We start from the raw sequence: 55878 nt of genomic DNA, 5'->3' as shown, positions 1-55878 counted from the left end.
GCTGACCGCGCGGCAGCGGCGGCACGACGCGGAGCTGGGCTACTGCCTGTGGACCGTCACCGATCAGGAGGACAGCGTCCTCGGGTTCACCGGCGCGCAGCCGTGGCCGCACACCACGTACGGCCCGGTGGGCGAGATAGAGATCGGCTGGCGGCTGGCCCGTGCGGCCTGGGGCCGGGGGTACGCCACCGCCGCCGCCCGCACCGCGCTGGAGCGGGTGCGGGCGGCCGGGGTGCGGGAGGTGGTCGCGATGGTCGACTCCCGTAACGCCCGGTCGGCCGCGGTGGCCGAACGGCTCGGGATGCGCCGGGCCGAGACCTACACGACCCCTCGGGCGGGACAGGTGGGGTGGTGCTTCCGGCTGGAGCTGTGAGCCGGGGGCGGTTGCCGCCTCAGGCGCGAGCCGGGGGCGGTTGCCGCCTCAGGCGCGTACGCCCCGGTGCAGGGCCACCACTCCGCCGGTGAGATTGCGCCAGGCCACCTTCGACCAGCCGGCGTCCTGGAGCCGGGAGGCGAGACCGGCCTGATCGGGCCAGGCGCGGATCGACTCGGCGAGGTAGACGTACGCGTCGGGGTTGGAGGACACCGCGCGGGCGGCGGACGGCAGCGCCCGCATCAGGTATTCGATGTAGACCGTGCGGAACGGCGTCCAGGTCGGCTGGGAGAACTCGCAGATGACGACCCGGCCGCCGGGCTTGGTCACCCGGTACAGCTCGCGCAGCGCGGCATCGGTGTCCTGGATGTTGCGCAGCCCGAAGGAGATCGTGACGGCGTCGAACGTCTCGTCCTTGAACGGAAGCTTCGTCCCGTCCCCGGCGGTGAACGGCATCCACGGGTGCCGTTCCTTGCCGACCCTGAGCATGCCGAGCGAGAAGTCGCAGGGCACCACATAGGCGCCCGCCTGTGCGAAGGGCTGCGAGGAGGTGGCGGTACCGGCGGCCAGGTCCAGGATCTTCTGGGCCGGCCGGGCGTCCACCGCCTTGGCGACCTCCTTGCGCCAGAGCCTGGCCTGTCCGAGTGAGATCACATCGTTGGTCAGGTCATAGCGTCTGGCCACGTCGTCGAACATCGAGGCGACTTCGTGCGGCTGCTTTTCCAGGGAGGCTCGGGTCACCCTCCCATTCAAGCAGTCCGGTCTGCGGTGCTTCGCGCCGGTCACGAGTCGGCCCGGGTGGACCGGAGCAATTCGGTCCTATGGCCGGCTGTGTCCACGGGGGCCCGCACCGGACGGGTCGACCGGGAGCGCGGATGAGGCCGGCAGCGGTTCGTTGATGCCCGGCGGGCGGGCGGGCGGGACCGGAGCCGGGTCCAGAGGGCTGCCGGGAAGCAGCACCAGCAGGCACACGGCAACCACCGCGGCAGCCACGCCGAGGGCGGTCAAGACAACCCTGCGAACCCGGCGCACTCCCCAACTGCGTCCCTGCGGCGGTGCCGCGCGGCGCAGGTCGCGGTGCGTGACCAGCGCGGCGCGGGCGGCCAGCGCGGCACGCAGCCGGTCCTCGGTTGCCAGGTGGCGGTCTTCGGCGTTCGGCTTCATCGCCCCGCTCCCAGCTTCGTCCCAAGGACATCCAGCGCGCGGCTCGCGGTGGACTTCACCGTGCCGCGCGACAGCCCGAGTGTCTGCGCGATCTGCGCCTCGGTCAGCTCCGACCAGTAGCGCAACACCAGAACTTCCCGCTGACGTAACGTCAATTGTGCTAGCGCGTCGAGCACTTGCCGATGCTCCTCGGCGATCAGCAGCCCCTCATCGACGGAAGGTCCATAACCCTGGTGGGGCGGGACGTAGGCACGGGCGGTGCGGCGTCTGCGCAGCACGGAGCGGGCCGCGTTGACCACGGCGGTGTGCAGGTAGGCCCCGGGGTCCCGGAGCCCGTCCAGCGAGGTGCCGTGCGTGCGGCAAACGGCGGCGAAGGCATCCTGGACGACGTCCTCGGCGGTGTACAGATCGTCCACCAGAAGGAGCGCGAGCCGCACCATGTCGAGTCGCCGTGCCTGGTACAGCTCGGCCAGCGTGGGCGGCGGCTCGTCGCCGTACGGCATACCGAGTGCCCGCAGATGATGTCCCCGTTCCGGCGCGTCCTCGGTACGGGCCATGAGGGAGAACAGACGGGACCACCAGCGTGGCGTTGCGGGAATGGCGTACTGCATGGACCTCGATCCGTTGGGGGAAGGGCGGGCCCGCGGAAAGGCCGGCCCGCCCCGTGGTGCTCCGCTGCTGCTACTTCTGAACTCCGCCGGTCGGCTGGATCGCCCGGGGCGCCTCGGCCGGGACAGGGGCGGTGCCGGGCTTGCCCTCGTCGGTCGGCTTGCCCGCCTCGACGGCCTTCGCGGTACCAGCGGGCTTCGAATCGACGGGCTTCGACACGGTCTGTGGGGCCGCGTCCCCGGTCGTGGTGACCTTCGGCGCGGCGGGGGCCGGCTTGACGCCGGAGTCGGCGGCGGCCTGCACGGCGAAGCCGCCGCCCAACAGCAGCGCGACACCGGTGACAGCGCCCAGGACCCGGGGGCGGAGACGGTGGTGCGACTTGGTGTACGAAGACATGGGGATTCTCCTGAGGAAGTGACGGAAACACGGCCTGGAACAACAGCTGAAGTGAGCCTTCAACCCACCAGACGTGCGGCACCCCTCGAGGTTGCGACCACATCCGAGAAACCTCACCACGGCCTGCCCCTCGGGAAGAGAGCGTGGCCGGTACCCGCAGCCGCGCGATACAGGAGCCGACGCACAGGGGCTCAGCTGCGGCGGAAGACCAGCCGTCCGCCCAGCACCGTCGCCGTGCAGTTCACGGCGCCCGCGGTGCGCAGCGCCGCCAGGTCCCGTACGCCGAACACCGCCAGATCCGCGGGCCCGCCGACGGCCAGGACCGCCGCGAACGCATCGGCCGGCTCCGGTACGGACGCCAACGGGGCGAGGCGGACGGGTTCCGGCGCCGGGCCCGGGGGATGGACGCGCAGCCCCGAGCGGGCGACCGCCGTGCGTACAGCGGGGCGGGTGAAGGGGCCCCGGACGGCGGTTGTGCCGTGCCGCAGCATCCGTTGCAGTCCGCGCCGGGCGCTCGCACCCCAGCGGGCCTCGTCCATGCCGAGTGCGGTGAGCGCATCGCCGGTGAGGGGGTCGCCGCCGAGCTCGTCCGCCTCACGCGGATCCGGGTGGTAGGCGGCCTCCAGCAGCGTCGGAGCCCCCGCGTTCAGCAGCCCCGGAGTGATCAGACCGGACCACTGCCGGATCCGGGCCTGCGGGCGGGCGGCGGTCAGCTCCCGGTACGCACCGATGGCGACGATCACGCCGCCGTCCACGGCCACGGAGTCGGCCGCTCCCGGCGCGCCGTGCACCGCGTCGGCGGTGTGGATCGTCAGCAAGGAAGCGCCCCGGGGCCTAGTTGGTGCTGAGGAGCTTCAGCTCCGGGTGGGCCGTGCCGCCCTCGATCGCGGTGGACGAGATGTGCGAGACGACGCGCTCGTCGACCGGGTCCATCGCCGGGTCGTCGTGCACGACGAGGTGCTCGTACGTCGTGGCGCGCTGGGCCGGGACCCGGTCAGCCTTGCGGATCAGGTCGATGATCTCCATGCGGTTGGAGCGGTGCCTGGCACCGGCCGAGGAGACGACGTTCTCCTCCAGCATGATCGAGCCGAGATCGTCGGCGCCGTAGTGCAGCGACAGCTGGCCGACCTCCTTGCCGGTGGTCAGCCAGGAGCCCTGGATGTGGGCGACGTTGTCCAGGAAGAGCCGGGCGATGGCGATCATCCGCAGGTACTCGAAGAGCGTGGCCTGCGTGCGGCCCTTCAGCTTGTTGTTCTCGGGCTGGTACGTGTACGGGATGAAGGCGCGGAAGCCGCCCGTACGGTCCTGGACATCGCGGATCATGCTCAGGTGCTCGATGCGCTCGGCGTTGGTCTCGCCGGTGCCCATCAGCATGGTGGAGGTGGACTCGACCCCGAGGCCGTGGGCGATCTCCATGATCTCCAGCCAGCGCTCGCCGGACTCCTTGAGCGGGGCGATCGCGGTGCGCGGCCTGGCGGGCAGCAGCTCGGCGCCCGCGCCCGCGAAGGAGTCGAGACCGGCGGCGTGGATCCGCTGGATGGCCTCCTCGGCCGACACCTTGGAGATCCGGGCCATGTGCTCGATCTCGGAGGCGCCCAGCGAGTGGATGACCAGCTGCGGGAACGCCTTCTTGATCGCGGAGAAGTGCTCCTCGTAGTACTCGACGCCGTAGTCCGGGTGGTGGCCGCCCTGGAACATGATCTGCGTGCCGCCCAGCTCCACGGTCTCCGCGCAGCGGCGCAGGATGTCGTCGAGGTCGCGGGACCAGCCCTTGGCGGTGTCCTTGGGCGCGGCGTAGAAGGCGCAGAACTTGCAGGCCGTGACGCACACGTTGGTGTAGTTGATGTTGCGCTCGATGATGTACGTCGCGATGTGCTCCGTACCCGCGTAACGGCGTCGGCGTACGGCGTCGGCGGCCGCGCCCAGCGCGTGCAGGGGCGCCGACCGGTAGAGGTCGAGCGCTTCCCGGGGGGTGATCCGACCGCCTTCGGCGGCTCGGTCGAGGACGGGCTGAAGGTCGGCCTTCTCGGTCACCGGGCTGTCACCTTTCGGCGGTTTTTCTACGGATCCACGGACCGATCCAGCGTACGCCAGCCCGTGGTGCCCTCAGCGGCCGGACCGGGCCAGCGTCCCGTACGGCAGACCGGCGCCGCGCTCCTTGGACCGGAAGAACAGCTTGCCGCCGTCGCTCCTGGCGAAGACGACTTCGGCGGTGGTCGTGGTGCACAGTCCCGCCGTGCCGGGGCGGTCGGGATCGGTGCGCTCGTCGAAGGTCAGCTCCTGAGCGGTGCCGGAGGCGAGGGTCCCGACGCTGTGACAGCTGACGCTGATGCCGAGGCTGGAGACCGTCGTGGTCATCCGGACCACATCGCTGCCGCGCTTGCCCCGGGTGAACACCGCGGTCAGTACGCCGTGCGGCTGCCCGGTCGTCCTCTCCGTCAGCTCGCCCTTCCAGGTGCCGATGAACTCCTTCGGCAGCTCGTCGACCTGACGGCCGCCGGAGCCGGACGGCTCGGAGGCGGAGTCGTCGGGGGACGGCTTCCCGGTCGAGGCCGGCGGGGTGGCCGCGGCGTCGTTTCCCTTCTGGGCATCGGTCCCGCCACCCGGCAGCACATTGCCGAGCAGGCCGGTGCCCACCATCACCACGGCGAGCGCGCTCGCCACGGCCAGGGCGACCGTGCAGCTGACCCGGCGGCCCCGGCGCGCGTCTCCCGGGCGGTTCTCGGCGTTCACCGTGACGGAGAACCGGGGGTCGGGGGTGCGCTGCCCCGGCAGCCCGCCCGCACCGCTCTCCGTCTCCGCGGCGGAGACGGAGGAAACGGACGGGAAGGATGAGAAGGCTGAGGCGGAAGAGGCGGACGCCGAGGGGAACGCCGAAGGGAACGGGGGCGGGGCGGGGGGTCCCTGCGGGGCCGGCGGCGGGGGGACCGGCGGCCCGAACACCCCTCGCCCGGCGGCGGCCCCCTCGGCCGCCTGCCCGCCCCGGCTGTCCGCCCCCACGTCATGGACCTCCAGCGACGCGCTGCTGAACGGCACCGGCCCCGTCTGCACCGGTACGTCCTGCGGCTCCAGGTCCAGCAGCGCCACCGCGGCCCGGCTGACCTCACGCACCAGCGGCCCCGGCAGCCAGCCGCCCGCCACCATCGCGGCGGCCCCGCCGGGCGCGAGCGCGCGGGCGAGATCGGCCGGGGCGGGCCGGTCGGCCGGCTCCTTGGCCAGGCAGCCGGCGACCACCTGACGCAGCTCGCCCTCCAGCTCGCCCAGTTCGGGTTCCTCGTGCACCACCTTGTAGAGGAGCACGGCGGACGAGTCGCCGACGAAGGGGGCGACACCGGTGGCCGCGTACGCGAGGACCGCGCCCAGCGAGAAGACGTCGGCCGCGCCCGAGACATCGTGGCCCCGGATCTGCTCGGGTGCCATATAGCCGGGCGAGCCGACGGAGACCCCGGTGGAGGTGAGCGAGACGGTCGCGCCCAGGGCCCTGGCGATGCCGAAGTCGATCAGCCGGGGGCCGTCGAGGGCGAGCAGCACATTGGACGGCTTCACGTCCCGGTGGACGATGCCCTGTCCATGGACGACGGCGAGCGCTTCGGCGAGGCTCGCGCCCAGGGTGCGTACCGCGTGCTCCGGCAGCGGGCCGTGCCCGGTGACCGCCTCCGAGAGCGGGGGCCCGGCCACATAGCCGGTCGCGACCCAGGGCACCGGCGCGTTCGGGTCGGCGTCCAGGACCGGGGCCGTCCACTGGGCGCCGATGCGCCGGGCGGCCTCCACCTCGCGCCGGAACCTGGCCCGGAACTGCTCGTCGAGGGCGAAGTGGGGGTGGACGACCTTGACCGCGACGGTGCGTCCCCCCGCGCTGCGCCCCAGATAGACCCGGCCCATACCGCCCGACCCGAGCCTGCCGAGCAGCCGGTAGGCACCGATGGTGTGCGGTTCGCCGGCTTCCAGCGGCTGCATAAGGACTCCCCCTGTGGACCGTCCGGACCTCCGACCGCAGCCTAGGGGGCGGTGGTCATGAGGTCACAGGGAAACGTGTTACCGATTTCCCCCCTAAGGGCACGAAGGGAGGTTTTCGCCACAGTAAAAGGCGCGAATGTGTCGTTCATCCGATCGATACCGGGATGCAAACGAGACTCACCCCGGACGACATCCACTATTCGACATCCCGCACCGGACGTTTGCCCGGCCCATTCGTTCCATTCGCTCCATTCACCGCCGCACCGATAAACGGCACGACGGTACGGGATTCATCCATTCCTGTTATCTCTTCCCGGGACGGCCGCCGGCCACTCCCGGCCGCCCCGTACGACTCCCGTATGTTCTCCGCCGGCCGGCCGCCGTCAGCCGCCGAGCAGCTCCACGTTCACGTCCGTGGGATAGCCCGCGTCCGATCCGGTCCGGCGCGCGAACTCCCGCACTCCCGCCAGCTGATCGGGCCCGAATCGGAAGTCCAGCGTCGTGAAGTACTGCTCCAGCACCTCCGCGTCGAAGGATTCCCAGCGCGCGGCCTGCTCCGCCACCTTGGTGACCTCCTCCAGGGAGAGGTCACGGGAGGCGAGGAACGCCTCGTGCACCTTGGCGGCCTGCTCGGGCTGGGCGGCCAGGTAGTCCTTGCGGGCGGCCCAGACCGCGAAGACGAACGGCAGCCCCGTCCATTCCTTCCACATCCGGCCCAGGTCATGGACCTGGAGACCGAGCCGGGGCGCGTCGTGCAGGTTGGCGCGCAGCGCGGCGTCACCGATCAGGACCGCGGCGTCCGCCTCCTGCATCATCAGCCCGAGGTCGGGCGGGCAGGTGTAGTAGTCCGGCCGCACTCCGTAGCGCTCGGCGAGCAGCAGCTGCGCCAGCCGTACGGAGGTCCGGGAGGTCGAACCGAGCGCCACCCGGGCCCGGTCGAGCTGCTCCAGCGGCAGCTGGGAGACGATGACGCACGACATGACGGGGCCGTCGCAGCCGACCGCGATGTCGGGGAAGGCCACGAGGTCGTCGGCGTTGCGCAGGAACTCCACCAGCGTGACGGGGCCGATGTCCAGGTCGCCCCTGATCAGTTGCTCGCTGAGTCTCTCCGGGGTGTCCTTCGAGAGCTCCAGGTCGAGCAGGGTCCCCGTCCGCGCCAGGCCCCAGTAGAGGGGGAGGCAGTTCAGGAACTGGATGTGGCCGACGCGCGGCCGGCTGCGACGGTCGTCGCCATCGACGGGGGAGGCGGTTGAATTGTCCACATCCTGAGGCTAGACCCGTGCCCGGCCGAGTGCGCCACCGGGGCGATGCGACACCCTCCGGGACCTCCTTCGCGTCACGCGATCGGCACGGCAATCAAACATTCGAGTGAAGTGATCTTTCCCTCTACCGCTCCCCAGAGGCTGCGTGCTAGGCTCGCCGCAAGTTGCAGTTTGGTTTCCCTTGCAGTACAGAGCCTGCGGAGCATGTAACCCGCAGGCTTTTGTAGTTTTCAGACTTGTTTGCAGGTTCTGGAGCAGGGCAACCCTTTGGCCCAAGGAGGGCTTATGGCTACCGGAACCGTCAAGTGGTTCAACGCTGAAAAGGGCTTCGGCTTCATCGCCCAGGACGGCGGCGGCCCGGATGTCTTCGTCCACTACTCCGCGATCAACGCGGCCGGGTTCCGCTCCCTCGAGGAGAACCAGGTCGTGAACTTCGACGTCACTCAGGGTCCCAAGGGTCCGCAGGCTGAGAACGTCACCCCGGCCTAGTTGCCCGGGTCGGCCGATCGCGGCCGTTTCGCAGTACCCAAGGAGCCCCGCTCCCCCGCTTCGGCGGAGGAGCGGGGCTCCTGCCCTTTTCCCTGAATTACGGGGCGGCCGGCCCCCGGACCCGCCGGGACCCGGCCTTGACCTTGACACCGTGTGAAGCCGTGCAGTGGGAGCCATCATGTTCACCATCGGAGACTTCGCCAGGTATGGGCGGGTGTCACCCCGCATGCTGCGTCATTACGACGCCATCGGGCTGCTGCGCCCCGACCGCACCGACCCCGCCACCGGATACCGCTTCTACGGTGCCGCTCAGCTCGCCCGCCTCAACCGCGTCATCGCCCTCAAGGACCTCGGCTTCACGCTCCAGCAGGTGCACGCCGTCCTCGACGAACGGGTGGGGCCGGTGGAGCTGCGCGGGATGCTGCGGCTGCGGCGGGCGGAACTGGAGGCGGCCAGGTCGGCGGCCGAGGCACGGCTGGCACAGGTAGAGGCGAGGCTCCGGTCGATCGAGAGCGAGGGGCACATGCCCACGGACGATGTCGTACTGAAGACCGTTCCGGCGGTACGGGTGGCGGAGCTGACCGGGACCGCGGCGAGTTTCGGGCCGGAGGACATCACGACGGTGATCGTGCCGCTGTACGACCGGCTGTTCGCGCTGCTGGAGACGGCGGGGCTCACCCCGTCCGGGCCGGGCATCGCGTACTACGAGGACGCCCCGGCCGGCGGCGGCGCGATCGTCGTGCACGCCGGGGTGACCGTCACCGGACCGGTGGGCCCGGCGGGTGACACGGGGATCACGGTGGTGGAGCTGCCCCCGTTCGAGGCGGCGACGATCGTGCACCGGGGGCCGATGGAGGCCGTCCTGCCGACGGCCCAGACCCTGGCCCGCTGGATCGACGCCGGTGGATACCGGTCGGCGGGGTACGCCCGGGAGATCAGCCTGGAGTGCCCCGCGGACCGGGAGAAGTGGGTGACGGAGCTCCAGGAGCCGGTCACCGCGGCCTGAGGAGCGTCGACCGGGAGGCACCGGGAAGGGCGAGGGCCCAGGAGCAGGGGGGGGTGAGGGGGAAGCAGGGGTGAGGGGCGCGGGGGTGAGCGAAGAGGAGTGAGGGGCGCGGGGCATACCCCTCGCCGCCCTCACCGCTCTCACGCCCCCTCGCCTCCCCCGCTCCCCCTCACCCCACTTCGCTCACCGCCCCGGCCACAGCCCGTCGTCCGTCAGCCCCAGCAGGTCGATCGCGTTGCGGCGCACGATGCGGTCCACGACATCCGCGTCCAGGTGGCCCATCTGCTCCTCGCCGACCTCGCGGGACCTGGGCCAGGTGGAGTCGGAGTGCGGGTAGTCGGTCTCGTACAGGACGTTCCCCACACCGATCGCGTCGAGGTTCTTCAGCCCGAAGGCATCGTCGAAGAAGCAGCCGTACACATGGTCCGCGAACAGCTCCGACGGCGGCCGGTGGACCTTGTCGGCGACCCCGCCCCAGCCCCGGTTCTCCTCCCAGACCACATCGGCGCGCTCCAGGATGTACGGAATCCAGCCGATCTGCCCCTCCGCGTACATGATCCGCAGGTTCGGGAAGCGCTCGAACTTGCCGCTCATCAGCCAGTCGACCATCGAGAAGCAGCAGTTGGCGAAGGTGATGGTGGAGCCGACGGCGGGCGGGGCGTCGGCCGAGGTGGACGGCATCTTCGAGGACGAGCCGATGTGCATGGCGATCACCGTCCCCGTCTCGTCACAGGCCCGCAGGAACGGATCCCATTCGTCCGTATGTATGGACGGCAGCCCGAGATGGGGAGGTATCTCGGAGAACGCCACCGCGCGCACGCCCCGGGCGGCGTTGCGCCGGACCTCGGCCGCCGCCAGCTCCGCGTCCCACAGCGGGACGAGGGTGAGCGGGATGAGCCGGCCGTGCGCCTCGGGGCCGCACCACTCCTCCACCATCCAGTCGTTGTACGCGCGGACGCCGAGCAGGCCCAGCTCGCGGTCCTTCGCTTCGGTGAACGTCTGCCCGCAGAACCGCGGGAAGGTGGGGAAACAGAGCGCGGACTGGACGTGGTTGACGTCCATGTCGGCGAGCCGCTCGGGCACCGAGAACGAACCCGGGCGCATCTGCTCATAGGTGATGACTTCGAGCTTGATCTCGTCCCTGTCGTAGCCGACGGCGGTATCCAGCCGGGTGAGCGGCCGGTGCAGATCCTCGTACACCCACCAGTCGCCGATCGGCCCCTCGTCGCCCTTCGCCCCCATCACCGGCGCGAACTTTCCGCCCATGAAGGTCATTTCCTTGAGGGGTGCCCGGACGATGCGCGGACCGGAGTCCGCGTACTTGGACGGGAGCCGGTCCCGCCAGACATGAGCGGGCTCCACCGTGTGGTCGTCCACCGAGATGATCTTCGGGAAGGTCTCCATGCGTACCACGGTAGCGTCGATCTGACGAACCGTCAGCTATCTTGTCGCGATCGGACCGGCTCCCGGGGTACCGGAGAAGGGCGCATGGTTCCCGAATCGTTGTCGAGGGCTTGTGCAGAGCGTCACCCACTGCTGACGAGTCGGCCTAAAACAAGGCAGACTGTTGAGCGCGATACCAGCGGTACGGAGCAATCCGGATACCCGCCCTACATCGACGCACAGGCGGCAATCCGGCACGGGTACCACCGGCAGGACCGGCAGGCGAGCAGGACAGGGGGCATCAATGGACCGTCACCACGGGCCACGCGTGCGTGTGCCGGAGCAGCGTGCTCCGGAAGAACCCGCGGCCGGTGCCGCACTGCGGTTCGCCGTACTCGGTCCCGTACGCGCCTGGCGCGGTGGCGAACTGCTGCCCCCCGGTTCCCCGCAGCAGCGGGCCCTGCTCACCGCACTGCTCCTGCGGGACGGCCGGACGGCCACGGCGGCCGAACTCATCGACGCGATCTGGGGCGAGGAGCCGCCGCTCCAGGCGCTGGCGGCGGTACGGACGTACGCCTCGCGGCTGCGCAAGGCGCTCGGCCCGGACACCCTGCACAGCGAGTCGGGCGGGTACGCGATCCGGACACAGCACGACGCGCTGGACCTCAACCACGCCCAGGAACTGGCCGGCGAGGCGGAGAAGGTCCGGGCGAGCGGCGACCGCTGCCAGGCCCGGACCCTGATCAACAAGGTGCTGGGCCTGTGGGACGGCGAGGCGCTCGCCTCCGTACCCGGCCCGTACGCGGAGAACCAGCGCACCCGGCTGGAGGAATGGCGCCTCCAGCTCACCGAGACCCGTCTCGATCTGGACCTGGAGGTGGGCTGCCACGCGGAGGCGGTCTCCGAACTGACCGCGCTCACCGCCACGCATCCGCTGCGCGAGCGGCTGCGCGAACTGCTGATGGTCGCCCTGTACCGCAGTGGCCGCCAGGCCGAGGCTCTCGCTGTGTACGCCGACACCCGCCGGCTCCTCGCCGAGGAACTGGGCGTCGACCCGCGCCCGGAGCTGGCCCAGCTCCAGCAGCGCATCCTCCAGGCCGACGAGGAGCTGGCCCGCCCGGCCGACGAACCGGCACCGCCGCCCGCCCCGGTCCGCCCCGCCCAGCTCCCGGCCACGGTCCCCGACTTCACCGGCCGCACGTCCTTCGTGATGGAGCTGGGGGCCCGGCTCGCCACCGCCGAGGGCTCGGTGATGGCGGTGTCCGCGCTGGCCGGCATCGGCGGCGTCGGCAAGACGACCCTCGCCGTCCATGTCGCCCACCAGGCCCGCCCGCACTTCCCGGACGGCCAGCTCTACGTCGACCTCCAGGGCGCGGGCTCCCGGGCGGCGGAGCCGGAGACGGTGCTCGGCTCGTTCCTGCGCGCGCTGGGCACCCCGGACCCGGCGATACCGGACACCCTGGACGAACGGGCGGCCCTGTACCGCTCGACCCTGGACGGCCGCCGCATCCTGGTCGTGCTGGACAACGCCCATGACGCGGCCCAGATCCGCCCGCTGCTCCCCGGTACGGCGGGCTGCGCGGCCCTGGTCACCAGCCGGGTCCGCATGGTCGACCTGGCCGGCGCGCATCTGGTGGACCTCGATGTGATGTCCCCGGAGGAAGCGCTCCAGCTCTTCACCCGGATCGTGGGCACGGAGCGGGTCGGCGCCGAGCGCGAGGCGGCGCTGGACGTGGTGGCCTCCTGCGGCTTCCTCCCGCTGGCCATCCGGATCGCCGCCTCCCGCCTGGCCGCCCGCCGCACCTGGACGGTCTCCGTCCTCGCCGCCAAACTGGCCGACGAGCGCCGCCGGCTGGACGAGCTCCAGGCGGGCGACCTCGCGGTCAAGGCCACCTTCGAGCTCGGCTACGGCCAGCTGGAGCCCGCCCAGGCCCGCGCCTTCCGCCTGCTGGGTCTCGCGGACGGCCCGGACATCTCGCTGGCCGCCGCCGCCGCGCTGCTGGACCGGGAACCGCATGTGGCGGAGGACCTGCTGGAGGCGCTGGTCGACACGAGCCTCCTGGAGTCGGCGGCCCCCGGCCGCTACCGCTACCACGACCTCGTACGCCTCTACGCGCGTTCCTGCGCCGAGCGCGACGAACAGCCGCCCGTGGAGCGGGAGCTGGCGCTGTCGCGGCTGCTGGACTTCTACCTCGCCACCACCGCCCGGGTCTACGCGCTGGAGCGGCCCGGCGACCGGCTGGTGGACCATCTGGAGCCGACCGGGCACGCGGGACTGGCCTTCCCCGACCGCCACTCGGCCCTGGACTGGCTCTACACGGAGGCCACGAACCTTCTCGCCTGTGTCACCCAGGCGTGCGCCCCGCCGACGCTCCGGCGCGCCGTGGACCTGCTCTACGCCGCCCTGGACCTGGGCGAGTCGGGCGCGAACGCGAAGCAGTACGAGGCCGCGGCGATGACCGTGCGGGAGGCGGCCAGGAAGTGCGACGACCCGCGGGCTGAGGGCCGCGCCGTGATGTCGCTGGCCAACGCGCACCAGCTGGCGGGCCGGTTCGACCACGCCGACCGGGAGGCGCAGGAGGCGATGCGGCTGGCGGACACCGTCCAGGACCTGCTGCCGGCCAGCTGGGCGGCGAACGCCCGCGGCATCATCGCGCTCTACCAGAACCGTCACACGGACGGCGAGGCGTTCCTGAACCAGGCCATAGACGCCTTCCGCAGCGACGGCAACCGGCCGGGCGAGGCGAGCGCCCTGTGCAACCTCTCCCGCATACACCTGGCCACGGGACGGACCGGCAGCGCCATCACGCTGGCCCGGTCGGGCATAGAGATCTACGACTCCCTCGGCCACGCGCTGCGGGGCGCCAACGGCCGCTACGCGCTGGGCATGGCACTGACCCAGAGCGGACGGTTCAAGGAGGCGACCGACCAGCTGACCGAGGCCCTGGAGATCTTCCGCGACAGCCGTCAGCGGCTGTGGGAGGGCATGGCCATGTTCCGGCTGGCCGAGGTCGACATCGCCTCCGGCCGCCCCGCACAGGCCGCCCAGTACTCGGAGCTGGCGCTGACCGTCCTGCGGGGCATCGGCGGGGAGTGGCGGCGCGGAAACGTGCTGACCGTCCTGGGGCGCGCGCTGTCCGGAATCGGGCAGACCGGGCGCGCCCAGGTCTGCTGGCGCGAGGCGCTCTCCATCTACGAGGAGCTCGTTTCCCCGGAGGCGGACGAGGTGCGGGCGCTGCTCTCACCGGCCTCCGCGTCCTGACGAACGAGGGCGTTCATCGTTCGTTTATCGCCACCGGACATCCTCGTACCTGTCGATCCGTCGCGTCGGGGGGCAGACGGGGCGACCGCGGCCACACCGATTAAGGTGAGCGGCCCGAAGAGGCCCGTCCGGCAGTGTTCGGGGGAACAGCCGGGCGGGCCTCGCCACCCATTGCGCAGTGCACGCAGAGAAGGAGTTGACCATCATGGCCGACGCCAAGAAGCAGGACCCGATCTTCAAGCCGGCGGACCAGCACGCCACGGGCGAACCCACGACGCCGGTCACGACTCAGGACCAGCACGCGACGGGTGAAGAAGTGACCACGCTGGACCAGCACGCCACGTCGGAGCCGTTCAAGCCGGCCAAGTAGACCTTCACCACACGGGGAACGGCCGCGGCGGCGCGGAGGGGGAGCCGTCGCGGCCGCCGTACATCCGCACACGGGGGGAAGCGGGTACGGAAGAGCGGGGCCCGGACCGGAACGGTCCGGGCCCCGTTCGTTCGCCCGGCCCCGCGGTGCGCACACAGCGGGGCCGGGGCGTCCTACCCCGCCCGCCCCCGCAGCTCGCCCTTCAGCACCTTCCCCCCGGCGTTGCGCGGCAGTTCGGTGACGAACTCCACCGACCGGGGCACCTTGAAGTTCGCCATCTCGCGGCGCGACCAGGCGATCAGGTCGTCCGCGGTGACCGTCGCCCCCGGGCGCCGTACCGCGTACGCCTTGCCGACCTCGCCCAGCCGGGGGTCCGGGACGCCGATCACGGCCACGTCCGCCACGTCCGGGTGGAGGCCCAGGAGCTGCTCGATCTCGGCGGGGTAGGCGTTGAAGCCGCCGACGATGAACATGTCCTTGATCCGGTCCGTGATGCGGAGGTTGCCCGCCTCGTCGAGCACGCCCACGTCGCCGGTGCGGAGCCAGCCGTCGGGGGTGAGCGTGGCGGATGTGGTGTCCGGGTCCTCGAAGTAGCCCCGCATGACGTGGAAGCCGCGCACCAGGACCTCGCCGGGGCTGCCGGGTTCGGCCAGGACCCGGATCTCCGTACCGGGGATCGCCCGGCCGGAGGTGGTGGCGATGACCTCCGCCGGGTCGCCCTGCCGGCACATGGTGACGATGCCGCTCGCCTCGGAGAGGCCGTACGCCGTCAGGACGGTGGAGATGTGCAGTTCGGTGCGCAGCCGCTCCACCAGCCGGAGGGGGACGACCGCCGCGCCGGTGACCACCAGGCGCAGGGCGGAGAGATCGTGCGACGCGCGGGAGGGGTGGTCCAGCAGGGACTGGTGCAGGGTCGGCGGGCCCGGCAGGACCGAGATGCGTTCGGCGGCGATGTTGGCCAGGACCGTGTCCACGTTGAACACCGGCTGCGGCACCATCGTCGCGCCCCGCATCAGGCAGGCGATGATGCCCGCCTTGTAGCCGAAGGTGTGGAAGAACGGGTTCACGATCAGATAGCGGTCGCCCTCGCGCAGACCGGCCAGCTCGCTCCAGATCGCGTAGCAGCGCAGCGTCTGGGCGTGGGTGACCACCGCGCCCTTGGGGCGGCCCGTGGTGCCCGAGGTGTAGATGATGTCGGACGGGTCACCGGGGGCGATCGCGTCGGCGCGGGCACGGACCTCCGCGCGGGAGATCCGCTCGCCCCGCACCAGGAAGTCCTTCCAGGTGACGTAGTCCTGCGGGGCGCTGTCGGCGAGGACCACCACGGTTTCCAGGTGCGGGAGTTCCACGTCCGAGCGGCGCAGCGAGGCGACGTACGACGTGCCGAGGAAGGTGCCCGTGACGAACAGCAGTTTCGCGCGGCTCCGCCGGAGGATGTACGCCGCTTCCGTGCCCTTGTACCGGGTGTTCAGCGGGACCAGCACCGCCCCCGCCGTCACCGCCCCCAGCGCGGAGACGATCCAGTCCAGGGTGTTCGGGGCCCAGATCGCGACCCGGTCCCCCGGCTGCACCCCCGAGGCCAGGCACGCGGCGGCGGCCCGCTCCACCTGCTCGCCCAGTTCGGCGTACGAGAGACGGGTGCGGCCCTCGGCCACCGCCTCCCGGTCGCCGTACCGCCCGGCCGCGTCCCGCACCAGTCCCGGGATGCTGCCCCATTCCTCGTCGCCACGCATCGCACGTCCTCCCGCCGAACCGAACCGCACTAGCTGACTATCCGTCAGATTAGCTGTAGCCTCTGGCGCTGTCAGCAGTCAGGACGTTCCGGGAGGTGTACGGATGGCGACGCTCAAGGACATGACAGCGATAGCCGGAATCGGACAGACGGCCTTCGCGAAACGGCTCCCCGAGTCCGAGAAGACCCTCGCCTGCCGCGCCATCGTGGCGGCTCTCGACGATGCGGGGATCGCCGCCTCGGAGGTCGACGCCTTCGCCTCGTACACGATGGAGGAGACCGACGAGGTCGAGGTCGCCAAGGCCATCGGGGCCGGGGATGTCACCTTCTTCTCCAAGGCCGGTTACGGGGGCGGGGGCTCCTGCGCGACCGTGGCGCATCTGGCCGCCGCCGTCGCCACCGGACAGGCGAGCGTCGGAGTGGCCTGGCGGTCCCGGAAGCGGGGCTCGGGGCCGAGGCCCTGGAAGAACACCGCCGTACAGCTGCCCACCCCCGCCCAGTGGACCCGCCCCTACGGGCTGCTGCGGCCGGCCGACGAGATCGGCATGCTGGCCCGGCGGTACATGCACGAGTACGGGGCCACCCGCGACCATCTCTTCAACGTCGCGCTCGCCTGCCGCAACCGGGCCAACCAGAACCCCGCCGCGATGATGTACGAACGGCCGCTGACCCGGGAGATGTACATGACCTCCCGCTGGATCAGCGATCCGCTCTGCCTCTTCGACAACTGCCTGGAGACCGACGGGGCGCTGGCCTGCGTCATCGTCTCCGCCGAACGCGCCATCGACTGCCGGCAGAGGCCCGTGTTCATCCACTCCGTCGCCCAGGGACTGCCCGCCCAGCACCACGGCATGGTCAACTACTGGAACGACGACCCGCTCACCGGCCCCGCCTGGACGGCGGCCCGACAGCTGTGGAAGCAGGCCGACTTCGGGCCGGACGACGTCGATGTCGCGCAGATCTACGACGCGTTCACCCCGCTGATCCCGCTCTCCCTGGAGGGCTACGGCTTCTGCGGGCGCGGCGAGGGCGCCGCGTTCACCGAGGGCGGGGCACTGGAGAGCGGCGGCCGGCTGCCCATCAACACCGGGGGCGGCGGCCTCAGCGAGGCGTATGTGCACGGCTTCAACCTGATCACCGAGGGGGTCAAGCAGCTGCGCGGGACCTCCACCGCCCAGGTGCCCGGCGCCGCCACCTGCCTGGTCACCGCCGGTGAGGGCGTACCCACCTCCGCCGTACTGCTGAGGAGCTGAGGAGCGAGATGCCGACCCCCGATTCCCTGCTGCTGCCCGTCGTCGACGAGGACGGGGCGCCCTTCTGGGAGTACGCCGCCGCCGGTGAGCTCCGCGTCCAGGCCTGCGCCTCCCCCGCCTGCGGCGAACTGCGCTTCCCGCCCCGGCCCTGCTGCCCGCACTGCCAGTCCTTCGACAGCGAGTGGCGGGCGATGAGCGGACGCGGCCGCATCTGGTCGTACGTGCTGCCGCACCCGCCGCTGCTTCCGGCGTACGCCGAACAGGCCCCGTACAACGCGGTCGTGGTGGAGCTGGCCGACGCCCCGCACATCCGGCTGGCCGGCAACGTCGTGTCCGGGCCGGCGGCACCGCTGAACTCCGTGGATCCGGGGCGGCTGCGGATCGGCGCGGCGGTACGGGCCGTCTTCTGCCCCCTCACGCCGGAGATGACCGTGGTCCGCTGGCTGCTGGAGCGCTGAGCGATGACGCTGCGAACGGAGCGGGACCGGGAGAGCGGGGTCGCCGTGGTCACCCTGGACCGGCCCGAGAAGCTGAACGCCGTCGATCTCGCCATGGCGGGTGAACTGGCCGCCCGCTGGCGGGACTTCCGCTTCGACGAGGACGTGCGGGCCGTCGTCCTCACCGGGGCGGGCGGCCGGGCCTTCTGCACCGGGATCGACCGGGGCGCCGAGGTGCCGCAGCCGCCGTCCCCCTACTCCATCGACGATCCGCTGCTGAGGATCGGGCCGAAGGCGAACGACCTGTGGAAGCCGGTGATCGCGGCCGTGGAGGGGATGGCCTGCGGCGGGGCGTTCTATCTGCTGGGCGAGGCCGAGTTCGTCGTGGCGTCCGAGGAGGCGACCTTCTTCGACCCGCACACGACGTACGGAATGGTCAGCGCCTACGAGGCGATCGCCATGGCCCAGCGGATGCCGTTCGGGGAGGTGGCCCGGATGTCCCTGATGGGCACGGCCGAACGGGTGACGGCCCGCCGCGCGTACGAGACCGGGCTGGTCAGCGAGATCACCCCGGCCGGTGGCGCGGTGGCGGCGGCGGTCCGGGCGGCGGCCACGATCGCCTCGTACCCGACGGACGCGGTCCAGGGCACCGTACGGGCGGTGTGGTCCGCGAAGGAGGCGGCCCGCACCCAGGCCATGGCACAGGCTCCGCACCTCATCGCGCTCGGCAGTCTGGCGCCGGAGCGGCAGGCGGAGCTGTTCGGAGGACGGGGCGGGGGCGGGGCTCCCCGGCTGCGGTGAGCGCGCCCGCTCCCCGCCCCGTCGTTCGGGGGCGCCCCGCCGTCAGGGGCGCAGCTCCGCCGTGACCCGGCAGCGCTTCACCTTGGACACCTTGCGGGGGTTGTCCATGCGCACCACGAGGTCCTTGACGAAGCCGTGGTCGAGCGTCGCGGTGGTCTCGGCGGAGTCGACGGTGTTGCCGAGGGCGTCGAGGAACGTCACCTCGACCTCGTACGTCTGCGAGCCGAGGGCCATGGACTTCAGCTCCACGAGGGAGGAGGTGACGGCCTTGCGCTTGCCCTTGCGGGGCTGGGCGCAGCGGACGACCCGGACCTCGGGGACGTCGGAGGTCGTGGCGGTGGGTGTCGGCGTCCCGTAGTCGGTGCCGCCGGAGGAACCGCTCGACGAGCTGTCGTAGTCGTCGTTGTCGTAGTCGTGGTATCCGCCGTTGCTCTTCTTGGAGTTGGAACAGCCGCCGCCCGATCCGCTGCTCTTCCCGCTGCTGCTCTTCCCGCTGCGGCTCTTGCCGCTGCTGGAGGTCGAGAATCCGGTGAGTGCCAGCACCACCACGACCAGGACCGCCGCGAACCTCATACGCCGCCGCATCATCGATGCAGCCCCCCTTGTGTTGTCGTCTTCCGCTTTCCCGCCGCCTTCTCCCGCCCACAGCATGGCGGCCGAAGACCCATGACCAGGTCATGACCCTGTCACGGTCACGTCATGGTCCGTGTGGCGGGGGTGCCCGGCCGGGCGTAGCGTCGGCCGGGGGCCGGGCGTGGACGCCGACAGGCGCCGCGCGCCGCATGGCACACACGGCGAGCGCCGCTGGAGGCTGATGATGATCCGCAACGTCCTCGGCTCCGTCGTCGCCCTCATCGGAGCGGCCGGCGCGGTCCAGAGCCCCTTCCTGCGCTGGTACGACGGCCGGTTCGGCCACGACTACCGCGTCCAGGACCTCTTCGGCGGGATCACCGCCACCTCGTCCGCGGTCATGTCCTCGATCCTGCTGCCGTTCCTGTTCGCCGCACTGGTGGTGGTGGTCGGCGTGATCCTCCGGTCGCGGCTGCTGGTGGCGTTCGCGGGCGTGGTGGTGCTCGGCTTCACCGTGCTGTGGATGGTCCGCCAGGGGCAGGTGGCGGGCAGCCTGGCGGTGGCCTCGGACGGGTCCGGGCTCCGGTGGGGGGTGGCGGGCGCGCTGGCCGGCGGGGTGCTGATCCTGCTGGGGGCGCTGCTGATGTCGGGGCGGCCGAAGCGGGTGGAGCGGCGTACGGAGCCCTATCCCGCGCCCGGCCGGGAGCACCCGGACACCTGGCCGCCCACGCAGGAGCCGGGGATGTCCGCGCAGACGTCGCCCTGGCCGGAACCGGAACCGGAGCCGTACACCGGGCCGGACCCCAGGGACCCCAGCCACTCCCCGGACCCCGGGGACACGAACCGGCCGCCGCAGCCGCCGCAGCAACCGCCACAGCCTCCGCAGCCGCCGCAGGGCTGACTACGCGCGGGCCTTGTTCCCCGTGCCCGTGCCCTTCAGCGCGTCCAGCGCGTACACGCACCGGTCCTTGCTGCAGGCGTACACGACACCCGCCCGCGCGACCGGTGAGCCCGTGATCTCGCCGCCCGTGGCGAGCTTCCAGCGGAGCTGGCCGCCCGCCGCGTCCAGGGTGTACAGCACATGGTCGGCGGAGCCGAAGTGCACCCGGCCGTCGGCGACGACCGGGGCGCCCACGACATCGCCGCCCGCGGCGAACCGCCACTTCGGGGTGCCGGTCACCGCGTCCAGGGTGTACAGCGCGCTGCCGCTGCCCACATGCACGTTCCCCGCCGCGACCAGCACGGGTTCGATGGACTGCCGGGCCTCCGTGGCGATCCGCCAGCGGTCCTTGCCGGTCGACGCGTCGAGCGCGTACACCGTGCCGAGGTAGTCGGCGAGGTACACCCCGCCTCCGGTGACCGCGGGACCGGGGGCGAACGCGGGCGGCGACAGGAAGACCGCGGGCGACTCGAAGTGCCAGCTCACCCGGCCCGAGTCCGTGTCGACGGCCAGCACCCGTGTCCCCGCCGCGATGTAGACGTAACCGTCGGGGGCCGGGGTCACCCGGACCGGGACACCGCCGCAGGAGGCCGCGTCACCGATGGGGTACGACCAGCGCTCCAGGCCGCTGCGGGCGTCCACGGCCCGCAGCCGGGCGTCCTGCCACAGGTACACCGTGCCGTCGTGTATCACCGGCCCGGCCTCCGGCGTCTCGAAGTCCGACTGGACGCCCGTGACCTCCCACAGCTTCTCGCCGTTGGACGCCTCCCACGCCTGGACGCCGCCGCCCCGGGTGGCCGTCAGGACGGTGCCCCGGTCGGCCTTCAGGCAGTACACCCAGGCGTCGGTCCGCAGCCGCCACTGTTCGGCACCGCTCGCCGCGTCCAGCGCGTACAGCGACGGGCCGTCCGAGGCATGGATCCTGCCCCCGTCGACGGCCATCGCCCAGGCCACGTCCCGGGTCTTGAACTGGCGCCGGCCATTGCCCACGTCCAGCGCGTGCACCTCGAAGGACGTCACGTACAGCAGGTCGCCGGAGACGATGGGCGTCCCCCACACATCGTTCGACATGCGAAAACGCCAGGGCCGCCAGCGGTCCGGCGCCGCGTCCGGGGCGACGGCCGGGGGCGGCACCGGGGCGGCCGGGGCCGTCTGCGCGGCGGTCGCGCCGGTCAGCCCGGCGGGCGCCCGGACCCAGCCGGTGGCAGCCGCCGGATGCGCGGCGGCGGCACCGCGCCCCTCCCCGGCACGCGGACCGGGGCCGATCGGCACCTGCGCCCCGGCCAGCCGCACCGGGCCGCCGTCGGGTGCCGGGGACGACATGGGGGCGGGCGAGGAGAGCGGGGACGGGGAGCGCAGATCGGCGCCGCTGCGCCAGCCGGTGTCCGGGGCGCGCGGCGGCCTCGGGGGCGGCGGCGGTACGGCCACCGGGGCGGGGGCGGCCGGCGCGGCGGTACGGCCGCCGCCCCGGCGCTGCTCGATCATCGCGGTGGCCCGCGCGGGCAGCCAGGCCGACGCCGTACCGCTGTCGTCGCTCCCGGAGGCGAACAGGTGCGGGGCGAGCCTGGCCTGGAGGTCGGCGGGGCTGGGCCGCAGCGAGGCGTCCATCTGCATGCAGGACTCGATCAGCGGCCGCAGGTCGTCCGGCAGCCCCTCGGTGTCCGGGCCCTCCCGGAGCAGCATGAACACCGTCTCGACCGGGTTCGCCCCGTGGAACGGGGCGTGGCCGGTGGCGGCGAAGACGAGCGTCGAGCCGAGCGAGAAGATATCGCTGGCACCGGTCACGCTGCGCGAGTCGCGCGCCTGCTCGGGAGACATGTAGGCGGGGGTGCCCACGGCGACGTTCGTCATGGTCAGCCGGGTGTTGGAGACGCCGGACGCGATACCGAAGTCGATCACCCGGGGGCCGTCCTCGACGACCAGGACGTTGGACGGCTTCAGGTCGCGGTGGACGAGGCCCGCCCCGTGGATGGACTGGAGGGCCTCGGCGATCCCGGCGGCCAGCCAGTGCACGGCCTGGGTCGGCATGGGCCCGCACTCGTTCACTATCTCTTCGAGGGAGGGCGCGGGCACATAGGCGGTGGCCAGCCACGGCACGGCGGCACGGGGGTCGGCGTCGACCACGGCGGCCGTGTAGAAGCCGCTGACGGCGCGGGCGGCCTCCACCTCACGCGTGAAACGGACCCGGAACAGCTGGTCCTCGGCGAGCTCCGTACGGACCGTCTTGATCGCCACCCGACGGCCGGACGCCGAGCGCGCGAGATAGACCAGCCCCATGCCGCCGGCGCCGAGCCGTCCCAGCACCTCGAACGGGCCGATCCGCCTCGGGTCGTGCTGCGTCAGCTGCTCCACCACTTGCCTGCCACCTCCCCGTACGGACCTCAGGAACAGAAGCCCGCGTATTCCCGCCCTGTGCAGCGTCTCACCACTGGGCACCACCTGGCGGTGCGCACCCCGATTCTTCCTGGCTCGGGCGCCGGTTGCGAACCCGGGGGCGGATCAGGGTGTCTCATGTCACTTCGCCCGCTATCCGCACACAACGGCCGCCGGAAGTGAATTCGGGAGCCGTCCGGATCACGGAAGCCGTGCGGGATCGCTTCCGGCGGCCGTTCGCGGGGCGGGGAAGCCGCCGGGGGTCACGGAAGCAGCCCGGACGGCTGGAGTACGGCGAAGGCGGCGCCCTGGTCGTCGTGGAGGACGGCCATCCGCCCGTGCGGGATGTCGAACGGCGGGGCGGTGACCCGGCCGCCGAGGTGGACGGCGGTCTCGGCGGTCCGGTCGCAGTCGGCGACGGCGAAATGGATGAGGAAGTGGCTGGGCATCTCGGCGGGGAAGGCGTCCGTGATGACGCTGCGCCCCCCGACCGCGCTGTCGGGGCCGGGTTCGGTGCCCGCCGGGGACCACAGCCGGAAGTCGACGAGTGATTCGGCGGTGCCGGGGGCGTCGGCGCCCGCCTCGTCCAGGTCGGTGCCGCGGAAGCCGAAGACCTTCTCGTAGAAGGGGTCGACACGTTCCGGCTGCCGTGTGTAGACCTCGGTCCAGCAGAAGCTGCCCGGCTCGTTCTGCTTCTCGAAGCCGTCGCGGTCACCCGCCTGCCACAGACCGAAGACCGCACCGCCGGGGTCGGCGGCCTGCGCCACGATCCCGGCGCGCCCCGCGTGCACCGGCTCGGTGATCACCTGGCCGCCCTCCGCCCGGATCGCGGCGACGGTCGCCCGGATGTCCTCGGTGGAGAAGTACACACCCCAGGCGGTGGGCATCCGGCCGTCGCTCTTCGCGGCGAGGGCGGCCACGAGACGGCCGTCGCTGTAGGCATCGGCGAAGGGCATGCCATCGCCCGCCCGGAAGGTCCAGCCGAAGAGCCCGCCGTAGAAGCGCTTGCCCGCTTCGAGGTCGGAGAGCTGCACATCCACCCAGCACGGCGCGGAGTGCGCGAATGCGGCCATGAGCCCGGATCCTTCCGTCGCGGTGACGCCCGTCACACTCAACGTAACGTCGCACCCCGCACTCCGCGCCCCGGCGCACTCCTGACGCGTCCCGGCCCGGCAGTGACGGAGCCCTGTCCGGCCGTGACGGACCCCCGCCTCGCCGTGACGGACCCCGGCCCGGCCAGGGAGAACATCCGGCCCGTCCATAGAGAACATTCGCCCGAATCGTGAAGATCCAGCGCCCTCGTGGACGAAAGTTGTCCACCGAAGTTGTCCACAGGCTGTTGATAACACTTATGCCCGTCGGGCGGTACACAGCGGAAGATTCCGTTCCGGAAAGTTCCGGATGCCTCCGCGCACCCCTCCGGTCCTGCGGCGTTCCCCATTTGCAGTCGGCCGAATCGCGCTCCGATCACCCGTCGGTAAGCTGACGGCATGACAGGACAAGTACGCACCGTCGACGGCCGCGTGGCCGGACGACGCGGCCAGGCGACGCGGCAGAAGCTGCTCGACTGCCTCAGCGAGATGCTCAGCTCCTCGCCGTACCGGGACGTCAAAGTCATCGACGTCGCCCGGAAGGCCGGGACTTCACCCGCGACTTTCTACCAGTACTTCCCCGACGTCGAGGGCGCCGTCCTCGAAATCGCCGAGGAAATGGCCAAGGAGGGCGCCGGACTGACCGAACTGGTCGCGGGCCGCTCCTGGGTCGGCAAGGCCGGCTGGCAGACCTCCGAGGAACTGGTCGAAGGATTCCTCGACTTCTGGCGCCGCCACGACGCGATCCTGCGCGTGGTCGACCTCGGGGCGGCCGAGGGCGACAAGCGGTTCTACAAGATCCGCATGAAGATCCTGAACTCGGTCACCAACTCCCTCACCGATTCGGTCAAGGAGCTCCAGGCCAAGGGCAAGGTCGACAAGGACATCAGCGCCGCGGCGATGGCGGGCTCCCTGGTGGCGATGCTGGCCTCGGTCGCCTCGCACCAGAAGGGCTTCACCACCTGGGGCGTGAAGCAGGCCGAACTGAGGCCCAACCTGGCCCTGTTGGTCCATCTGGGCATCACCGGCAAGAAACCCACGAGGTAGGCACCGGCACCGGACACCCTCGCTCGCACCGGGCACGCACGGCAGTCCCGGGTGCCCCAGGTCCTGTCTCACCGACGGCGGATCACGCATGTGGTCCGCCGTCGGCGTTCCCGAACCGCGCGCGGCCCGTCCCGGAGAACTTCCGCGCCGCTCGGCCCGTCGCCGGCTCGACAGGAACCTCCGCGTCACGCCCGGCCCGTCATGCTCCCGCCGGGGCGCCGGCGGCCGGTGTCACGCACCGGGCCCGTCGCCCTCCCACCGCTCCACCGCCACTCCACCGGCGGTCCGCCCCGTCACGTGTCCTCCCGCCGCTCCACCCGGAAGAGCCGGATCTCCCGCTCCACCCGCGCCTGGTACGCCGCGTAGGGCGGCCAGAACCGCAGCGCCACCTGCCACACCTCGGCCCGCTCCCCGCCCTGGAGCAGCCGGGCGCGCACCGGAACGTCCCGGCCCTTCCAGTTGACGACGGCCGCCTCCGGGTGGGCCAGCAGATTCGCGGTCCAGGCCGGATGCCCCGTACGGCCGAAGTTGCTGCCGACCAGAATCCAGCTGCGGTCCGCCCCGCCCTCCGGCATGCAGGCCAGCGGCGTGGTCCGCGGCCGCCCGCTCCGCGCGCCCGGCACCGTCAGGATCAGCCCCGGCAGCATCCGGGAGCTGAGCAGCACCCGGCCCCGGGTGAGCCGGTGCACGGCACGGTCCATCGCGGGGACCACATGCGGGGCGATCCGCGCGAAGGCACGGGTGGAGGAGACCTTCTGGATCAGCCGGGCGCCGCGGGCCATCAGACCGCCACCCCGCGCCCGGTGGTGTCCGGCGCGAACAGGCCCGCCTGCCGCGCCGCGTGGTCGCGCAGCCGGTGGACGGGGCCGAAGAGCAGTTCGTCGGAGGCGGCCCGCTTGAAGTAGAGGTGCGCCTCGTGCTCCCAGGTGAAGCCGATGCCGCCGTGCAGCTGGATGGCCTCCGACGTGGTGACCCGCAGCGCCTCCAGCGCCTGGGCGAGCGCCAGCCCGCCCGCCGCCGGGTCCCAGGCCGCGTAGTAGGCCGCCGAGCGGGCCGCCTGCACCTGGACGTACAGGTCGGCCAGCCGGTGTTTCACCGCCTGGAACGAGCCGATGGGCCGGCCGAACTGTTCGCGTTCCCCGGCGTACGCGACGGTCCGGTCCAGCGCGCTCTCCGCGGCCCCGACCGCCTCGGCGGCCAGTACGGCGGCGACCGTACGCCCGGTCGCGGCCAGCGCGCCCGCGGCGTCCGTGGTGTCGTCGGCGCCGAGGAGTTCGGCGGAGGTGTCGCGCAGTTCGACCCGGGCGAGCGCTCTGGTGCCGTCCATCGAGGTCTGCCGGGTGCGGACGAGGCCGGACGCCGACGCGGCAGGCACGAGGAACAGGAGCGTACGGCTGCGCGGGAAGCCCCCGGCGTGGGCGGCGACCAGCAGCAGCCCGGCGCTGTGGCCGTCGAGGACCTGGGCGGCCTCCCCGTACAGCCGCCAGCCCCCGTCGCCCCCGCCGTCGTCCGGCCGGGCCTGGATGCCGCCGGCCCGGCCGCCGCCCGCCCACTGCCCGCCGGCGTTGTCGCCGGTCAGGCCCAGGGCGGTGGCCAGCGAGCCGCCGGGTACCGCGAGGGCGGCGGTCAGGGTGCCCCCGGCGATGCGGGGCAGCAGGGCGGTGCGCTGGGCCTCGGTGCCGAGCCGGGCGATCAGGGGTGCGGCGAGTACGGAGGTGGCCAGCAGGGGGGAGGGCAGCAGGGCGCGGCCCGCCTCCTCGCAGGCGAGGGCCAGTTCGGCGGTCCCGCAGCCGACCCCGCCGTACGCCTCGGGCAGCGCGATCCCGGGCAGCCCCAGCTCCCGGGCGAGCCGGTGCCACAGGGCCTCGTCGTAGCCGGGTGCGGTGTCCGCGGCGGCGCGGACCTCGCCGGGTCCGCAGTGGGTGACCAGGAGTTCGCGCAGGGTGCGGCGGATCTCGTGCTGCTCCGCGGTGAAGGCGGCGTCCATCTCGGGCTCCTTCCCCTCGGGGGCCGGCGGCCCCCGATCTGACGGTCCGTCATGTTAGGCGGGAAGCGGCGAGAATCCCAGACTCCCGCACCACGCGCGCTCCCGCACCCGTGCACGCACCCCCGCGCCCGCGCACTGCCCCCGCCACCGAACCGCCCCCACCCCCGCTCCCGCTCCCGCTCCCGCATGCTCACGCACCACGCCACGCACTCACGCCGCGAGAACGCGCCCTCCACGGAGGCTGCGCCCGACCGTATCTGATGTACCGTCAGATTCATGCCTTCCTCACCCTCCTCCCCCCCGCGCAAGGTCGCTGTCGTCGGCATATCCCTCGCGGACTGCGGACGCGTCGACGGTCCCACCCCGTACGCCCTGCACGCCCAGGCCGCCCGCCGGGCGCTGGCCGACTCGGGCCTGGACCGCTCGGTCGTCGACGGCTTCGCCTCGGCCGGTCTGGGCACGCTCGCCCCGGTCGAGGTCGCCGAGTACCTGGGCCTCAAGCCCACCTGGGTGGACTCCACGGCGGTCGGCGGCGCGACCTGGGAGGTGATGGCGGCGCACGCGGCGGACGCCATCGCCGCCGGTCGCGCCAACGCCGTACTCCTGGTCTACGGGTCCACGGCCAGGGCCGACATCAAGGCGGGCCGCCGCACGTCGAACCTGTCGTTCGGGGCCCGCGGCCCGCTCCAGTTCGAGGTGCCGTACGGGCACTCGCTGATCGCCAAGTACGCGATGGCCGCCCGCCGCCACATGCACGAGTACGGCACGACGCTGGAGCAGCTCGCCGAGGTGGCGGTGCGGGCGCGGGCGAACGCGGCGGCCAACCCGGACGCGATGTTCCGGGACCCCATCACGGTGGACGACGTGCTGTCCGGCCCGATGATCGCGGACCCGTTCACCAAACTGCACTGCTGCGTCCGCAGCGACGGCGGCTGCGCGGTGCTGCTGGCGGCGGCGGAGTACGTACCGGACACGGCGAAGGCCCCGGTGTGGGTCCTGGGCACCGGGGAGCACGTCTCGCACTCCACCATGTCCGAGTGGGAGGACTTCACCGTCTCCCCCGCCGCCGTATCGGGCCGGCTGGCCTTCGAACGGGCCGGGGTGCGGCCCGCCGACATCGACCTCGCCGAGATCTACGACGCCTTCACCTATATGACGCTGGTGACGCTGGAGGACCTGGGGTTCTGCGCCAAGGGCGAGGGCGGCGCGTTCGTGGAGAAGGGCCGGACGGGCCTGACGGGCGAGCTGCCGGTGAACACGGACGGCGGCGGCCTGTCCGCCTGCCACCCGGGGATGCGCGGGCTGTTCCTGCTGGTGGAGGCGGTACGGCAACTGCGCGGCGAGGCGGGCGAGCGCCAGGTGAGACGCGCGGGCGGACGGCTGCCGGAGCTGGCGGTGGCGTCGGGGACGGGCGGATGGTTCTGCTCGTCGGGGACGGTGGTGCTGGGGCGGGGCTGAGGGGCGGGACGGAGGGGACGGGACGGAGGGGGCGGGGCTGAGGGGACGGGGCTGAGGGGACGGGACGGAGAGTGCGGGGCCGAGAAGGCGGGACCGAAAGGAGGGGCGGGAAGGCACGGCTGAGAGAGCACGACGACCCGCTCGCGCAGCCACGACCAGCGCGGCTCGGCATGACGCACCGGGCTACGTGAATGATGAGGCCGCATGAACGACGCGACGTCCGATACCCAGCGCGCCTTCCGCGACCTTCTGCACGCCCAGCGCGTCTGGGACACCGACCTTCCCGGCTTCGACCCGGCCACCGCACCGCACTCCCCCGTACCCCTCTTCCACACCTGGTTCGCCGAGGCCGTGGCCGCCGGGCAGCCCGAGCCGCACACGATGACACTGGCCACCGTCGACACCGGGGGCCACCCCGACGTACGGACGCTGATGCTGCACGACGTGGACGACCGGGGCTGGCACTTCGCCACCCACGCCACCAGCGCGAAGGGCCGCCAGCTCGCCGCCCGCCCGTACGCCGCGCTCGGCTTCTACTGGCCGTCCCTGGGGCGGCAGGTACGCGTCCGCGGCCCGGTCACCGTCCGCACCCCGGCCGAGAGCAGCGCCGATCTGCACGCCCGGTCCACCGGGGCACTGGCCGCGGCCCTGACCGGGTCGCAGAGCGACGTCCTGGGCTCCGGCGAGCAGCTGGCCCGCGCCGCCGACGCGGCCTGGGAACGGGCACGGGCGGAGCCGGACACCGAGGTGCCGACCTGGACGCGCTACACGGTCGAGCCGCACGAGGCCGAGTTCTTTCAGGGCGACGCCCGGCGGCGGCACATCCGGCTCCGCTACCGCCTGGCGGACGGAGCGTGGGTACGGGAACTGCTCTGGCCCTGAGAAGGCGCCCATTTATTCGATTTCAACAAGAAAGGGGCACTATGGGATACAGGTGAGCTGTTGGGAGGCACCGATGCCACGAGCCCGTTCGCGGTACGCCCCGGACCGCGGTCTGACCACCCGCATGGTGAGCACCATGTTCTTCATCGGTCTGCTGTACGTCGTTCTCGTCGGCGTACTGCTGGTGGTGCTGCGCGGGTCCTGGCCGATCATTCTGATCATCACGGGCGGCCTCTTCGTCGCCCAGTTCTGGTTCAGCGACCGCATCGCCGCGTACGGCATGGGGGCCCGCGAGGTCACACCCGAGCAGGCCCCCGAGCTGCACGGTGCGATCGACCGGATCTGCGCCCTGGCGGACATGCCCAAACCGCGGGTGGCGATCGCGCGGAGCGACGTACCGAACGCCTTCGCCACCGGCCGCAGCGAGAGGTCCGCCCTCGTCTGCGCCACCACCGGGCTGCTGCGCAGACTGGAACCCGAGGAGCTGGAGGGCGTCCTCGCACACGAGATGTCGCACGTCGCGCACCGCGATGTCGCCGTCATGACGATCGCGTCGTTCCTCGGAGTGCTGGCGGGCGTCATCACCCGGGTGGCCCTGTGGGGCGGCTTCGCCCGCAGCCGGGGCAACGACCCGGCGGGCATCATCGTGATGCTGATCCCGCTGATCAGTGCCGTCGTGTACGCGCTCAGCTTCCTGCTGACCCGGCTGCTCTCCCGCTACCGCGAGCTGTCCGCCGACCGCACGGCCGCCCTGCTCACCGGCCGCCCCTCGGCCCTCGCCTCGGCCCTGACGAAGGTCAGCGGCCAGATGGCCCGCATCCCCACCGAGGACCTGCGGAAGGCGGAGCCGTACAACGCCTTCTACTTCGTCCCGGCCTTCTCCTCCAAGGAGAGCCTGGGCAGGCTGCTCTCCTCGCACCCCACCCTCGAACAGCGCCTCGACCAGCTGGCCCGCATCTCGGCGGACCTGTCCCGCCCGTAGGAACATCCACTTCCGGAGACCCGCCCCAGGGCCCCGCCCGATTCCCGAAGGAGAAGCCCCGTGGGCCTGCTCGACTCGATCCTCGGCCGGAGCAGACCGGTCCGCCCCGACCTCGACCAGCTCTTCGCCGTCCCCTCGGCCGCGCTCACCCTCCAGGCCGGCGCGGGCTTCACACCGACGGGCCTGGGGTCGGTGTGCTTCGCGGGGGTGGAGGGCGGCGGCTTCGCCCGGGTCCAGGAGGACGTACGGGAACTGCTGGACGCGGACACGGGCCGGGGCGGCGTCCCGGTGGAGCTCAGCCGTGACGCGTACGGCTACACGTGGCTGCTCACCCGCTGGCCGCCCGAGGACACGGCAGGCCTGGTCAACGACCTCCACGCGGTGAACACCCTGCTCCAGGACGGCGGCTTCGGCCCGCACCTGCTCTGTTCCCTGATCGGCTTCCGGGACGGGGAGGGGCGCCCGCTGGCGCTGGTGTACCTCTACAAGCGCGGCACGTTCTACCCGTTCGCCCCGGTGCCGGGCAGCACCGAGAAGCGTGACAACCAGCTGGAGTTGCAGGTCAGGGCCACACTCGGCGACGACCTGCGCGTCGAGAAGGACCTCGCCCGCTGGTTCCCGGTCTGGGGCGCGCCGGGGCTGTGACACGGGAGCCCCGGCGCGGCGGTCAGGGGTGGCGGGACCGTTCGGGGAAGGCGGGGCGGTTCAGGGGATGGCGGGGCGGTTCAGGGGGAAGGCGGGCTGTTCAGGGGGAAGGCGGGCTGTTCAGGGAATGGCGGGCCTTTCGCCATGCCGGTGGGTTCGGGCCGGCCGCCCGCTCACGCACGGGCGGACGGACCGGACCGGACCGGGCCGGCCGGTCAGCCCTGCGGCCGGAAGACCGCGACGGCCTCCCGCCCCTCCTCCTGCCGGAACGTGACCCGCAGAGCCATCCCGACGGCCAGGTCCGCCTCCGCGCAGTCCACGATCTCCGTCATCATCCGGGGCCCCTCGGCCAGGTCGACGACGGCGGCGGCGTACGGGGTGCGGGTGCCGAAGGGCGGCAGGTCGTTGCGGTGGACGACGGACCAGGTGTAGAGCGTGGCGAGGCCGGACGCCCGCTCCCAGGTCACGTCCTCGCTCCAGCAGTGCGGGCAGAACTCGCGGGGGTAGTGGTGGGCGCGCCCGCAGGCCGCGCAGCGGCGCAGGAGCAGGTGGCCCGCGGCGGCCGCGTCCCAGTAGGGGCGGGTGAAGGCGTCGGGCTCCGGCAGGTCGTAGCGGGGGGCGGCCGTCACAGGAAGAATCCGATCGCTCCGTCGAGGGACCAGGTCTGCCAGGACATGGCGAACAGGGCGACGAGGGAGATCAGCGCCATCATCGCGTTCTGCCCCTGCTCGGCCCAGTCGTGGATCATCAGGACCAGGTAGAGCAGGTTGAGCAGCAGCCCGGCGACCAGGGCGACCGGAGTGAGGAATCCGGCGACCAGGCCGAGGCCCAGGGCGAGTTCGGCGTACACGACGAGGTGGGCCATGAGCTCGGGGCGCGGCGCGACGACGCGTTCGAAGCCGGTGCGCACCACCGCCCATCTGTGCTTGCCCGCCACATCGGCCGCCCAGGCGATGCCCGTACCGCGCTCGAACCAGCCCTTCTTGTCCTTGTGCCGCCAGCTCTCCAGCCACCACAGGCCGAGTCCTATACGGAGGACGGCGAGCCATTCCGCTCCGCCCAGCCAGATGGTCCGCATCAGAGCCCCTCCCGGTCAACCGAATCTGACGGTACGTCAGTTCACCTGATGGCGACCGGAGTACGCAAGGGGCGTGCTCGACCGGAGTGGGCGAGGAAGCACGCCCACACGCACCCGTGATCAATTCGCAATCGATTTCCACCTTGACCGCGACCCATCAACACCGCACGCCATTACGCTCCCAAGCATGTCCGAGCGCGCGTCCCTCACCGGCCCGTCCACCAGACCCGTCTACGTCATCGGCGGCGGTCCGGGCGGACTCGCCGTCGCTGCCGAACTGCACGCGCGGGGGCTGAGGGCGGTGGTCCTGGAGAAGTCGGACGGCGTCGGCGCGTCCTGGCGCCGCCACTACGACCGGCTGCGCCTGCACACCACCCGCCGCTGGTCGGCCCTGCCGGGACTGGCGATGCCGCGCCGGTTCGGCCGGTGGGTGTCCCGGGACGATGTCGTGCGCTACCTGGAGAAGTACGCCGATCACCACGAGCTGGAGGTGGTGACGGGCGTCGAGGTGTCCCGCGTCGACCGGACCGCCGACGGCACCGGCTGGCAGCTCGCCGCCAGCGGCGGCCGGGTACTGACCGGGCAGGCGGTCGTGGTGGCCACCGGCTTCAACCACACTCCGCGCACACCCGCGTGGCCGGGCCTCGACACGTTCACCGGGGAACTGGCGCACGCCTCGGAGTACCGCGCCCCCGCCCCGTACGCGGACAAGGACGTCCTGGTCGTCGGCATCGGCAACACCGGGGCGGAGATCGCCGTGGACCTGGTGGAGGGCGGCGCCTCCCGGGTGCGGATCGCGGTCCGCACGGTTCCGCACATCGTGCGCCGGTCCACCGCGGGCTGGCCCGCGCAGGCGACCGCCATCCTCGTGCGCCGGCTGCCCGTACGGCTCGTCGACGGGGCCGGCCGGCTGCTGTCCCGGATCGCCGTTCCCGACCTCACCGAACAGGGCCTCCCCCGCCCGGACACGGGCCTCTACTCGCGGGTCAGGGAAGGGGCGATCCCGGTCCAGGACGTGGGGCTGATCGACGCGGTGAAGAGCGGCCGGGTGGTCCCGGTGGCCACCGTGGAATCCTTCGACGGGGACACGGTGGTACTGGCCGACGGCACCCGGATCACCCCGGACGCGGTGATCGCGGCGACCGGCTACCGGCGGGCCCTGGAGGACCTGGTCGGCCACCTGGACGTCCTGGACGCGCGGGGGCGGCCGGTGACGCACGGCGGCCGTACGCCCAAGCAGGCACCCGGCCTGTACTTCACCGGGTTCACCAACCCGATCAGCGGCATGTTCCGCGAAATGGCCCGGGACGCCGGGAAGATCGCCCACAGCATCGCGAAGCGCACGGCCCGCGCGGCCTGACCCGTACCGGAGCCGGGACCGTACCGGCGCCGGGGCCTCGGGTCCGGGCCCCGCCCGCCCGGACCGTACCGACGCCCGGAACTCGGAGCCGGGCCCCGCGCGCCCGGACCGTACCGACGCCGGGACCTCGGAGCCGGGCTCCGCGCGCCCGAACCGTACCGACACCCGAACCGTACCGACACCGGGGCCTCGGGGCCGGGCCCCGCGCGCCCGCCCCGGGGCCGGAACCACGGCCGCCCGTCCGCGGCAGACAGGTGGACCGCCCGGAGCCGGACCGGAAATGCGTACGGTTGGTGCATGGACGTGTTCGACGAGCTGTTGCGGAGCGTACGGGGCAAGGGCGCGGTGTTCGGCCGTTCGGTGCTGTACCCGCCGTGGTCCCTGCGGTTCACGGACGGGGCGTATCTGACCCTGTGCGTGCCGCTGAGGGGAGCCGGGTGGATCGTCCCGGAGGGCGGCGGTGCGCCGCAGCGGGTAGGGCTCGGCGAGGCCGCGATCGTACGGGGTCCGGCGCCGTTCCTCTTCACCGACGAACCGGCCACGGGGACGGGGGCGGGACCGGGACCGGGGACGAGGCCGGGGGCCTCGGTGCGGGAGGTGCGCTGGCGTGACGGCCGACCGGGCGAGGGTCCGGCCGACGACGACGAGCTCACCGGCCCCACCGTCCTGCTGGCCGCCGCCTACGACGTCCAGGCGGAGGTGCCGCAGCGGCTGCTCCGGGTGCTGCCCCCGGTACTCGTCGTGCCGGACGACCACGACTGCACGGCGATGCGCGACTACCTGGAGGCCCAGATCGCCGGGGCACGGCCCGGCCGGCAGATCGTGCTCGACCGGCTGCTGGACTGGCTGCTGGTGTGCACGCTGCGGGACTGGCTGGACCGCCCGGAGGCGGACCCGCCCAAGTGGTACCGCGCCCTGGGCGACGACGTGGCGGGCCCCGCCCTGCGCGCGATGCACGAGGACCCGGCCCACCCGTGGACGACGGCCGAACTGGCGACCCGGGCCGGGGTGTCGCGGACGACGCTGGCGAAGCGCTTCACGGAGATCGTCGGGGAGGCGCCGGTGGCGTATCTGACCGAGTGGCGCATGACCCTCGCGGCCGACCTGCTCACCCGTCCCGAGCTGACGGTGGCGGCCGTGGCCCGCCGGGTGGGGTACGCGGACGCCTTCGGCTTCAGCGCGGCGTTCAAGCGGCTCCGGGGCGAGAGCCCGAGCGCGTACCGCCGGGCGGCCGGGGCCCTCCCCCGCCCGGAGCGGGACGAACGCGAAGAACGGGAAGCCCCGGCGGGCTGAATCGCGGGGGCTCCGGGCCACGGGTCCAAGGGCTGCGAATCGGGAGCTCAGGATCGAAGGACTCAGGGCCGAGGGCTTCAGATCGGCGGCTTCAGATCGGCGGCTCCGGATCGGGGAGCTCGGATCGGGGAGCTCCGATTCGGGAGCCGCGGATCGAAAGGCTACGGATCGAGGGGCCGCAGGTCCAAGGGCCGCGGATCGAAGGCCTTCTGACCGCGGTGGAGCCGGGCCGGTGGCGCAGCGGCCACCGGCCCCATGTCCCGTCGGCCCGCCCACGCCCCACCGGCCCGTCGGCCCAGCCGCACCACCCCGGCACGGACCGCCGCTCCCCGCACGCTCACGCCTCCCCCGCGCTCACGCCTGCCAGGCGCCCCCCGCGGCCGCGTCCCGGACGAACTCCGCGAAGTCGCGCGGTTCCCGGCCGAGCGCGCGCCGTACCCCGTCGACGACCGGGGCCTCCTGGCTGGTCCGGACCGGCTTCAGCGCGTCGGTCCAGAGCGCGGCCTCGTCGTCCGGGACCCCCTGGGCGACGAGCCCGGCCCGGAAATCCGCCTCGTCGACGGGGACATAGCGGGCCCGCCGCCCGGTGACCTCGGCGATCTCGCCGAGCACGTCGTCGATCCCGAGCGCCCGGGTGCCGGACAGCTCGTACACCTGCCCCGCGTGGCCGTTCCCGGTGAGCGCGGCGACGGCCACCGCCGCGATGTCCTCGGCGTCGACGAACGCGGCCTTGCCGTCCCCGGTGGGCAGCGCGAGTTCGCCGCCGGTCACGCCGTCGGCGAAGACGCCCTCGCTGAAGTTCTGGGCGAACCAGCCCGGCCGCAGGATCGTCCACTCGACCCCGGAGGCCCGCACCGCGGCCTCCCCCTGGGCGTGCGGCCCCTCATCGTCGTACGCGGCCCCGAAGTACCCCGGTACGTCCGCGCCCCGGGCCGACAGCAGCACCAGCCGCCGTACTCCGCTCTCCACCGCCTGCTTCACCAGGGCGGGGGTCGGCGAGGGCGAGATGTCGTACGGGACGATGTAGGCGGCCGTGACGCCGTCGAGAGCCGCCGCCCAGGTGCCGGGGTCCGCCCAGTCGAACGGGATCTCCGCGGACCGGGAGGCGACGCGGGGCTCCACGCCCCGCTCACGGAGCTGGGCGGCCACCCGGCGGCCGGTCTTGCCGGTGCCGCCGATCACGAGAACAGTTTCGTTTGTCATGACTGAAGCCTGTCCCGGCGGACGCCGCGCGGCCATGTCCCGGAATCCGCGATGAATGTCCGCGCGTCCGGACCCCGTCCGCCAGGGCTCCGGACGCCTGGGCCACCGTGCGTGCGCGCTCCGGACGCCGGGCCACCGTGCGTGCGCGCTCCGGACGGTCCGCGCTCCGGACGCCTGGGCCACCGTGCGTGCGCGCTCCGGCCCCTCCGTGCCCCGGACCCTACGGACTCCGGACCGTCCGGACAACGGCCCCGGCGGCGGGCCGCCCCGGACCCCGGCCCCGCGGTTCCGGGGCGACAGTGCGTACGCGTTACGTCCCAACCATTCCTGACGGGCCGTCAGTTCAGTAACCTGACAAGGTGTCAGCTATGGAACGGGGCCCGGCCGACTCCGCGGGGCCCGGACGGACTCCATCGAGCAGAAGTGGGCGGAACGATGCTTGGATCGACTCACGGCACCCTCACCACCGACTTCCGCGCCCGGGTGGTGGCCTGCGGCGAGGAGCCGCACGCCGCCGTCGTCAGCATGACCACCGCCTCGGCGGAAGGCGGCCTCGACGTCAGCGGACGGCCACTGCACGCGGCCGTGCCCGACCTCGACCGGTTCTTCCGGCCACGCTCCGTGGCCGTCGTCGGGGCCTCCGACACCGAGGGGCGGCCCAATACCGGGATCACCCGGCAGCTCATCGCCTGGGCCGAGCGGGTGGGGGCGCGGCTGTACCCGGTGCACCCCACGCGGGACGCCGTGTTCGGGCGGGCCTGCTCCCCCTCCGTGGCCGATCTGCCGGAACAGGTCGACCTCGCCGTACTGCTGGTCGGCGATCCCCTTCCGGTCATCGAGGAACTCGCCGAGGCCAAGGTGAAGTTCGCCGTGGCCTTCGCGTCCGGATTCGCCGAGACCGGGGAGGCGGGCGCCGCCGCGCAGGCCCGGCTGACGGCCGCCGTGGAGCGGTCCGGGCTGCGGCTGCTCGGTCCGAACACCAACCTCAACGCCTTCGAGGAATTCCGGGAGGACCTGGACGGACCGGCGATCGCCCTCATCACCCAGTCCGGCCACCAGGGCCGCCCCGTCTACACGCTCCAGGAGCTGGGCATCCGGCTCTCCCACTGGGCGCCCACGGGCAACGAGGCCGATCTGGAGACCGCCGACTTCATCTCGTACTTCGCCGAGCGCCCCGAGGTCGGGGCCATCGCCTGTTACGTCGAGGGCCTCAAGGACGGCCGCGCCTTCCTCCTCGCCGCGGACCGGGCGGCCCGTGCCGGGGTCCCCGTCGTGGCGGTCAAGGTGGGGCGTACGGAGGCGGGCGCCCGGATGGCCGCGTCACACACCGGCAAACTGACCGGCGCCGACCAGGTGGTGGACGCCGCGATGCGGCAGTTCGGGGTGATCCGGGTGAACGGACTCGACGAACTCCAGGACACCGCCGCGCTGCTGGCCCGCGCCAGGCCGCCGCAGGCCGACGGGGTGGCGGTGTATTCGATCTCGGGCGGCACGGGCGCGCACTTCTCCGACCTGGCCACCGGGGCGGGACTCAGCCTGCCCACCCTGTCCGAGGAGAAGCAGGCCGAGCTGCACGCCTGGATCCCCGGCTATCTGAACGTCGCCAACCCGATCGACAACGGCGGCCACCCGGTCGGCGACTGGCGCGGCCGCAAGATCATCGACGCGATCCTCGCGGACCCGGCCGTCGGGGTGCTGATCTGTCCGATCACCGGCCCCTTCCCCCCGATGAGCGACCGGCTCGCGCAGGACCTGGTGGACGCGGCGGAGACCACGGACAAGCTGGTGTGCGTGATCTGGGGCTCGCCCGTCGGCACGGAGGACGCCTACCGCGGGACCCTGCTCGGCTCGTCCCGGGTCGCCACCTTCCGTACCTTCGGCAACTGCATCACCGCCGTGAAGGCCTATCTGGACCACCACCGCTTCGCCTCCGGCTACCGCTCGCCCTTCGACGAGGCGCCGCGCACCCCGTCGCCGTCGTTCCGCAAGGCGCAGGCCCTGATGCGCCCGGGACGCCAGCTGAGCGAGCACGCGGCGAAGCAGCTGCTGCGCGCGTACGGCATTCGCGTACCGCGCGAACAGCTGGTGACCAGCGCGGCGGCGGCCGTACGCGCGGCCGGGCTGGTCGGCTACCCCGTCGTCATGAAGGCGTCCGGCGCGCAGCTCGCCCACAAGACCGAGCTGGGCCTGGTCAAGGTCCGGCTCACCTCCGCCAGCCAGGTCCGCGACGCGTACCGGGAGCTCACGGACATCGCCCGCTTCGAGTCCATCGACCTGGACGGAGTCCTGGTCTGCCAGATGATCGAGCGGGGCGTCGAGATGATGGTCGGCGTCACCCAGGACGCCCTGTTCGGGCCGACCGTCACCGTGGGCCTCGGCGGCGTCCTGGTCGAGGTGCTGCACGACGCGGCGGTCCGCGTACCGCCGTTCGGCGAGGACCAGGCCCGGGACATGCTCGGCGAGCTGCGGGGCCGGGCCCTCCTGGAGGGCGTACGCGGCGGAGCGCCGGCCGATGTCGACGCGCTCGTGGAGGTCGTGCTCCGGGTCCAGCGCATGGCCCTGGAGCTGGGCGGGGACCTCGACGAACTGGACATCAACCCGCTGGTGGTACTGGGGCGGGGGCAGGGCGCGGTGGCCCTGGACGCGCTGGCCGTCTGCCGCTGATCCCGTACGCCTCCCCCACATTCCCGCCCCTCCCCGCCTTCCCCGTCTCGCCCGTTTCGCCCGTTTCGCCCGGAAGCCCGTAACCCTGCCCCTGCCCCCGCCCGCGACGCCCCTGCCCGCGTCGCCCCCGCCATGGAGCTGCCTCATGCCGTCCTCCCCCGAAGACACCACCGAGTCCGTCGAACCCGTTGAGTCATTGGTACTCCACACCACTGACAACGGCGTCTCCTGGATCACCCTCAACCGGCCCGACGCCATGAACGCCGTCACCTGGGACCAGCGCGAACGCGTCATCGCCCTGCTCTCCGAGGCCTCCGCCGACCCCGCCGTGCGGGCCGTCGTCCTCACCGCCACCGGCCGCGGCTTCTGCGCGGGAGCGGACCTGCGCGGCGCCCCGGCCTCCGGCGGTGAACGCGTACCCGGAGATGTCGCCCGTACGATCCGGCTCGGCGCGCAGCGGCTGATCGCCGCCGTCCTGGACTGCGAGAAGCCGGTGATCGCCGCCGTCAACGGGACCGCGGCCGGCCTCGGCGCGCACCTCGCGTTCGCCTGCGATCTGGTCCTGGCCGCCGAATCGGCGAAGTTCATCGAGGTCTTCGTACGCCGGGGGCTCGTGCCGGACGGCGGGGGCGCGTATCTGCTGCCCCGGCTGATCGGGCCGCAGCGCGCGAAGGAGCTGATGTTCTTCGGGGACGCGCTCCCGGCGGCGGAGGCGGAGCGCATGGGGCTGGTCAACAGGACGGTGCCGGACGCGGAGCTGGCGAAGACCGCCGGGGAGTGGGCGCGGCGGCTGGCCGAGGGGCCCACCCGGGCGATCGCGCTGACGAAGGAGCTGGTGAACGCCTCGCTGGACAGCGACCGGGCGACGGCGCTGGCCGCCGAGGCGATGGCCCAGGAGATCAATATGACGACGCGGGACGCGAACGAGGGGGTCGCGAGCTTCGTGGCGCGACGTGCGCCGAAGCACCGGGGACTGTAGGGGTCGCGACCCTTCCCGTCTGATGGTTCGTCAGTTCTAATGGAGGTGTGATGGGACACGCAGGTATGGCCGCGACCGCCGTCCGGTACCTCAGGTCCGCCGGTGCGGGAACCACCGCCCCGGCCCCCCTGGACCCGCTGCCGCGGCCCGAGCTCAGAGCCGTCCGGGAGGACGAGCGTCCGCCGGTGGACGCGGGCGAATTCCGGCGCGTGCTCGGGCACTTCGCGACGGGCGTCACCGTCGTCACCGCACGGGACGCGGACGGCCCGGCCGGTTTCGCCTGCCAGTCGTTCGCCTCGCTCTCCCTCGATCCGCCGCTGGTCGTTTTCCTGGTCGCCCGGACATCGACGACCTGGCCGCGCATCGCCCGCGCCGGGGTCTTCTGCGTCAACATCCTGGGCGCGGACCAGGGCGCGCTGTGCCGGGGGTTCGCGGTGAGCGGCGCCGACAAGTTCGCCGGAGTGGCGTACGAGGACGCCCCCGTGACCGGGTCACCGCTCCTGCGCTCCGTACCGGCGTGGGTCGACTGCCGCATCCAGACCGTCCACACGGGCGGCGACCACCTGATCGTGGTCGGCCGGGTGGAGGCGCTGGGGACGGCGGAGGAGGCGGACGGGGCGGGGCCGGACCCGCTGCTGTTCCACCGGGGAGCGTTCGGGCGGTTCAGCCGCTGAGCCGCCCGCGGGCCGAACGGTGCCCATCGCGCGGTACGGTCGCCCTGCCGCGCCGCCGTCATCTTCCGCCGCCCGGGTGGAACCCGATGAGGCAGCCTCACTCCCAACGGTGAATCAGCGGCCGGCAATTCGGGGTGAAAAGCGATCCCTCTGCGTTTTCTGATTTTCGGGTTGACTCCAGGCGTGCGCCATTTCCTGAGTCGTGCCCCCGCACGCCCATTTCCGGAGTCTCCCCCCATGACCTGCTCGCGCTCACACTGGAGCCCGGGGCCCACGTCCATCCCCTGCTGGTCTGCGGGCCGGCTCACCTGAAACGGAGCCGGCCGAAAAGGAGGCTTCATGGCTCTCACCAGTCAAACCAACTGGCGTTACTGCAACAAGTGCTTCGGCCTGTGGTTCAACGGAAACCCCACCAACGGCGTCTGCCCCGCCGGTGGAAGTCATACGTCCGTCGGCAGCTTCAACTATCTCCTCGTCGCTGATACCGCCAGTCTTCAGGCGGCCGAAGAGGAAAGCGACGGTTAGACGCCGCGAGCAGCGCAAAAAGAAGCGATGCCAAGCTCCACCTGAGCGGTGGATGGCCGCTGCCGCCCGCTGTCCCTGATCGTCAACCAGGTCAGCGGGCGGACTTCACCCCTTTCAAGCCGGTCCCGGAGAAGATCCGCGTCCCGGAACCGGGGCCGGGCAGGCCCCGCAAGAAGCCCGGCGCCACCGCCACCACCACCACAGCCCTCACCATCCGGCTCCGCACATGCTCGGACCGACACGTCCTAGTCGGCGGACACACCGCCCCGACCCCGGACCCGCGCGGCGCACGCGGCCCACGCCGCCCGCGCGCCGTACGCCGCCCCCGCCCCCACCGCGTACCAGAACAGATCCGGGGCGTTGAACGTCGAGCCGAGCACCAGCCGGGCCACCGCGCTGCGCGCGGACAGCTCCGCCGGTACGCCGGTCAGCTGGGCGAACTCCACCGCCCAGCTGAACGCCAGCGCCACCCCGGCCGCCACGCGCGGTCGCACCCTCGGCGCGACGAGGACCACCAGTACGTACATCAGCACCGTGTACAGCGCGTCCCCCGCGTACTTGGCGACGTCCCCGCCCGCCACCGAGCGGATACCGAGCCCGGCGGCCACGGTCAGCACCGCCGCGCCCGCCGCCCACACCCGCGTCCGTACCACCGAAGCGCCCACGCCCATACGCCCGTCCATGTCCACGCCCACCGTCATCCCTTCCGCTCCAGCTGCCGTATCGGCCGGGCCATCAGCAGCACGGCCACCGCCAGCACGCTGATCACCGCACCGGCCAGCAGCACTTCCGGCGCGCCCACCGCCTCCGCCACCGGTCCGGCCAGCGCGCGGCCCGCCGCCACCATCAGGAGCGAGCCGGCCACGTCATAGGCGTGCAGCCGGTTCAGGGCCTGGGGCGGAACATGGGTCTGGACCGTCGTCGACCACATCACCAGCCAGAACGCGAACGCCGCTCCGGCCACGAACTGCCCGGCCCCCAGCACCAACACCGGCATCGCGAGCCCCAGCACCACCAGGTTCACCACCGTGGCGGACAGCGCCAGGGCCCCCGCCGCGAGCGGTCTTCGCGGGCGCAGCCGCAGGGCGAGCAGGCCACCGGCCACACTGCCCGCGCCGTTCACCGCCATCATCACGCCGTATGTCCCCGCCCCGTGCGCCTCGGTGACCAGGACGGCGGTGAGCGGGAGCATCGGGCCGAGCACCGCGAACCCGTACACCGTCCAGACGGCGATCACGCCCCACAGCCAGGACCGGGCCCGGAACTCCCGCCACCCGTCGACGAGTTCAGCGGCGAACGTGCCGCGCACCGTGTCGTCGGCCGGGGCGGGGGCGAGCCGCATCAGGAAGAGGCAGACGCCGGACACGGCGAAGGTCGCCGCGTTCGCCATGTACACGAACCCGACGCCGGCCAGCCCGACGAGTGCGCCCGCGAAGGCCGGGCCCGCCATGGCCATCAGCGCCTCGGAGACCCGCAGGACCGCGTTGGCGCGCTGCACGTCGGAGGAGACCCTCGGCACGGTCGAGGCGACGCCCGGCTGGAACAGGGCGGCGCCGACCCCGGCGATGGAGCTGAGCGCGTAGACGGACCAGAGCGGCGGGTTTCCCGTCGCGAAGGTGGCGGCGAGCGCCGAGGCGCCGATCAGCCGGAGCACATCCGCGATGATCATCATGCGGCGCGGGGTGAACCGGTCCGCGAGCACCCCGCCGAACAGGACGAAGAACGCCAGCGGCCCCATCCAGGCCGCCAGCGCGAACCCCACGGACGACATGGGACGGCCCGCGCCGATCAGGCCCGCGGTGAGCGCCACGGGGATCATCCCGTCGCCGAAGAGCGCGACGGTACGGGCGACGAAGAAGTACCGGAAGTTACGGTTCCAGAGCTCGCCGGGGCCCGTACCGGCCGCCGCCCCCGGGAGCGCCCCGGGAAGCGGCCCCGGAGTCGGCGACGGCAGCGGCGCCGGGGGTACGGGCGGGGGCGGAACCAGGTCGCATCCCGCGCCGGAAATGGGCGCGTCGTCTCTCGGCTTCTCGATCACAGCAGTGACATGTATCAGCTTTTGGTCTATACCAGCTAGTGGGATAAGGAGGTCCGCCTTGCCGCACCGTGTAGTCGTTCTCGCCCTTGATGGGCTGCTTCCCTTCGAACTGGGCATCCCCCAAAGGATCTTCGGCCGCTCCCTCGGCATGGAGCCCCACAACAGGGGCCGGAAGCTGTACGAGGTCGTGACCTGCTCCGTCCGCCCGCCGGGCCCGGTCCGCACCGACGCGGACTTCACGATCACCGTCGAGCACGGGCCGGAGGCGCTCGCCACCGCCGACACCGTCGTGGTCCCCACCTCCTACGAGCTGGGACCCGTCCACACCGAGGGCAGACTCACCGACGAACTGGCCGCCGCCTTCGCGCTCGTCCGGCCGGGCACCCGCATGGTGTCCATCTGCACCGGAAGTTACGTCATCGCCGCCGCCGGGTATCTGGACGGGCGGCCCGCCACCACGCACTGGTCCTCCGCCGACCACTTCCAGCGGACCTTCCCGAACGTGCGCGTCGATCCGGACGTCCTGTTCATCGACGACGGCGACGTCCTCACCTCCGCCGGGGTCGCCGCCGGGATCGATCTCTGCCTGCACATCGTGCGCCGCGACCACGGCACCGCCGTCGCCAACGAGATCGCCCGTCTCACCGTCGTACCCCCGCACCGGGACGGCGGGCAGGCCCAGTACATCCACCGGCCCGTCCCCGAACCGCAGTTCGCGACGACCACCTCGGCCCGCGCCTGGGCGCTGGGGCGGCTGGACCGGCCGATCCTGCTGCGGGACATGGCCCAGCAGGAGGCGATGAGCGTACGGACGTTCACCCGCCGCTTCCGCGAGGAGGTCGGCATCAGCCCCGGCCAGTGGCTGGCCCAGCAGCGGGTGGAGCGGGCCCGGCAGCTGCTGGAGTCCACGGATCTGTCGATGGACCAGGTGGCGCGGGACGCGGGCTTCGGCACGGCGACCTCGCTGCGCCAGCACCTCCAGGCGGCGCTGGGCGTGGCGCCGACCGTGTACCGGCGCACATTCCGGACGACGGCGAAGCAGGACCACTGACCCCGCGACGGCGGGGTGCGGGCCCGCACCCCCGGCGGGCCCGCACCCCCGGCGGCCCCGCACCCCCGGCGCCCCCGGTCGCCCCCGCACCCTGGGACTCAGAACACCAGTACGCCCCGCGCCACCCGCCCGTGGTGCGCGTCGTCCGCCGCCTTGGCGAAGTCCTCCACCGGGTACGTCCTGGTCACCAGCTCGTCCAGGAGCAGCCGGCCCTCGCGGTACAGCTCGGCGTAGAGCGCGATGTCGCGCTGCGGGCGCGACGATCCGTACCGGCAGCCCAGGATCGACTTGTCCAGATACATCGACGAGACCAGGAAGGACGCCTCGGCCGTCGCCGCCGGGACGCCGAGCAGGATCGCCTGGCCGTGCCGGTCCAGCAGGTCGATCGCCTGCCGGATCAGTTCGGTGCGGCCCACGCACTCGAAGGCGTGGTCGGCACCGTTCGGCAGGATGTCCCGCACGCCCTCGGCCGAGGTCAGGAAGTGCGTGGCGCCGAACTGCCGGGCCACCGCCTCCTTCGCCGGGTTCGCGTCGACGGCGACGATGGTCAGGGCACCCGCGATCCGGGCCCCCTGGATCACATTGAGGCCGATGCCGCCGGTGCCGATGACGACGACGGTCTCACCGCGGTCGACCTTCGCCCGGTTGAGTACGGCGCCGACTCCGGTGAGGACCCCGCAGCCGATCAGGGCCGCCGAGGTCAGCGGCAGACCGGCCGGGATCTTCACCGCCTGTACGGCCTTGACCAGGGTCCGTTCGGCGAAGGCCGAGTTGGAGGCGAACTGGAACAGCGGCTTCCCGCCCCGCGAGAACGGCCGCCCCGGCCTGCCGATCGCCTTGCGGCACATCGTGGGGCGGCCCCGGTCGCACTGCGCGCAGGCCCCGCAGTTCGCCAGTGTGGACAGCGCCACATGGTCCCCGGGCGCCACATGCGTCACTCCGGCACCGACGGCCTCCACCACCCCGGCGCCCTCGTGGCCGAGGACCACCGGCGCGGGAAAGGGGATCGTGCCGTCGATCACGGACAGATCGCTGTGGCACAGACCCGCCGCGGCCACCGCGACCAGCACCTCGCCGGGAGCCGGGTCGCGTATCTCCAGGTCGTCGACGACCTCGGTCCGCGTGCCGTCGAAAACGACGCCTCTCATCTCGGCTCCCTCGGTAGGCCGAGCACCCGCTCGGCGATGATGTTCCGCTGGATCTCGTCCGAACCGCCGTAGATGGTGTCGGACCTGGTGAAGAGGAACAGGCGCTGCGCTTCGTCGAGTTCGTACGGGTGGTCCTCGGACCACGCGGCCGGGCCGACGGCACCCGCCGCCCCCTTGATCAGCACGGCCAGTTCGCCGAGCCGCTGATGCCAGCCGCCCCACAGCAGCTTGGCCACACTGGGGGCCCCGGGGTCGTCCGTGGCGCCGAGGGTGCGCAGGGCGTTCCAGCGCATCGTCCGCAGCTCGGCCCACTGGCGTACCAGCCGCTCCCGCAGTACGGGGTCGGTGACGGCGCCGCTCTCCACGGCGGCGCGCACCACCCGGTCCAGCTCGGCGGCGAACCCGATCTGCTGGACCAGCGTGGACACCCCGCGCTCCAGGGCCAGCAGCCCCATCGCGACGGACCAGCCGTTGCCCTCGCCGCCGACCACCTCCGCGGCGCGCGCCCCGTCGAAGAAGACCTCGTTGAACTCGCTGGTCCCCGACATCTGGCGGATCGGCCGCACCTCGATACGGCCCGGCTGGTCCATCTCGACCAGCAGCAACGACAGCCCCCGGTGGCGGGAGGAACCGGGCTCGGTGCGGGCCAGGACGAAGCACCAGTCGGCCTCCCGTGCCAGCGAGGTCCAGATCTTCTGCCCGGTGACGACATGGCCGCCCGCCCCGTCCCGCACGGCGGCGGTCCGCACCCCGGCGAGGTCGGAACCGGCGTCCGGTTCGCTGTACCCCTGGCACCACAGCGTCTCGCCGAGGGCGATGCCGGGCAGGAAGCGCCGCCGCTGCTCCTCGGTGCCGTACGCGATCAGGGTCGGGGCGAGGAGGTTCTCGCCGATGTGGCCGACACGGGCCGGGGCTCCGGCCGCGGCGTACTCCTCGGCCCAGACGACCTGCTGGACCAGGCTCGCGCGGCGGTTGCCGTAGCCGGGCTCCGGGGTGTCCCAGCCGAGGCCGATCCAGCCGTCCCGGCCGAGCGCGCGTTCCCAGGACCGGGGGCTGTCGGCCGGGAGCCCCGCCGTGAGCCAGGCGCGGGCCCGCGTGCGGAACGCCTCGTCCTCGGGTCCGAAACCGAAGTCCATGCGTGCCTCCTGTTTCTGTACGGGGGTGGCCCGGGTGCTCCGGGCCAGACGGCCGGACCGGGCGGACCTGAGCCGGCCGGACCGGGCGGGGTGACCGGTCGCTGCGCCGGCATCGGCGCGAGCAGTGCCGTGCGGTAGGTGGTGTGCGGTCAGTGGCGTGCGGTCAGTGCCGTGCGTCAGTGGCGGGGGTCAGCCGTTCGGGCGGGCGCCCGCCTTGGCGGCCGCCGCCATCTCCTCCAGCCGGGCCAGCATCGGCATCGGGTCCACCCCCACCGTCCCGGGCAGGAAGTCGGCGATCTTCTCGGGGGTCCAGGCGCCTTCCGCGTACCCCGCCCGCAGCTCCCTCGGCTGGGCCCAGACCGCGATCTTCGGACCCGCGATCGTGTACACCTGGCCGGTGATCCGCTCCGCCCGCGCGCGTTCGCTCAGCAGGTACACGACGAGGGCCGCCACATCCTCCGGCTCACCGATCTCCGCCAGTTCCATCGGCACATTGGCGGACATCCGGGTGCGGGCCACCGGGGCGACCGCGTTCGCCGTGACGCCGTACTTGTGCAGCCCGAGCGCCGCGCTGCGGACCAGCGAGATGATCCCGCCCTTGGCCGCGCTGTAGTTGGCCTGGGCCACGCTGCCCTGATGGTTGCCGCTGGTGAAGCCGATCAGCGTGCCGCCGCCCTCCTGCTTGCGCATCACCGCCGACGCGGCGCGGAACACCGTGAAGGTGCCCTTGAGATGGGTGGCGAGAACCGGGTCCCACTCCTCCTCGGACATGTTGAAGAGCATCCGCTCGCGCAGGATCCCGGCGACGCACACCACCCCGTCGATCCTCCCGAACCGCGCGAGGGCCGTGTCCACGATCCGCTGCCCGCCCGCCATCGTGGAGATGTCGTCGGCGACCGCCACCGCCTCCCCGCCCGCCGCCTCGATCTCCTTGACGACGGCCCGCGCGACCTCGCTGCTGGGCTCGCCGCCCTCGATGGAGACGCCGTAGTCGTTGACGACGACCTTCGCGCCCTCGGCGGCGGCGGCGAGTGCGACCGCCCGCCCGATGCCGCGGCCGGCCCCCGTGACGGCCACCACCCTGCCTGCCAAGAAGTTCCCCATGCCCGGCCCCTTCCCGTAGTTTCTGACGGACCGTTAGATTTTACGGGTAGTCAGATACTCCGGCACAAGCCCCAGGAGGTCCCCATGTCCCTGCCGGCCGAGTTCCACGAGATCGCCGAGCGCGTCAACAACTGGGGCCGCTGGGGCGCGGACGACGAGATCGGCACCCTCAACCTGATCACCGACGAGGTCGTGCGGGAGGCCGCGGTCACCGTCCGTACCGGCCGCCGCGTCGCCCTCGCGCTGCCGCTCCAGCAGGACGGCGTCCAGAGCGGGCTGATCCCGGGGCGGGTGAATCCGCTGCACACGATGGTCCAGATCAACCAGGAGCTCTTCGGCCCCGGCACCGTCGCCACCAGCGACGACGCCGTCACCATGGGGCTCCAGGCGGCCACCCACTGGGATGCGCTCACCCATGTCTCGCACAGCGGGAAGATCTACAACGGCCGCCCCGCCGCCTCCATCACCGCCCACGGCGGCGCGGAGTTCAGCTCGATCGCCGCCGTGCCGCACCTCGTCTCGCGCGGGGTCCTGCTGGACGTGGCCCGCGCCCGGGGGGTGGACCGGCTGCCGGGCAGCCATGCCGTCACCCCCGAGGACCTGGAGGCGGCGGAGGAGTTCGCGGGCCTGCGGGTCCGGGCCGGGGACATCGTGCTCGTACGGACCGGGCAGGTGCAGGTCCTCCTCGCGGGCGACAGACACGCCTACGGCTACCCGTCACCCGGTCTCTCGGTGCGGACGCCCGAGTGGTTCCACGCCCGCGATGTGGCCGCGGTCGCCAACGACACCCTGACGTTCGAGATCTTCCCGCCCGAGATCGAGGATCTGTGGCTGCCGGTGCACGCGCTCGACCTCGTCGAGATGGGCATGCTCCAGGGCCAGAACTGGAACCTCGAAAGCCTGTCCACCGCCTGTGCGGAGGAGCGGCGCCACGCCTTCCTGCTCTCGGCGATGCCGGAACCGTTCACCGGGGCCACCGGAACCCCGGTCGCCCCGGTGGCGATCCTGTAGCGGCCGATGCCGGTCGCGGGCGGCGCGCGAGGACGCGCCCCCCGTTACGAGTGGTTCGTGAAGACGCACGAGGGCGCGCACGGCACGGCACCGTGCATGCCGCCGTGCGTGCCACCGTGTCCGCCACCATGAGGCACGGCGCCGGACACGCCCCGGGGCCCGAAGTCCGCCTCGGGCGCGGTGCGGGGCCCGGACTGCTCCTGGATCACCGGGGGCCGCACCGGTACGCACCGGTCGACCTCGCACCAGATCCGCTTCCCCGCGCCCTCGGGCTGCCAGCCCCAGCGGTCCGCGAGACCGTCCACCAGCTCCAGGCCGCGGCCGTTGGTGTCGTCGCCCTCCGCGTGCCGCTGGAGCGGCGGGCGGTCACTGGCGTCGGCCACCTCGACCCGTACCGTTCCGGCCCCGCCCCCGGCCGAGCCGAAGAGCATCCTCAGCACGGCCGGACAGCCGGTGTGGACGACCGCGTTGGTGACCAGCTCCGAGATGAGCAGGATGAGCGTCTCGGCGAGCGGTTCGTCGTCCCCTATCCCGGACCCGACCAGGCGCGAACGCGCCCATCTGCGGGCCCGCCCCACCTCCGCGGGATCCGGCCCGACCTCCAGCTGAACCTGAAGCACCTGCACCGCTCACACCATCCGAACCGGCGGACACATCGCCTCGCGCCTCCTCAGGGTCACGGAACGTGATTCCCTTGCGAGACAGCATGGTTGACGTACAGTCACCGCAACAAGCGCTTCGGGCATATTCCAGCGCGAAGGAGTACGCATAGTGCATACTGTGCGACGCACGTTGCGGGGAGTCGAACGAGAGCGCGCCGACGCTGCGGAAATTGCCTCCCGGGCAGGCCCGGCGCACCTCCCTGGACCGTGCGCGGGGCACCTCTGCCGGACGGGAGGCGCCGCACAGGCCGCACCCGGATCGCCCGGTTCCAGAACCACTCGCACCCGACGGAGCGTACCCGAGCCCGGCGCCGACTCCGGCCGGTGACGACCGCGTGCAGGACACGACCGGGTGTCGGAACGTCCCGGCTGCGCTGCGTCACACCCGTTTCCTCCCGCCCGGCCGACCGCTACACACAGCCGCCCGGGGCCCTGCCGGGCGGCTCCGTACGGCCCAGATCGTCCGCCAGGATCTCCTCCGCCTCCGCCGCGGTGTGCGGGCGGGCCGCCCGCACCCAGGCCCGTTTCAGGTGGAGGTGAACATCTGCTTCCCAGGTGAAGCCCATGCCGCCGTGTACCTGGAGGCAGTCCCGCGCGTTGCCCACGGCCGCCTCGTCGGCGAGCAGCTTGGCCCCCGCGATCTCCACCGCGTCCGCGGTCACGGCCGCCGCGTACACGGCGACGCGGGCCGTCCCGACCCGGGTCAGCATCTGGGCGCAAAGATGTTTGACTGCTTGGAAGGAGCCGATCGGGGTTCCGAACTGTTCGCGTTCACGGGCGTGTTGAACGGCCATTTCCAGCGTCCGGGCGGCGCTGCCGAGCTGTTCGGCGGCGGTCAGCACGGTGGCCTCGCCGCGCAGCCGTACCGCGTCGGCGGACAGCGGCTCCCCCCGCCCGGCGGGAGAAACCACCCGGTGGAGCGGGGTGAGGGGGTCGAGCGACCGTACGGGGCGGGCCGCGCGCACGAGCGCGCGCAGCGGCTCCCCGGTCAGCACCCGGACGTCCTCCCCCCGCCCCAGGACGAGCAGCGCGTCGGCGTCCGCGAGATCCGCCACGGTCCCGCCGTCCCACTCGCCCCGTCCGCCCGGGTATCCCCCTCCGCCCCGCCCGTCTCCTCCGCCCCCGCCGTCGTACGCCACGGCCACCGCGGCCCGCCCCTCGGCCGCGCCCTTCACCGCACCGGCGGCGAGGTGGGTGCCCACCAGGGGGCCGGGCAGCAGTACCCGCCCCGCCTCCTCGAAGAGCAGCACGGCCTCGGGGAGACCGAGCCCCACCCCGCCCTCGTCCTCCGGCAGCCGCAGCGCGAAGAACCCGGCCGCGCCGAGCTCCCCCCACAGCTCCCGGCCGACCCCCTCGCCCCGGTCCAGGACCGCCCGCATCCGGTCCCTGCCGAAGCGGCCGGCGAGCAGTTCGCGCACGCCCGACCGCAAAGCCCGCTGATCCTCCGAAAGCTGGAAGTCCACAGTCCGCTCAGCGCCCCTTCGGCAGGCCGAGTATCCGCTCGGCGACGATGTTCCGCTGGATCTCCGAGGTGCCCGCGGCGATCGTGTACGACAGGGAGGAGAGCCGGTCCAGGACCCACTCCCGGTCCAGATCGAGGCCGTCCGCGCCCAGCACCTCGGCGGCCGCCCCGTACAGCTCCTGACGGGCCCGCGAGTAGCGCAGCTTGAAGACGGAGCCGCCGGTCCCGGGGACCCCGCCACTGCGCTGCGCCTCGCCGACGTTCCACTGGGTGAGCCGCCACAGCGCCCGGAACTCCGCGTTCAGCCTGCCCAGCCTGCGGCGCAGCACCGGATCGTCCCAGCGGCCGTTCGCGCGTGCGGCGGCCGCCAGTTCGTCCAGGGTGCGGCGGCAGGCGACGACCTCGCCGACGAAGGCCGTACCGCGTTCGAAGGAGAGGGTGACCATGGTGACCCGCCAGCCGTCGTTCTCCTCGCCGACGCGGTGGGAGAGCGGCACCCGGACCTCGTCGAGGAACATCTCGGCGAACTCGGTGGATCCGGCGAGGGTGCGCAGCGGACGGACGGTGACCCCGGGCGCGTCCATCGGCATGGCGAGCCAGGTGATGCCGCGGTGTTTCGGAGCCGCCGGGTCCGTGCGCACGAGCAGTTCGCACCAGTCGGCGACCTCGGCGTGCGAGGTCCAGATCTTGCTGCCGCTCACCACGTAGTCGTCGCCGTCGCGGACCGCGCGGGTGCGCAGGGCGGCCAGGTCGGAGCCGGCGTCCGGCTCGCTGAAGCCCTGGCACCAGATCTCGTCCCCGCGCAGGACCGGCGGCAGCCAGCGGGCCCGCTGGGCGGCGGTGCCCTCGGCGGCGATGGTCGGCCCGGCGTGCAGCAGCCCGACGAAGTTCGCGCCGACGTACGGGGCTCCGGCCCGCTCCGTCTCCTCCAGGAAGATGAGGTGCTGGGTGGGCGTGGCGCCCCGGCCGCCCGCGTCGGCCGGCCAGTGCAGCCCGGCGTACCCGGCGTCGTACAGCGTCCGCTGCCAGAGCGTGTCGTACGCGCGTCGGGCGGGCCAGTCGTCGGGGGACGGTTTCGCGGGCAGCCCGGGGAGCACCGAGGCGAGCCACTCCCGCAGCCTCGCCCGGAACTCCGCCTCTTCCTCCGTGTACGCGAGATCCACGCCCGGCGCCCTACTTGGCCCGGTCCCGGTCGAGATCCAGACCGAGCATCCGGATCGCGTTTCCGCGCATCAGTTTGTAGACGGTCTCCTCGTCCAGTCCCTTGACGTGGTCGAGGGCGACGTCCTTGGTGTGCGGGAAGGTCGAGTCGACGTGCGGGTAGTCCGTCTCGAAGGTGGCGTTGTCGCGGCCGACGACATCGAGGGACGCGATCCCGTGCTTGTCGCGGAAGAAGCAGCAGAACATCTGCCGGTAGTAGTACGTGGACGGCGGCTCGGGGATCAGACCGCGCACCCCGCCCCAGGCCCGGTGCTCCTCCCAGACGTCGTCGGCGCGCTCCAGGGCGTACGGGATCCAGCCCATCTGGCCCTCGCTGTACGCCAGTTTCAGCGTCGGGAACTTCACCAGGACCCCGCTGAAGAGGAAGTCCATCATCGAGGCCATCGCATTGTTGAAGGAGAGCGACGCCTGCACGGCCGGGGGCGCGTCCGGGGAGGCGGCGGGCATCTGGGAGCTGGAGCCGATGTGCATGTTGACGACCGTGCCGGTCTCCTGGCAGACGGCGAAGAACGGGTCCCAGTAGCCGGTGTGGATGGACGGCAGCCCCAGGTAGGTGGGGATCTCGGAGAAGGTCACCGCGCGCACGCCGCGTGCGGCGTTGCGCCTGATCTCCGCGACGGCGAGGTCGATGTCCCAGAGCGGGATGATGCAGAGCGGGATCAGCCGGCCGCCGCTGTCGCCGCACCACTCCTCGACCATCCAGTCGTTGTAGGCGCGCACACAGGCGAGGGCGACCTCCTTGTCGTGCGCCTCGGCGAAGGTCTGCCCGCAGAAGCGCGGGAAGGTGGGGAAGCAGAGGGACGCCTCGACATGGTTGAGGTCCATGTCCTTGAGGCGTTCGGCGGGGTCCCAGCAGCCGGGCCGCATCTCCGCGCGGGTGATGCCCTCCAGGGTCATGTCGTCGCGGTCGAAGCCGACGGCGGCGATATTGCGCTTGTACGGGAACTTCAGGTCCTCGTAGATCCACCAGTCGGTCGGCGGCCCGTCCGGGTCCATCGTGATGACGTACTTGCCTCCCGTGTACGCCAGCTCGCCGATACCCGCGGTGAGCGGCTGCGGCCCGCGCTCGCGGTACTTGGCGGGCAGCCAGGTGGAGAAGAGGTGCGGTGGCTCGATCACGTGGTCGTCGACGCTGACGATCCGAGGCAGTTCCGTCATGGTGTCCCCTTCGGCGCGCCCGTCCCCTGTCACGATGACCCGGCGCCCATATCTGATGACCCGTCAGATTCAGTTGCGCACCCAGGCTAGCCCCGCACCCCTGGACCGACAAGGCGCAGCGCTCTACGCTCTCCGGACTATCTGACTAGTCGTCAGTTCAGAAGGGGATCACCGTGGGAGCCGTGAACGACGCGAACACCGGCAGCACATCGACGGACGGCGCGGACGCGGCCGGAAGCGCGGAGGCGGCACGCAGCGCGGCGGACCTCGCGCACGCGCTGGGCGCCTCCCGCACCTTCTGGGAGCTGATCGAACGCCGCGCCGCCCTGACCCCGGACCGCCCCGTGCTCCTCCAGGGCGAGCGCCGGCTGACCTTCGGCGAGCTGCGGGAGCGCTCCGAGCGGGTCGCCGCAGGGCTGTACGAGCGGGGCGTGCGCCCCGGCAGTGTGGTCGCCTGGCAGCTGCCGACCCGGCTGGAGACGGCCCTGCTGTCCTTCGCGCTGACCCGGCTCGGAGCGGTGCAGACCCCGGTCATCCCGTTCTACCGGGACCGCGAGGTCGGCTTCGCGCTGCGCGAGTCACGGGCGGAGTTCTTCGCCGTACCGGGGCTCTGGCGCGGCTTCGACCACACGGCGATGGCACACCGGCTCGCGGCGGAACTGGAGCACCCGCCGCTGGTCCTCGACGCCTACGACTCGCTCCCGGACGGCGATCCCTCGCTCCTGCCGCCCCCTCCCGCGCCCGCCGACGGGGAGGCCGTGCGCTGGATCTACTGGACCTCGGGCACCACGTCCGACCCGAAGGGCGTGCTGCACACCGACCGCAGCCTGATCGCGGCCGGATCCTGTCTGGCGCACGCGCTGCGCCTGTCGGCCCGGGACGTGGGCTCGATGGCGTTCCCGTTCGCCCATGTCGCCGGCCCGGACTACACGGTGATGCTGCTGCTGTATGGCTTCCCCGCGGTGATGTTCGAGCAGTTCGCGCTGCCGGACGCGCTGGCGGAGTACCGGCGCCACGGGGTGACGGTGGCGGGCGGATCGACCGCGTTCTACTCGATGTTCCTGGCCGAGCAGCGCAAGGACCCGGGCCACAGGCTGATCCCCACCCTGCGGCTGCTCGCGGGCGGCGGGGCGCCGAAGCCGCCGGAGATCCATCACGCGGTCGTCCGTGAGATGGGTGTCCTGCTCACCCACGGCTACGGCATGACCGAGGTCCCGATGATCACCATGGGCGCCCCGGACGACACGGCGGAGAACCTCGCCCTGACGGAGGGCCGCCCGCCCGCCGGCATGGAGATCCGGATCACCGACGAGACCGGCGAGCCGCTCCCGTACGGTGCGGAGGGCGAGGTACGGCTGCGCGGCGAGGCCGTGTGCCGGGGCTATCTGAACCCGGACGCGTCGGCCCCGGCCTTCGACTCCGAGGGCTTCCTGATCACCGGCGACGTCGGCCGGCTCCAGGAGAGCGGCCACCTCACCCTGACCGGCCGCCTCAAGGACATCATCATCCGCAAGGGCGAGAACATCTCCGCCAAGGAGATCGAGGACCTGCTCCACCGCCACCCCGGCGTGGCCGACGCGGCGGTGATAGGCCTGCCGGACCCGGAGCGCGGGGAACGGGTCTGCGCGGTGGTCGAACAGCCCCCGGGGGCAGCCGCCCTGACACTGGCGGAGATCGCCGGCCACCTGCGCGCCGAGGGCCTGTCGGTGCACAAGCTGCCCGAACAGCTGGAACTGGTGGACGCGCTGCCGCGCAACGAGACGCTGCACAAGGTGCTCAAGTACCGGCTGCGGGAGCGGTACGCCTGATCCGGCGTCCCCCGCCGCACTCACGCGGGGGGATTTCCGCTACCGCGTGGCCCCGGGAGGCAGGCCGTCTCGCCCTGCCCGAGCCCGTGTTACGGAATTCATATGTGCCTCCCACCCGGCAAGCGTCAGACTGAGCGCATTCACCGTGACGGCGTGAAAAGCCCAGGAGAGCGCCTTTGCCCACCTCGTACCTCCATCCCATCCCCGTACCGGCCGACCTGACCCCGGCACCCAACCCTCCTGGATTCTGGCGTCGGTTGAAACGGCTCTGGCGGTCGCGCAAGGCCTTGTCCGGTCTCACCCAGTGGATCATCGACTGGGGGATTCCGTTCGCCGCCGGTGTGACGCTGCTGTTCTTCTACGCGGCGCGGGCCGACGGCGCCGGTGGCGTGTACAAGGTGTTCACGCTCATCGACCCCCCGGACCATGTGCTGCTCTGGGTCGCGTCCCTCGTCGGGTGGCTGCTCGTGCCCGCGATCATCGGTGGTGTCGCGGGCCATGTGATCGCCACGCGCATCCAGAGCGTGAAGGCGATCCCCACCAGCACGCTCTTCAAGCAGCGCACCCTCGGGCAACGCCTCAAGCCCCCCACGCAGATCGACTACCTGGGGCACTACTTCCGCGGCTCCAGCTCCGACGCGGACAAGGACTTCGTGAACGCCTTTGTCCGGGTCGCCCACCGCAACGACTGGCAGGAAGCACAGGACCACTGGGAAGTGATCATCCGGGACACCATGTCCACGCCGCAGTACGCGGACCTCGACCGGCACGAGTGCTTGCGCCAGGCCCAGGACATGACCCGGATCCACCTTCGGCCCGCGGCCCTTCTCGGCCAGTGCCTCGTCTGCCACGCTCGCCGCTGATGCTACTGACAGGGGGCTCCGATGCGGGCTGAAAGCGCGATCGAGATCGCACGGGCCTCACTGGCCCTGGCCTTTCCCGATGCCACGCAGGAAGGGCTGACACGGGCGGCCGAACTGGTCGTTCGATGGGGATCCGAGGGTGTCGGAGTCTCCCTGGCACCGGACTTGGCCGAGCGCATGCTCCAGGACCTCCTGGCTGTGACGCACCAGCAGCCGGAACTGTTCATGGGTGAACGCGAGGACGAAGCACGGGCGGACCCGGCGCCCTACCGTGTCTGGACACGGCCCGAGGAGGGCGAGGACCTGTCGCCGCCGATGGCACCGCGCCGCGGCTGAGGGCCCTCCCGGCCCGGACGGCTTCCTACAGCGCTTCCATCTCGGCCTGGAGGTCCGGGTCGTCCAGGCCCGGCAGGGTGTAGCCCGCCCGTTCGTCCCACTCGACATCGGCGTCGTCGATCGCCACGTGCCATGCGGCTTCGGGGACGGCCCGGCGCAGCTCGGTCATCGAACCCAGCAGATGACCGAGCTGCGGGAAGAGGCGCGCGGGTTCGAAGGTGAGCTTGGTGGATCCGGCGAGGATCTGCTCGGGCTCGTCCCCACCCGTGTCGTACAGGTGGAGCCCTTCCTCGTCGTCGTACGGATACGTGGCTCCGCGGGCGCTCACGATCCGCTGGACGGCAGTGGTCTCGGCCGGGCTCAGGGGTGTGTCACGGCGGGCCGAGTAGTAGAGGGAGACGCTCATGGGTGGAGCGTAGAACGCGGCACTGACAACGCCTGGTTCGGGCACACGGGGGGCGGGGGGGGGGGCGGGGGGGGGGCGGGGGGCCCCCCCCCCCCCCCCCCCCCCCCCCCCCCCCCCCCCCCCCCCCCCCCCCCCCACCCCCCCCCCCCCCCCAAAAACCCCCCCCCCCCCCAACCCCCCCCCCCCCCCCCCCCCCGGGGGCCCCGCGGGGCCCCCCCAACACCAAAAA

53 protein-coding genes (1 of these 53 only partly in view) are annotated in these 55878 nt (G+C 72.5%); 25 read left to right on the top strand and 28 right to left on the bottom strand.

What is annotated here, in order from left to right; all coding sequences use genetic code 11:
* On the top strand, positions 1-373 hold the 3' portion of the coding sequence (locus ACIGJO_RS35005; protein WP_399965345.1) for a GNAT family N-acetyltransferase. The gene continues 146 nt to the left of window position 1, outside the view; only the last 373 of its 519 coding nucleotides appear in the window; the start codon falls outside the window, past its left edge; its stop codon occupies positions 371-373.
* 48 nt (positions 374-421) lie between these two features.
* Here the strand turns inward: ACIGJO_RS35005 and ACIGJO_RS35000 are convergent, their stop codons facing one another.
* From ACIGJO_RS35000 to ACIGJO_RS34965, 8 genes are all read right to left on the bottom strand, one after another.
* Positions 422-1114: a demethylmenaquinone methyltransferase gene (locus tag ACIGJO_RS35000; RefSeq protein WP_266931851.1), complete on the bottom strand. Its 693-nt coding sequence runs from the start codon at positions 1112-1114 to the stop codon at positions 422-424.
* A gap of 78 nt (positions 1115-1192) precedes the next feature.
* Complete coding sequence (locus tag ACIGJO_RS34995; protein WP_399965328.1) at positions 1193-1537, bottom strand: hypothetical protein; 345 nt, start codon at positions 1535-1537, stop codon at positions 1193-1195.
* Entirely contained in the window at positions 1534-2148 is a 615-nt protein-coding gene (locus tag ACIGJO_RS34990) for an RNA polymerase sigma factor (RefSeq protein ID WP_399965324.1), read from the bottom strand. Before ACIGJO_RS34990 ends, ACIGJO_RS34995 begins: the two co-directional genes overlap by 4 nt.
* A gap of 70 nt (positions 2149-2218) precedes the next feature.
* Positions 2219-2542, bottom strand: coding sequence for a hypothetical protein (locus tag ACIGJO_RS34985; protein ID WP_399965322.1), 324 nt, complete (start codon positions 2540-2542; stop codon positions 2219-2221).
* Between the two features lie 191 nt (positions 2543-2733).
* On the bottom strand, positions 2734-3360 hold the full coding sequence (locus ACIGJO_RS34980) for a hypothetical protein (RefSeq protein WP_399965320.1): 627 nt from the start codon (positions 3358-3360) through the stop codon (positions 2734-2736).
* Between the two features lie 16 nt (positions 3361-3376).
* Positions 3377-4576, bottom strand: coding sequence for a cyclic dehypoxanthinyl futalosine synthase (gene mqnC, locus ACIGJO_RS34975; RefSeq protein ID WP_399965318.1), 1200 nt, complete (start codon positions 4574-4576; stop codon positions 3377-3379).
* A gap of 72 nt (positions 4577-4648) precedes the next feature.
* Complete coding sequence (locus ACIGJO_RS34970; RefSeq protein ID WP_399965316.1) at positions 4649-6499, bottom strand: serine/threonine-protein kinase; 1851 nt, start codon at positions 6497-6499, stop codon at positions 4649-4651.
* A 383-nt stretch (positions 6500-6882) separates the two neighbouring features.
* Positions 6883-7761: a menaquinone biosynthetic enzyme MqnA/MqnD family protein gene (locus ACIGJO_RS34965; protein WP_399965314.1), complete on the bottom strand. Its 879-nt coding sequence runs from the start codon at positions 7759-7761 to the stop codon at positions 6883-6885.
* Between the two features lie 285 nt (positions 7762-8046).
* Between ACIGJO_RS34965 and ACIGJO_RS34960 the strand changes: the two genes are divergently transcribed.
* Together ACIGJO_RS34960 and ACIGJO_RS34955 are read left to right on the top strand one after the other, a co-directional pair.
* A complete protein-coding gene (locus ACIGJO_RS34960) occupies positions 8047-8250 on the top strand; it encodes a cold-shock protein (RefSeq protein ID WP_006347360.1) in 204 nt (67 codons plus the stop codon).
* Between the two features lie 178 nt (positions 8251-8428).
* Positions 8429-9256 (top strand): MerR family transcriptional regulator, encoded by an 828-nt coding sequence (locus ACIGJO_RS34955; RefSeq protein ID WP_399965313.1) that lies wholly within the window; start codon positions 8429-8431, stop codon positions 9254-9256.
* Between the two features lie 183 nt (positions 9257-9439).
* Here the strand turns inward: ACIGJO_RS34955 and ACIGJO_RS34950 are convergent, their stop codons facing one another.
* Positions 9440-10660, bottom strand: a complete 1221-nt coding sequence (locus tag ACIGJO_RS34950) for an amidohydrolase family protein (RefSeq protein WP_399965311.1) — start codon at positions 10658-10660, stop codon at positions 9440-9442.
* Between the two features lie 283 nt (positions 10661-10943).
* Here ACIGJO_RS34950 and ACIGJO_RS34945 point away from each other — a divergent pair, with 283 nt between their 5' ends.
* Together ACIGJO_RS34945 and ACIGJO_RS34940 are read left to right on the top strand one after the other, a co-directional pair.
* Positions 10944-13901, top strand: coding sequence for an AfsR/SARP family transcriptional regulator (locus ACIGJO_RS34945; protein WP_399965309.1), 2958 nt, complete (start codon positions 10944-10946; stop codon positions 13899-13901).
* Between the two features lie 205 nt (positions 13902-14106).
* Positions 14107-14271: a hypothetical protein gene (locus ACIGJO_RS34940; RefSeq protein ID WP_266931879.1), complete on the top strand. Its 165-nt coding sequence runs from the start codon at positions 14107-14109 to the stop codon at positions 14269-14271.
* Positions 14272-14444: 173 nt separating this feature from the next.
* Here the strand turns inward: ACIGJO_RS34940 and ACIGJO_RS34935 are convergent, their stop codons facing one another.
* On the bottom strand, positions 14445-16004 hold the full coding sequence (locus ACIGJO_RS34935; protein WP_399965306.1) for a FadD3 family acyl-CoA ligase: 1560 nt from the start codon (positions 16002-16004) through the stop codon (positions 14445-14447).
* Positions 16005-16107: 103 nt separating this feature from the next.
* Here ACIGJO_RS34935 and ACIGJO_RS34930 point away from each other — a divergent pair, with 103 nt between their 5' ends.
* The 3 genes from ACIGJO_RS34930 to ACIGJO_RS34920 are packed head-to-tail and all read left to right on the top strand — an operon-like array spanning position 16108 to position 18494.
* Positions 16108-17256, top strand: coding sequence for a lipid-transfer protein (locus ACIGJO_RS34930; RefSeq protein WP_399965304.1), 1149 nt, complete (start codon positions 16108-16110; stop codon positions 17254-17256).
* A gap of 8 nt (positions 17257-17264) precedes the next feature.
* A complete protein-coding gene (locus ACIGJO_RS34925) occupies positions 17265-17714 on the top strand; it encodes a Zn-ribbon domain-containing OB-fold protein (protein ID WP_399965302.1) in 450 nt (149 codons plus the stop codon).
* A 3-nt stretch (positions 17715-17717) separates the two neighbouring features.
* The gene (locus tag ACIGJO_RS34920; RefSeq protein WP_399965300.1) at positions 17718-18494 is read left to right on the top strand and encodes an enoyl-CoA hydratase/isomerase family protein; all 777 of its coding nucleotides are present in this window, start codon (positions 17718-17720) and stop codon (positions 18492-18494) included.
* A gap of 42 nt (positions 18495-18536) precedes the next feature.
* Here ACIGJO_RS34920 and ACIGJO_RS34915 read toward each other — a convergent pair whose 3' ends face one another.
* Positions 18537-19082, bottom strand: a complete 546-nt coding sequence (locus ACIGJO_RS34915; protein ID WP_399965298.1) for a hypothetical protein — start codon at positions 19080-19082, stop codon at positions 18537-18539.
* 229 nt (positions 19083-19311) lie between these two features.
* Here ACIGJO_RS34915 and ACIGJO_RS34910 point away from each other — a divergent pair, with 229 nt between their 5' ends.
* Positions 19312-19965, top strand: coding sequence for a hypothetical protein (locus ACIGJO_RS34910; RefSeq protein ID WP_399965296.1), 654 nt, complete (start codon positions 19312-19314; stop codon positions 19963-19965).
* Here ACIGJO_RS34910 and ACIGJO_RS34905 read toward each other — a convergent pair whose 3' ends face one another.
* Positions 19966-22359, bottom strand: a complete 2394-nt coding sequence (locus ACIGJO_RS34905; RefSeq protein WP_399965294.1) for a serine/threonine-protein kinase — start codon at positions 22357-22359, stop codon at positions 19966-19968. It lies immediately after the preceding gene.
* Between the two features lie 281 nt (positions 22360-22640).
* The gene (locus tag ACIGJO_RS34900) at positions 22641-23450 is read right to left on the bottom strand and encodes a VOC family protein (RefSeq protein ID WP_399965292.1); all 810 of its coding nucleotides are present in this window, start codon (positions 23448-23450) and stop codon (positions 22641-22643) included.
* Positions 23451-23867: 417 nt separating this feature from the next.
* Between ACIGJO_RS34900 and ACIGJO_RS34895 the strand changes: the two genes are divergently transcribed.
* Entirely contained in the window at positions 23868-24515 is a 648-nt protein-coding gene (locus ACIGJO_RS34895) for a TetR family transcriptional regulator (RefSeq protein ID WP_399965290.1), read from the top strand.
* Positions 24516-24808: 293 nt separating this feature from the next.
* Here ACIGJO_RS34895 and ACIGJO_RS34890 read toward each other — a convergent pair whose 3' ends face one another.
* Positions 24809-25297, bottom strand: a complete 489-nt coding sequence (locus ACIGJO_RS34890; protein WP_399965288.1) for a nitroreductase family deazaflavin-dependent oxidoreductase — start codon at positions 25295-25297, stop codon at positions 24809-24811.
* The gene (locus ACIGJO_RS34885; RefSeq protein ID WP_399965286.1) at positions 25297-26502 is read right to left on the bottom strand and encodes an acyl-CoA dehydrogenase family protein; all 1206 of its coding nucleotides are present in this window, start codon (positions 26500-26502) and stop codon (positions 25297-25299) included. The genes ACIGJO_RS34890 and ACIGJO_RS34885 overlap by 1 nt, the downstream gene beginning before the upstream one ends.
* Positions 26503-26778: 276 nt before the next feature.
* Between ACIGJO_RS34885 and ACIGJO_RS34880 the strand changes: the two genes are divergently transcribed.
* From ACIGJO_RS34880 to ACIGJO_RS34865, 4 genes are all read left to right on the top strand, one after another.
* A complete protein-coding gene (locus ACIGJO_RS34880; RefSeq protein ID WP_266931900.1) occupies positions 26779-27960 on the top strand; it encodes a thiolase C-terminal domain-containing protein in 1182 nt (393 codons plus the stop codon).
* 204 nt (positions 27961-28164) lie between these two features.
* Positions 28165-28842, top strand: a complete 678-nt coding sequence (locus ACIGJO_RS34875) for a pyridoxal 5'-phosphate synthase (RefSeq protein WP_399965283.1) — start codon at positions 28165-28167, stop codon at positions 28840-28842.
* A gap of 73 nt (positions 28843-28915) precedes the next feature.
* Positions 28916-29824, top strand: coding sequence for a zinc metalloprotease HtpX (gene htpX / locus ACIGJO_RS34870; RefSeq protein WP_399965281.1), 909 nt, complete (start codon positions 28916-28918; stop codon positions 29822-29824).
* Between the two features lie 60 nt (positions 29825-29884).
* Positions 29885-30469, top strand: a complete 585-nt coding sequence (locus ACIGJO_RS34865; protein ID WP_399965279.1) for a hypothetical protein — start codon at positions 29885-29887, stop codon at positions 30467-30469.
* A gap of 215 nt (positions 30470-30684) precedes the next feature.
* On the opposite strand, the gene ACIGJO_RS34860 is transcribed toward ACIGJO_RS34865, so the two are convergent.
* The gene (locus ACIGJO_RS34860) at positions 30685-31098 is read right to left on the bottom strand and encodes a Zn-ribbon domain-containing OB-fold protein (RefSeq protein ID WP_399965277.1); all 414 of its coding nucleotides are present in this window, start codon (positions 31096-31098) and stop codon (positions 30685-30687) included.
* Positions 31095-31547 (bottom strand): DoxX family protein, encoded by a 453-nt coding sequence (locus ACIGJO_RS34855; RefSeq protein ID WP_399965275.1) that lies wholly within the window; start codon positions 31545-31547, stop codon positions 31095-31097. The genes ACIGJO_RS34860 and ACIGJO_RS34855 overlap by 4 nt, the downstream gene beginning before the upstream one ends.
* A gap of 187 nt (positions 31548-31734) precedes the next feature.
* On the opposite strand from ACIGJO_RS34855, the gene ACIGJO_RS34850 reads away from it, so the two are divergent.
* Positions 31735-32907 (top strand): flavin-containing monooxygenase, encoded by a 1173-nt coding sequence (locus ACIGJO_RS34850; RefSeq protein WP_399965273.1) that lies wholly within the window; start codon positions 31735-31737, stop codon positions 32905-32907.
* 297 nt (positions 32908-33204) lie between these two features.
* A complete protein-coding gene (locus ACIGJO_RS34845; protein WP_399965271.1) occupies positions 33205-34200 on the top strand; it encodes an AraC family transcriptional regulator in 996 nt (331 codons plus the stop codon).
* Between the two features lie 354 nt (positions 34201-34554).
* On the opposite strand, the gene ACIGJO_RS34840 is transcribed toward ACIGJO_RS34845, so the two are convergent.
* Positions 34555-35403 carry an NAD(P)H-binding protein gene (locus tag ACIGJO_RS34840; RefSeq protein ID WP_399965269.1) on the bottom strand — a complete coding sequence of 283 codons (849 nt, stop codon included), beginning with the start codon at positions 35401-35403 and terminating at the stop codon, positions 34555-34557.
* 435 nt (positions 35404-35838) lie between these two features.
* Here ACIGJO_RS34840 and ACIGJO_RS34835 point away from each other — a divergent pair, with 435 nt between their 5' ends.
* From ACIGJO_RS34835 to ACIGJO_RS34820, 4 genes are all read left to right on the top strand, one after another.
* Positions 35839-38067: an acetate--CoA ligase family protein gene (locus ACIGJO_RS34835; protein WP_399965267.1), complete on the top strand. Its 2229-nt coding sequence runs from the start codon at positions 35839-35841 to the stop codon at positions 38065-38067.
* 145 nt (positions 38068-38212) lie between these two features.
* A complete protein-coding gene (locus tag ACIGJO_RS34830) occupies positions 38213-39046 on the top strand; it encodes an enoyl-CoA hydratase/isomerase family protein (RefSeq protein ID WP_399965265.1) in 834 nt (277 codons plus the stop codon).
* Positions 39047-39111: 65 nt separating this feature from the next.
* Positions 39112-39720, top strand: a complete 609-nt coding sequence (locus tag ACIGJO_RS34825) for a flavin reductase family protein (RefSeq protein ID WP_399965343.1) — start codon at positions 39112-39114, stop codon at positions 39718-39720.
* Between the two features lie 339 nt (positions 39721-40059).
* Complete coding sequence (locus ACIGJO_RS34820; RefSeq protein WP_399965263.1) at positions 40060-40245, top strand: hypothetical protein; 186 nt, start codon at positions 40060-40062, stop codon at positions 40243-40245.
* A 245-nt stretch (positions 40246-40490) separates the two neighbouring features.
* On the opposite strand, the gene ACIGJO_RS34815 is transcribed toward ACIGJO_RS34820, so the two are convergent.
* Both ACIGJO_RS34815 and ACIGJO_RS34810 read right to left on the bottom strand, forming a co-directional pair.
* Entirely contained in the window at positions 40491-40946 is a 456-nt protein-coding gene (locus ACIGJO_RS34815) for a DUF2809 domain-containing protein (RefSeq protein ID WP_399965260.1), read from the bottom strand.
* Positions 40943-42280, bottom strand: coding sequence for an MFS transporter (locus tag ACIGJO_RS34810; RefSeq protein ID WP_399965340.1), 1338 nt, complete (start codon positions 42278-42280; stop codon positions 40943-40945). The genes ACIGJO_RS34815 and ACIGJO_RS34810 overlap by 4 nt, the downstream gene beginning before the upstream one ends.
* A 61-nt stretch (positions 42281-42341) precedes the next feature.
* Between ACIGJO_RS34810 and ACIGJO_RS34805 the strand changes: the two genes are divergently transcribed.
* Positions 42342-43334, top strand: coding sequence for a GlxA family transcriptional regulator (locus ACIGJO_RS34805; RefSeq protein ID WP_399965258.1), 993 nt, complete (start codon positions 42342-42344; stop codon positions 43332-43334).
* A gap of 98 nt (positions 43335-43432) precedes the next feature.
* Here ACIGJO_RS34805 and ACIGJO_RS34800 read toward each other — a convergent pair whose 3' ends face one another.
* From ACIGJO_RS34800 to ACIGJO_RS34790, 3 genes are all read right to left on the bottom strand, one after another.
* On the bottom strand, positions 43433-44482 hold the full coding sequence (locus ACIGJO_RS34800; protein WP_399965256.1) for a Zn-dependent alcohol dehydrogenase: 1050 nt from the start codon (positions 44480-44482) through the stop codon (positions 43433-43435).
* Positions 44479-45618, bottom strand: coding sequence for an acyl-CoA dehydrogenase family protein (locus tag ACIGJO_RS34795; protein WP_399965254.1), 1140 nt, complete (start codon positions 45616-45618; stop codon positions 44479-44481). Before ACIGJO_RS34795 ends, ACIGJO_RS34800 begins: the two co-directional genes overlap by 4 nt.
* Before the next feature lie 189 nt (positions 45619-45807).
* Complete coding sequence (locus ACIGJO_RS34790) at positions 45808-46722, bottom strand: SDR family oxidoreductase (protein WP_399965251.1); 915 nt, start codon at positions 46720-46722, stop codon at positions 45808-45810.
* An 84-nt stretch (positions 46723-46806) separates the two neighbouring features.
* Here ACIGJO_RS34790 and ACIGJO_RS34785 point away from each other — a divergent pair, with 84 nt between their 5' ends.
* On the top strand, positions 46807-47733 hold the full coding sequence (locus tag ACIGJO_RS34785; protein ID WP_399965249.1) for a cyclase family protein: 927 nt from the start codon (positions 46807-46809) through the stop codon (positions 47731-47733).
* Positions 47734-47777: 44 nt separating this feature from the next.
* On the opposite strand, the gene ACIGJO_RS34780 is transcribed toward ACIGJO_RS34785, so the two are convergent.
* The 4 genes from ACIGJO_RS34780 to ACIGJO_RS34765 all read right to left on the bottom strand — a co-directional run bounded on the left by ACIGJO_RS34780 (position 47778) and on the right by ACIGJO_RS34765 (position 52236).
* Positions 47778-48359 (bottom strand): ATP-binding protein, encoded by a 582-nt coding sequence (locus ACIGJO_RS34780; RefSeq protein ID WP_399965247.1) that lies wholly within the window; start codon positions 48357-48359, stop codon positions 47778-47780.
* A 446-nt stretch (positions 48360-48805) separates the two neighbouring features.
* Positions 48806-49858 carry an acyl-CoA dehydrogenase family protein gene (locus ACIGJO_RS34775; protein WP_399965245.1) on the bottom strand — a complete coding sequence of 351 codons (1053 nt, stop codon included), beginning with the start codon at positions 49856-49858 and terminating at the stop codon, positions 48806-48808.
* Between the two features lie 7 nt (positions 49859-49865).
* Positions 49866-51020: an acyl-CoA dehydrogenase gene (locus ACIGJO_RS34770; protein ID WP_399965243.1), complete on the bottom strand. Its 1155-nt coding sequence runs from the start codon at positions 51018-51020 to the stop codon at positions 49866-49868.
* A 10-nt stretch (positions 51021-51030) separates the two neighbouring features.
* On the bottom strand, positions 51031-52236 hold the full coding sequence (locus ACIGJO_RS34765) for an amidohydrolase family protein (RefSeq protein WP_399965241.1): 1206 nt from the start codon (positions 52234-52236) through the stop codon (positions 51031-51033).
* 278 nt (positions 52237-52514) lie between these two features.
* Between ACIGJO_RS34765 and ACIGJO_RS34760 the strand changes: the two genes are divergently transcribed.
* The 3 genes from ACIGJO_RS34760 to ACIGJO_RS34750 all read left to right on the top strand — a co-directional run bounded on the left by ACIGJO_RS34760 (position 52515) and on the right by ACIGJO_RS34750 (position 55243).
* Positions 52515-54044 carry a class I adenylate-forming enzyme family protein gene (locus ACIGJO_RS34760; protein WP_399965338.1) on the top strand — a complete coding sequence of 510 codons (1530 nt, stop codon included), beginning with the start codon at positions 52515-52517 and terminating at the stop codon, positions 54042-54044.
* A 176-nt stretch (positions 54045-54220) separates the two neighbouring features.
* Positions 54221-54907 carry a DUF6313 family protein gene (locus ACIGJO_RS34755; RefSeq protein WP_399965239.1) on the top strand — a complete coding sequence of 229 codons (687 nt, stop codon included), beginning with the start codon at positions 54221-54223 and terminating at the stop codon, positions 54905-54907.
* 21 nt (positions 54908-54928) lie between these two features.
* The gene (locus tag ACIGJO_RS34750) at positions 54929-55243 is read left to right on the top strand and encodes a hypothetical protein (RefSeq protein ID WP_399965237.1); all 315 of its coding nucleotides are present in this window, start codon (positions 54929-54931) and stop codon (positions 55241-55243) included.
* A gap of 25 nt (positions 55244-55268) precedes the next feature.
* On the opposite strand, the gene ACIGJO_RS34745 is transcribed toward ACIGJO_RS34750, so the two are convergent.
* Positions 55269-55649 carry a hypothetical protein gene (locus ACIGJO_RS34745; protein WP_399965235.1) on the bottom strand — a complete coding sequence of 127 codons (381 nt, stop codon included), beginning with the start codon at positions 55647-55649 and terminating at the stop codon, positions 55269-55271.
* Positions 55650-55878: the final 229 nt, after the last annotated feature.

This window comes from Streptomyces sp. NPDC079020 (assembly GCF_044542225.1).
Classification (GTDB): domain Bacteria; phylum Actinomycetota; class Actinomycetes; order Streptomycetales; family Streptomycetaceae; genus Streptomyces.
The sequence above is the reverse complement of the archived record's forward strand: the minus strand, read 5'-3'. Positions and strand labels throughout refer to the sequence as shown.

What these genes read in the sequence shown, in the direction of transcription:
- ACIGJO_RS34995 (WP_399965328.1), bottom strand. Translation starts at nt 1,537, where the DNA reads ATGAAGCCGAACGCCGAAGACCGCCACCTGGCAACCGAGGACCGGCTG.
- ACIGJO_RS34990 (WP_399965324.1), bottom strand. Translation starts at nt 2,148, where the DNA reads ATGCAGTACGCCATTCCCGCAACGCCACGCTGGTGGTCCCGTCTGTTC.
- ACIGJO_RS34985 (WP_399965322.1), bottom strand. Translation starts at nt 2,542, where the DNA reads ATGTCTTCGTACACCAAGTCGCACCACCGTCTCCGCCCCCGGGTCCTG.
- ACIGJO_RS34970 (WP_399965316.1), bottom strand. Translation starts at nt 6,499, where the DNA reads ATGCAGCCGCTGGAAGCCGGCGAACCGCACACCATCGGTGCCTACCGG.
- ACIGJO_RS34960 (WP_006347360.1), top strand. Translation starts at nt 8,047, where the DNA reads ATGGCTACCGGAACCGTCAAGTGGTTCAACGCTGAAAAGGGCTTCGGC.
- ACIGJO_RS34955 (WP_399965313.1), top strand. Translation starts at nt 8,429, where the DNA reads ATGTTCACCATCGGAGACTTCGCCAGGTATGGGCGGGTGTCACCCCGC.
- ACIGJO_RS34950 (WP_399965311.1), bottom strand. Translation starts at nt 10,660, where the DNA reads ATGGAGACCTTCCCGAAGATCATCTCGGTGGACGACCACACGGTGGAG.
- ACIGJO_RS34945 (WP_399965309.1), top strand. Translation starts at nt 10,944, where the DNA reads ATGGACCGTCACCACGGGCCACGCGTGCGTGTGCCGGAGCAGCGTGCT.
- ACIGJO_RS34940 (WP_266931879.1), top strand. Translation starts at nt 14,107, where the DNA reads ATGGCCGACGCCAAGAAGCAGGACCCGATCTTCAAGCCGGCGGACCAG.
- ACIGJO_RS34935 (WP_399965306.1), bottom strand. Translation starts at nt 16,004, where the DNA reads ATGCGTGGCGACGAGGAATGGGGCAGCATCCCGGGACTGGTGCGGGAC.
- ACIGJO_RS34930 (WP_399965304.1), top strand. Translation starts at nt 16,108, where the DNA reads ATGGCGACGCTCAAGGACATGACAGCGATAGCCGGAATCGGACAGACG.
- ACIGJO_RS34925 (WP_399965302.1), top strand. Translation starts at nt 17,265, where the DNA reads ATGCCGACCCCCGATTCCCTGCTGCTGCCCGTCGTCGACGAGGACGGG.
- ACIGJO_RS34920 (WP_399965300.1), top strand. Translation starts at nt 17,718, where the DNA reads ATGACGCTGCGAACGGAGCGGGACCGGGAGAGCGGGGTCGCCGTGGTC.
- ACIGJO_RS34915 (WP_399965298.1), bottom strand. Translation starts at nt 19,082, where the DNA reads ATGATGCGGCGGCGTATGAGGTTCGCGGCGGTCCTGGTCGTGGTGGTG.
- ACIGJO_RS34910 (WP_399965296.1), top strand. Translation starts at nt 19,312, where the DNA reads ATGATCCGCAACGTCCTCGGCTCCGTCGTCGCCCTCATCGGAGCGGCC.
- ACIGJO_RS34900 (WP_399965292.1), bottom strand. Translation starts at nt 23,450, where the DNA reads ATGGCCGCATTCGCGCACTCCGCGCCGTGCTGGGTGGATGTGCAGCTC.
- ACIGJO_RS34895 (WP_399965290.1), top strand. Translation starts at nt 23,868, where the DNA reads ATGACAGGACAAGTACGCACCGTCGACGGCCGCGTGGCCGGACGACGC.
- ACIGJO_RS34890 (WP_399965288.1), bottom strand. Translation starts at nt 25,297, where the DNA reads ATGGCCCGCGGCGCCCGGCTGATCCAGAAGGTCTCCTCCACCCGTGCC.
- ACIGJO_RS34885 (WP_399965286.1), bottom strand. Translation starts at nt 26,502, where the DNA reads ATGGACGCCGCCTTCACCGCGGAGCAGCACGAGATCCGCCGCACCCTG.
- ACIGJO_RS34880 (WP_266931900.1), top strand. Translation starts at nt 26,779, where the DNA reads ATGCCTTCCTCACCCTCCTCCCCCCCGCGCAAGGTCGCTGTCGTCGGC.
- ACIGJO_RS34875 (WP_399965283.1), top strand. Translation starts at nt 28,165, where the DNA reads ATGAACGACGCGACGTCCGATACCCAGCGCGCCTTCCGCGACCTTCTG.
- htpX (WP_399965281.1), top strand. Translation starts at nt 28,916, where the DNA reads ATGCCACGAGCCCGTTCGCGGTACGCCCCGGACCGCGGTCTGACCACC.
- ACIGJO_RS34855 (WP_399965275.1), bottom strand. Translation starts at nt 31,547, where the DNA reads ATGCGGACCATCTGGCTGGGCGGAGCGGAATGGCTCGCCGTCCTCCGT.
- ACIGJO_RS34850 (WP_399965273.1), top strand. Translation starts at nt 31,735, where the DNA reads ATGTCCGAGCGCGCGTCCCTCACCGGCCCGTCCACCAGACCCGTCTAC.
- ACIGJO_RS34845 (WP_399965271.1), top strand. Translation starts at nt 33,205, where the DNA reads ATGGACGTGTTCGACGAGCTGTTGCGGAGCGTACGGGGCAAGGGCGCG.
- ACIGJO_RS34840 (WP_399965269.1), bottom strand. Translation starts at nt 35,403, where the DNA reads ATGACAAACGAAACTGTTCTCGTGATCGGCGGCACCGGCAAGACCGGC.
- ACIGJO_RS34835 (WP_399965267.1), top strand. Translation starts at nt 35,839, where the DNA reads ATGCTTGGATCGACTCACGGCACCCTCACCACCGACTTCCGCGCCCGG.
- ACIGJO_RS34830 (WP_399965265.1), top strand. Translation starts at nt 38,213, where the DNA reads ATGCCGTCCTCCCCCGAAGACACCACCGAGTCCGTCGAACCCGTTGAG.
- ACIGJO_RS34825 (WP_399965343.1), top strand. Translation starts at nt 39,112, where the DNA reads ATGGCCGCGACCGCCGTCCGGTACCTCAGGTCCGCCGGTGCGGGAACC.
- ACIGJO_RS34820 (WP_399965263.1), top strand. Translation starts at nt 40,060, where the DNA reads ATGGCTCTCACCAGTCAAACCAACTGGCGTTACTGCAACAAGTGCTTC.
- ACIGJO_RS34815 (WP_399965260.1), bottom strand. Translation starts at nt 40,946, where the DNA reads ATGACGGTGGGCGTGGACATGGACGGGCGTATGGGCGTGGGCGCTTCG.
- ACIGJO_RS34800 (WP_399965256.1), bottom strand. Translation starts at nt 44,482, where the DNA reads ATGAGAGGCGTCGTTTTCGACGGCACGCGGACCGAGGTCGTCGACGAC.
- ACIGJO_RS34795 (WP_399965254.1), bottom strand. Translation starts at nt 45,618, where the DNA reads ATGGACTTCGGTTTCGGACCCGAGGACGAGGCGTTCCGCACGCGGGCC.
- ACIGJO_RS34790 (WP_399965251.1), bottom strand. Translation starts at nt 46,722, where the DNA reads ATGGGGAACTTCTTGGCAGGCAGGGTGGTGGCCGTCACGGGGGCCGGC.
- ACIGJO_RS34785 (WP_399965249.1), top strand. Translation starts at nt 46,807, where the DNA reads ATGTCCCTGCCGGCCGAGTTCCACGAGATCGCCGAGCGCGTCAACAAC.
- ACIGJO_RS34765 (WP_399965241.1), bottom strand. Translation starts at nt 52,236, where the DNA reads ATGACGGAACTGCCTCGGATCGTCAGCGTCGACGACCACGTGATCGAG.
- ACIGJO_RS34750 (WP_399965237.1), top strand. Translation starts at nt 54,929, where the DNA reads ATGCGGGCTGAAAGCGCGATCGAGATCGCACGGGCCTCACTGGCCCTG.
- ACIGJO_RS34745 (WP_399965235.1), bottom strand. Translation starts at nt 55,649, where the DNA reads ATGAGCGTCTCCCTCTACTACTCGGCCCGCCGTGACACACCCCTGAGC.